Source organism: Nonomuraea soli, assembly GCF_013761175.1.
Taxonomy (GTDB): domain Bacteria; phylum Actinomycetota; class Actinomycetes; order Streptosporangiales; family Streptosporangiaceae; genus Nonomuraea; species Nonomuraea soli.
In genome coordinates this window covers 26,514-84,184 of record NZ_JACDUR010000013.1, presented here as the reverse complement: position 1 = coordinate 84,184, position 57,671 = coordinate 26,514, and the positions used below count along the sequence as shown (strand labels likewise).

Genomic DNA, 57,671 nt, shown 5'->3' with positions numbered 1-57,671 from the left:
GAAGATCTCATCGCCCCACCGCGGTGGTTCGACATCCACGATGAGTACGTGGGCGGTGCGGTCGCCGCGCGTAATCGAGACGTAGGTCGGCCTCCACCGCAACGGCTGATCTCCGAGGTAGGGCGCAAGCCCCTGATCCAGGTCGACGACGTCGATCGGTTCGACGCCGACCAGGTTTCCAGGCTCGACGCCCACCACGAGGTACGCGTGACCCTCGGTGTAGCCGGAGGCGACATCGGGCATGCGGTTGGCGAACCCGACTATGGCCCTGGCAATGTGATGACATCCGGCCTTGCTGTTCAGTGCCAGCGTCGACTTCCACTCCAGCCACACGCTCTCGTCAGCCGGACCGGCCCCATGGATCGCCTCGGCCAAGGCGAGGAGTTGGCTGGGGCGAATAGGAGCGGACCTGTGATCGAAGTTCAACGCCATGCGTCCTCGCCCTCAGTGTGGAGGCAGCCCAGCATGCCCGAGAGGACCGACATCCTCAGGCTGAACCAGGAAAGCGCCTGCCTGTCATTCCAGCTTCGGGCGGCCCGGCCTCAAACGCTCTCCCTGTCGACAGCCGGGTGCCCCGCAGGCAGGATCTCGCTAGCGGGGCGGCTGGTCATGCACCACATCCACCAGCTTCCTCTACGGAGGGAACGGTCGTCGGTCAGTGGGTAGTGTGATCGTCGAGGAGCCCGAATCCGGAGCCGTCGAGCAACAGGCTGTAGCGCAGGTCGAGCGGACCGTTGAACAGATCCCGCGGCAGAGGGACAGCTTCTTCGCTGGCGGTCTCGATAATGCTGAGAAAGACATCGCTTCCCTGCGGCACATCCTCGGTCACGGCCGCCTCAAGGTAGCCGACCGCCATGTCCTTCGGATCTTCGAACCGGCTCCGGTTCTCATCGAACCATGCCGCAGCCCAGGCGATGCTGTGCGGGCGTTCGCGCAGGAGGGCAACGGCGCTGATGTACTGATGGTCGTTGGTGAGCTTGCCGTTGAGTCCGGCGGCCAGCCATGACTCACCCTCACCCTCAGCGCCTTGCTCGGGGATCTCGAAAACCGCCTCGATGTCGCCGTACATCGCGGCGATGAGGCTGCTCTCATCGAACGGAATCGGTTTGCTCATCGGGTTGGCCAGCACCACCATGAGCGGGAGCCCGTCGTCCTTGTACCGTCTGAGCTGCTTGGCAGCCTCCTTGATCTTATCCCGGACCGGCTCAAGCGCCTCCTTCTGGCTTTGAACCATCGGCTGGGAGACACGCATGCCCGTGCCCGCCTCGCCTTCACGGAAGTGGGCCCTCTTGAGCAGTCCCTTGGACGCGAACGACTTGACCTCACACACCGCCCGACGGCCGTCGGGCACCGTGATCAGCCTGTCGGGATTCCTCTGGCCAGGGTCATCGCTCGCGTGCGCCGTATAGCCACGTTCGGCCAGGTATCGGTCAAACAATGCTTCAGCTACGAATCCAAGGTCGCGTCCACTCATACTCCATTGTGCGTCCCACCCCACACCTCCGGCCCCCGTCCGCGGCCAGTGACCTTGGTGATCCTCGGGACCCTGGCAACTTCTCCGGCGCCGAAGAGCACCACAGGCACGAAACCCACCGGCCTTCCGGGGACGATGGGTATGTCGCGGAGCCTGGTGCTCACGCTCCTCTCCGCCGTCCCCTGATGCCGATCTGCGGCATCCTGCCGGCGCGGGTATCCCTGAGGGGTGACGATCACCCGCCAGCGAGGCATCCTCAGCCTCCAGCCATCAGCTGTCCCTGCCGTCTGAATCCGGCACTCGCCGACCACCGCGCTGAGGCAGGCAGGGCCGGACACCACATCCGCGAGCTAGCCCCGGACTGCGGGCGAGCCCCGCCGTAGGCCCTCCGCTCCCGAACGTGGCCCCAGCCCCAAAGTAGCTGTGGGTGATGGTGGTGACTGTGTGTTGGTCAGGAGTGGCTGACCATGGCCCCTAAGAGAGTGGCGGTCCGCAGCAGCCCGCGAGCCTCGCGGTAGGGCGGCCAGGCCGCCGCCTCCACTGTGGGCGGACGGTTCGGCTTGCCAACGTCGGCCAGGAAGATCTCGGGCGTTCGGCGATGTGAGTGACACGGCGGATGGCCTTGGGAGCTGTTCGGTGCTGCCGGAAACTTGTTGATCAGAAACGAAGAAGAATGGTGATCAGCGCAGTGGCCCAGCAAACGATGGTCACTCCATAGATGGCCATGAGTGCGACGTCATGCTTGATCAGCCCCTGGGCCCTCGGCCTCCCAAGGAACTGACCTACACGGACGCCAAGTTCGTGCTCGATCCGTCGCCCCCTGGAGATCAACTCATCATGAAGCTGTGAATTGCGCTGGTCGTAGAGCGCGACACCGATGGTCACGAGGAGACCGAGAACGGTGATGATGAGTCCGGCCACGGGGTTGGACGTGTCCTCCGGCCGACGCAGCAGCAGGGCTGCCAGCAGGGCCGCGCTGACTGAGGGCACCAGCCCCACGAGTTTGAAGCGAGTGTCGGCCAAGGAGCGCCAGCTGGCGCAGATCTCACGATAGAGGTCGAGCAAGGCTGACTCGCCCGGCACTGCGATGTGATCTGGCGGAAAAACCGGGTCGGGGCTGACCTTCAGAGCGCGAGTGAGGCTGACAGGAAAGCCGAGCAGGTGCACCGTAACCTTGGCTGGCGGTGGCTCGCCGCGCGGCGTGGCTGTGACCTGCCAGTAGACGCAGGCCCAGGCGCTGGATCCCGGAGTAGCGCGGGTGAACACCCGGACGTTGCGGAAGTCGCTGTCACGTCCTGGCACCCTGATGGTGCAGGTCACCACGCCCACCGTGTCGGCTTCCCAAATCGCGGCGTTTCCGACCAGGGAACGCTGGAGGGGCTTCTCCTCAGACCGGACGTTTTGAAGGAATGTCGCCTTATCCTCGTCGGGCCGATCGGCAGCCGATCGCCGTAGGACGAAGTCATCAGCGAGCACCCTGTCGAGAAATTCCTCCCAGGGCAGTCCGTCGATGGTCTGCCTACACTCGGCGGCGACGAGTTGCTCGTTTAAAACCCTGAGCTCTTCCATGCCTCGATCGTGATCCAGCCCACAGGCACTGTCATCCGGAACAGCTTGTCCTGTATGGGACAGGCACCTGGGCAACCCCAACGCCCCCGTGGTGCAATCGGTCTGCGATGAGACTCCCCGACTGGCTTCTGCTCGAGCTGGGCTACCCGCATAAGCGGGAGGCCATGTTCGACCCGGTCGCACTCGAGCAGATCCCAAGTGCGGTTTACGACTCGGATCGGCTTCCCCCTGGCCGAATCCCGGCGGTGTGCGGCAAGGTGCTCATCGGTGCCGCAGCATCCCAAACGGATCAGGACCGAGGGCCTGTGGGCGCAACCCGAGGCGGTCACCATCAAGGTGGTTTGAGCTGACGGGCGAGCGGGTGGTTCTCGACGCCGTCTGGCGTGGCTTCGTCCGCGCCACGAAACAGTGGGCCGGCCCGTGCGGTGGAGGAAGGGAGAGGGGAAGCCATGAACGAGAGCAGCCGAGCGCGGACGGCTGGGGTGATCTCCACTCCGGTGGACAGGATCCGCAACGTCACCGAGGGGCACGCGCAGGCGCTGCAGGCCGTTGGGATCCACACCATCTATGACCTGGCGAGGTCCAATGTGTTCGGGGTGGCCTTTGAGCTCGCTCGGCTGGCCGAGGAGTCCGAGGACCCAGACGCCGAGATGGTGCCGAGTGACTGGGTCACTGCGAAGGGGGACGTTGCGGGCAAGACGTTGCGGGAGGTCCTCGCCTCTGATCTCAAGGTCCTCCGGTCGGTGACTGACAAGCAGGCCGCGAAGCTCAGCGAGGGGCTGAAGGTGTCGAGTGTCGCGGACCTCGCGGCCTGGCCGCCCTACCGCGAGGCTCGCGGGCTGCTGCGGACCGCCACTCTCTTAGGGGCCACGGTCGAGGAGAGCTCCGACGCCGACAGCGACGGGATCCCCGACTTTCTCCAGCCCAACAACGCCAATGCGGTCGAGACCTTCACCTACTCCACAATGGTCCTGAGCAAGGTGCATCCAAAGCCGGGCGGAAGCGCGGCGCCGACGCCGATCGTCGATGCAGGCCAGCTCGACCTGGCCGCCGCCCTCGCCAAGGCCGACGCCGGCTACCAGACAGTCGCCGAAGGGGCCCGGATCACCTACTCCCAATCCTGGCATCTGCAGGGCTTGGCGCTCGGCGACCTCCGCAGGACCATCCCGCTCGCCGCCGGTGAACCGGTCAGGATCGCTCATATTGACTGGTCTCGCCGTCAGGCCGGACAGCGCGGCGAGACCGGAGCCCAGTCCGAACAGTTGGACAACGCCACCACCCACAACCGGGCCATGAACGAGGTCGCAGCTGCAACCGCCTCCGAAGCCCAGTCTGGGTTCAGTTCCACCACCAGCGAAGCAACCGCGAAGGCGTGGGGCTCCACCACGAGCCCGGGTGTCCTCGGGGGCCTGGTCCCTGGGGAGTCCACCACCGACTCGGGATCGACGAACTCCAGCAAGGCGGTAACGCTCACCAGCAGCCAGGGCACCCGCAATGTCAACAGTTCGATGAGCCAAAATATTGCTGACGCCACCACCCAGCATGCCACGGCGGCCCGCAGCAGGCGCGCGACTGTGGTGGAGGAGGTCTCTGAGTCGGAGGCTGCCGATACCTCCACCCGCATGATCGTCAACTACAACCACGCGCACGCCCTGAACATCCTCTACTTCGAGGTCGTCCAAAACTTCCGGGCCGACACCCGCCTGGCTAAAGTGGAGAAACTGCTGCTGGTCCCGTTGAAGATGGTCGATCTGGCTGAAAAGGACCTCACCCCCGCTCAGACGGCGGTCGTAGCGTCCCACTGCCGCGACCCGCAGATCAAGGACCTGCTTCTGCGCAAGCTCGGCGGCATTCCATTTACTCTTCCGACCCCGCCGATACCGGTCCCACCAGTGACGGCGCCGCCGAGCGGACCGACGAACGCGTCCACAGCTCCCCGACCCATGCCCCGCCCAGCCCCGATACTGCCGCTCCGTGACCAGCTGCGGAGCATGCTCCTGGGGCCGGGCAACCTGCCGTCCACACAGGTCAAAGCCCTCAGTTCAACCTCGCTGACCCTGCCAAACGCGCTGACGCTGGAGAAGGTCACCTCGCGCGATGTCGACGACAACGCCGAAGTGGTCGCCCAGTTGACCGACGGCACGACGGTCAAGGGTGTGTTCACCAACAAGGTCGCGACCTTTGCCCAGGCGATCCCGGTGAGTGCACTCGTCAACGTCCAGCTCACCGCGGCCGCGGACCAGGCCCAAGACACGTCCAACCTGTCCCTGCATCTGCTCAAGGACGGCATGCCCGTCAGTCCGCTGACCGTCCAGGTCAGTACAGCCACCCTGAATACGCCCCTGATGACGGTCAGCAAGGCGCTCGACGACAGCGAACAGTTGCGTCTCGCCGCCGACCTGCAGCGCAACAAGGTCCGCTACAACCAGGCGCTCTGGGACGAACTCGACGAAACCGTGATCGCGATGCTGCTGGCCGACTACACCTACGGCACAGGCAGTGACAGCCAACCGCTGCTGCAATGGGTCGACCCGAAACCCATCGGCTACATGGGCAACTACCTGGTGTTCAAAATGAACATCGACCCGGCCCCGCCCGACGCCGCGGCGTCGAACCCGCCCACCGTGGCCGAGGAGTGGCGCGACTGGTGCGTCAGCAAAGGGCTCGGCGCAGACCAGATCGGCGAGATCGCACAGACCCAGATCATCGCCATGCCGACCGACGGCCTATTCGCCGAGGCTGTCCTCGGCCGGGCCAACTGCGCTGAGAAGATCGACCTGTCCCGATTCATCAACTGGCAGGAGATGCCGATCCCGCTAGTCCCGCCTGAGATCAACCCGGTCGACCTCGGCACCCGGCACTCCGGCCAGGACCTGCAGCCGGGACAGTTCGCCAACCCGATGGTCAACATCGTGGCCCCGACGTCCCTGCCGGACCCGGTGCTCGCGGCTGGGACGCTCCAGGCCCTCAACAACGGCAACCTGTTCCGCGACATGAGCGCTGCCGCCGCGACGGTCGGCCTGGCGCAGGCGGCGGTGCAGTCCGCGCAAGCGGGAGCCACCGCGGCAGGTCAGCAGTCGACGGAGGCCCAGAACACAGCGGTGAAGGCGGCAGGCGACTTCGCGAACACCGTCGCCCAGTTGGCGGCGACCGCGGTGAAGGGCGGCACCAACGCAGGTGGCGGTTTAGCCACCAAGAGCCTCACTGCGGCCGGGGGTTTGATGAACGCTGGTAAGAGCGTCGACATCGGCAAGGCCGCCAAGGCCGCCGCGAACGGGTCGGCGGCCGGGAGCGGAACTTCAGGTGGGGCCCCAGGCGGCTCCTCCGGAGGCACGGTCAGTGGCGGGCCAGCCGGAAGTTCCGCCGGAGGAGGCGGCACGACGGCCGCCCCCGAGGGGGAGATTGGCTACGAAGAGCGTGGCCTGTTGGCGGCCCTCGGGCAGACTCCCGAGTCCGCGGGGGTCAAGGCCACCGCCCAGAAACCCGACGCGGCTCCTGCCCCGAAGCCAGCGCCGAAGCCCCGCACTCAGCGGACCCGGGAGGTCTACATCAGCCCTAAGTGGCCCGGTGGGTCGGCTCCGGTGGAGGGCTATTATCTGCTGATCGTCACCCCGCCCGATGGCCAGATGCCGTACAGCCAGGACTGGGAGGTCGGAGGCTACGACGTCGGCTACAAACACGATGTCGACGTTCCGCCCGGAACGTGGCGCATCCGGGTCGAGGGCTCGAAGATCATGCTGCCTCCGCCGCTTCCACCGACTATCCAGCTCCCCGGTACCGGACCGTTGGCCATACCCGTCGAGCACCTTGCCCCACCCGCGCTGACCTTCACCGTGGTTGACGAGGTCAGTGTGTCGGCGGCGACCCGTCTCCTCCGCTTCGACGTGGAGCCGGTGCGCGTGGACTCCAAGACAGTCTCGGAGACGATCAAGCTCGCGACAGCCGGTGAGGATACCCATTCTTGGATGGGCCAGATCAAGGCTGCCATTGAGGGAAAGATCGCATCGCTCAAGGCCAGCGGCGAGACCACGGCCGGCTACGAGTTCACGACGAAGACGACCGACGCGAAGGAGCGGACCGTCACCATCACTTACAACTACGACGTCTACTCGCGCGACTGGAAGCTTGTCCGGCGGAAGGACTGAGCCCGTTACGAGCTGCGAGGCGTGTATACGCCCTGGCCAGCGGTGCTGCTGTGGGAGACAGGCGCCTTCGTGGACGACCATGCAGGTCACAGCAAGATCAACACTATTCGGGGCTCGACGCGCATCTCGCCGCCTCCCCAGCACTGTGGGCCGTTCAGTTGTCGATCAAGGATCAGCTCTACCTGGCGGCTGGGGACACCTTCGTGAGCAGGGGCCCTGGCCACGAACCAGGAAAGCCTCTTCTGAACTCTGGCCACGCTGTCGCGGGCGCCAACCCCGGGCCCCCTCGTGATCTACGTAGATCACAAGGGATGCGCCCAGCAGCCAAATAGTTGAACCCGCGTTTAGTTGACGCATGTCGCTCTCGTGTGGGTGGGTTCGCGCCAAGCTAGCCGCGCCCAGCCCCGCGTGTGGCCTCCTGCTGCTCGGCACCAGTTACAGTGCCGAGCAGCAGGAGCTGAGGCCTGGCCTACTGATCCACGGTGCGCCGTGACCACTTTCGCTGCCGGCCCCGATGCGCGATCTTCCATTGCTTGTAGCGGAGTCGGCACTCGAACAGGGCGACGGTGCGGCCGGATGCGCCGTGCGCCCGAATGATGCTCGCTCGCGCCCTGGCCAAGGCGAGGACCAGAGTCGTCAGGCTGCTGATCAACAGGATTGGCGCGATCAGCCAGACCGGCATCCCTGCTACTGACAGCTCGGAGATGACCTTCAGCATGGTTCAGGCTCCAGTCTGGTTGGCCGCGGCATCATGCTGGCACGCGGCGGAATTTGTCCTCGAGCGGTGTTTCTGCATCGCACGCAGGAACTTGCGCCGTACCCGTTCACCGAACTGTTTCGGGTTGTTCGCCTGTGCCAGTAGCGCGGCGTCGTGCCAGTCCGCGTTGGTTTCGCTGAACACGTACATGGCGACGGTGTGCGCCTCTGCGGGACTGAAGTCGACTAGCAGGGCGTCAAGACATGGGTGATGTCCGAAAGGCTGGCTGTACATCGCGTGGTCCTCAACCGGATTGCGCCGGGTTGCAGTCCGCCGCCTGCTCATGCCGCGTGTGCTTCTGGTCTTGCTCTCCGTATCTGGATCGTCAAGATATTCGATGTGTCGATACTCCAGCTTTCGCTCATGCAGCGGTAGAAGGTTGTTCCGCTCGGTCCTTATCTGCCGGTTGAGCGCAGCGATCACTCGGTCATTGTTGAACAGTTCGACTCCGCCCCATCCAATTCCCAGCAGGCCGTTCAGGACGGCTGAGCGCCTGCGAATGGTCAACTGCCACTTCTTGGCGAAGTCCATGGCCTTCTCCTCGTCGCCGTTCATGACGTAGGCGGCCATCGCGTCGTGTGCCTCCTTATAGGCATCGCAAGTGCCCACAGGAACCGGCCACTGGCCCGCAATCGGTGCCAAAGTGTCATATATGTACTCGCTCGGCAGCAGGGTGAACCGCCGCTTGAATGGCAGTGCCCTGGCCAAATCCGCCCGCATCAGGTCCTGACACCGCCGGACCAACTGCACAGCTTCGGCCGGCGCGGACGCTTCGATGATGAAGGGGACGCGATCGGAGCCGTAGGACTTGCGCAGCGAAGCGCTATCGGGGATCACTACGAGCCGGGTCGCCACGCTGTCCGCCCGCAGCCCCGCCCTCCTGGCCACCGACTGGTGCTGCTGCAGCGGACGGCCCATCAGCCATCGGAGCGCCGCCCGCACCACGCCTGGGCCCTTGGCAGCGGGTATCCCTTCATGCCGGACGGTGACCAGGACTGCGAGCCTGCTTTGGGGGTTCGTCAACTTGGTGTGTGCCATCAGAGAACCTTTCGTTAGAGGTGCCTTCACCCCTTGAGGCTCTCGACGGGGGTCCAACGGCAACACAAAAGAGGATGTGGTGCAGATCACATTTTGGCCGTGGGTGGCCAGGCCGTCGATGTCGACCACATGATTCGGTCCGGATCCGATATAGGCACCCCTTGTCGCGGACACTCGCCGCCTTTCAAGGACTCCGCTGAGTCCGGCCACCAGCCTCCCCGCCTCCGCGTGCAAGCCCGAACCGGGGCGTCCGCCGCACCGGGTGCCCGAGGCTGCTGCACGGTCGGAGCTGTCCGTTCCCCGCGCAGGTGCCCGCCGACCCGATCTGACCCGCCGTACCGAGCAGTGACACGCACCCGCCGCCCGCCCGCTGAAGGCGGGCCACCGACACGGACCCTCACCGTTCAAGCCCCGAGGACCATGGCCGGCCGCCGACCGCCACGTCCCCTGCTCGGGCCGTATTCCGATCAGTCAGCCTCGCAGGCACGGGCTTCCGCCTGCGTGTCCGCCTTCACCGGAACACGGACCCCCCGAGCAGGGGGCGCACGGAAGGAAGCCCACCATGACCCTCACCCTCGCCCTGCCGATCACCGCCGAACCCGGACTGGCCACCTGCACCAGGCCCACCTGCAACGCGACGGTCCCCCTCGCCGACACCGTCGAGCTCATCGGCGACGACGGCAGCCGCGGGCGCGAGTGCATCGGCTGCCTGTCCGCCCGCATCGACGGCTACCGCCAGGCGCACGCCGCCGACCTGCCGACCCCCTTCTAGCCCTCCGTCCGGGGGCGGCGACTTCAATCCCGCCCCCGGTCAGCCCGATCCGGTCCGTACCCCGAAACCCCATCCGTCCTGGAGGACACCATGGCCAACGGCACCTTCATCACCCTCATCGGCAACCTGGTCGAAGACCCCGAGCTGCGCTTCACCCCCGTCGCCCGCGAGTTCGCGATTACTGAAGCGGCTGTCCGATTGAACTCACGCCTGCAGGCTAGCTCGTGACGGGGTTCGAGTGCTTCGGTTCACGAACTGGAGGCAGATGCGGCAGCATCGTCCGGCCCGGTGAGGATTCGACGGGCCTTGGCCCACGCGTCGTCGAACTCGATGAGCGTCAGCGGCTGAGGATCGTGGCCTTCCCACTCGTGGACGGGCAGTTCAGCGGTCCGGCCGTAGGTGGCTTCGTAGCTTCCGAATTTGCCGCTCTCGAAGGCGGCCTGCCACTCGGTCAGGGAGGCAGCGGCGAGGGGCCGCTGTTCGGGGCCTTGGAATTCGATCTGGCGGGTGACCCAGCCGTCGTCACCGGCCTCGATGTAGAACCAGATGTCTTCCTCGTCCCAGTAGGCGCGGAACCAGCTCGTCATGGCGACTCTTCAGCAGGCAGCGTCGAACGCAAGCGCCTTATCGTCCTCAGGACCTCGGCACGGTTCTTGGCTGTCTTGAGCCAGGTAGGGAGGCGCTCTACCAGGCTGGACGGAGCCCAAGCCACAAGATCTCCGCGTTCGCGCAGCTTCGCGGCCACATAGGCCTCCAGGAGATCGAGATGACGGACGTTGTAAGCCCAGAGCACATGTCCGCAGCAGCTCGCCTGCAACCACACCTGCCGCTGGAAGAAAGGATCAACAGGACCGCCAACGATGGCGGAGCTCACTGTCTCGTCCTTGAAGAAGCCGCATTCCTTGCAGTGCAAGCGCCGGCGGAAGTTCATGGACCCGGCGGAAGCTGCCTCGCCATCCTCGGGCGCCGCAGGGTGCGGCATGACGACAGCGCACCCGTCGCATCGAGGGCAGCGCACCAGCACCCTGTCGATGAAGTCGTACCCGTACTTGCGTTCGCGCCGATCCCGAAACCGACTATCAGGGCCCGATGCATTCCCAGTCACGCGATCAGCCTCGCCGTCATGTCGCCCAGATTCTCGATCACGGCCCGGGCCGTCAACTGCATTGATGCCGAGACCGGCAGATCGCCGGTCTTGACTCCCGCACCGTCGAACAAAGGAGAAGACCAGTCATGTCTATCGGAGACACCCCGATCACTTTGGTCGGAAATCTCACTGACGATCCCTCGTTGAACTTTTCGCAGCAGGGCGTCGCGGTGGCATCGTTCACTATCGCGTCGTCGCGGCGCGTCCGGGACCAGGCGACCGGCGAGTGGAGCGACGGAGACACGTTGTTCCTGCGCTGCTCGGCGTTCAGGAAGCTCGCTGAGAACTGCGCTGAGTCGCTGAGCAGGGGCTGCCGTGCCGTGGTCACGGGTCGGCTGAAGCAGCGGACCTATGAGGACCGCGAGGGTGTCAAGCGCACCGTGTTCGAGGTCGAGGTCGAGGACGTCGGCCCGTCCCTGAAGTGGGCGTCTGCCAAGGTCGTCAAGGCCCAACGGGATCAGGTCCCGGCTCCCCCTGCCGGGACGGAGGCACCGCCAAACGATCCGTGGGCAGTGCCGCAGGCCCCCGGTGGCCGCGGGTGCCGGTTATCCCTCGGCGCCTCCGTTCTAGGGTGCGGGCTGCGTGATGAGCGATTCCCTCTCATCGGTCGTCGGCGGAGGCGAGTTCTCCGCCGACGACGGTGGCGTAGCGTTCGGCGCCCGCGACGCTCAGCCCGAACAGGTCGCAGAGGCGCCGGATGTCTCCCTCGGTGGCGATGGCCTCGTGGAGGATGCGGTCCTCGCGGATGGCCTGGGTGTTGATCCTGATCAGTGCGCTGAAGTAGGCGCCGCTGACCGGCCTGGATCTGTTTGCGGTGTAGGCGTTGATGAACACGTAGGGGTTGCTGCTATTGGGCCAGCGTGCCGTGCGGTGGTCGAGCCAGGACGTGAGCCGTTCACGGACGGGTGCCGCCAGGAGGATCGTGCGGTCTCCGACCCGCAGCCGTGGCCCGTCCTTGTCGGTGAGGAGCAGGTCGCGCAACTGGTGGTTGCGCAGTCCGTGGAAGGCGAACAGGGCGGTCAGGGCTGCGCGTGCCGGGTCGGTCGAGTTCAGCGCGTGGCTGAGTTCCTCCAGGTTGGTCAGCGGCAGCGGGTCACGGGTCTCATGGCTTCCGGTCCGGATGCGGGCGGTGGGATCGGTGAAGATGATTTTCTGGCCCTTGAGGACTTTGAAGATCGACCGGAGTCCTTGGCCCGTTGTCGATCGTGGGCTGCCGCTCTTGGGGAGTGCTGCCCGGACGTCGGCGCTGGAGATCTCACGGAGCGAGTTGGTGCCGACTGCGGCCCAGGTCTTCAGGACCGGCAGCGCCCACATGGCGTGCACCCGGATCGTGATGTGCGATCGAGGGCGCCGTCGTGGCGGACGAGTTGTTCCGTCCTTCATGACGGTGAACCAGGCGCGCAGCTCGGTGACCATCGGTTCGGGCAGGTCCGCTTCGGCGAGCTTGGCGTCGAACCAGGCGGTGACCGAGGGCTCGCGGTCGTCCTCAAGCATGCCGATGGCGTCCAGGACGTCGAGGGCGGGCTGGGCCGCGAGCTTGTCGGTTCGGTTCAGCTCCAGGACGTCGCTGGCCGGGATCGGAGCCCCGGGCGTGTCCTGTCGTCCGAGCAGGATGCGCAGGACCCTGCGGGCGTTGACCAGCTGTGTCTTCTTCCAGCCGTGGTTGGTGGCGTGGTGTTCGGCGGCGGCCATCACCGCGGCCACGAGTTCGGGGTCAGCCTCTTCGTAGGCCAGGCCGGTCGGCTCGGTGCGCGAGATCGTGAAGAGCGTCAGCTGCCGATGGCCGACGATCTCGATCGCGCCGAGCTCGGGCGGGGCAAGCCGCTGGCCACTGCGGCGCTGACGGAATGTATCGACGATGAACAGCTGCTGACCGTGCCGGTTGGCTTCCTCGGCCGTGGTGCCGCGCCGGGCGCTGCGGGCCAGCGCGGCTTGTCGGCGACACAAACGGCAGAGGGCCTCGCCGTTCAGCGGCCGGTGCGTGCGGCAGATCCGGCACGGGCCGTCCCCACGAGAGATCTTCCGGCGCCAGCCCCTGCAGGCCTCACACAACCAGGTGGTGTGCCGCGTGACGCCCCAGCCCAGGCAGTCGCGGCACGAGTCGATCACGTGCGGTGCGAAGCGGTGGCAGCGGCGGCACAACCCGGCGGCGTAGAAATCGCGTTCGGATCCGCATTTGCGGCAGGGCGGCGGGACCTGCGGGCCGCCAGGAGTGCAGTCGTAGCAGTAGCGGCGCTGGTTGGTCGCGACCGGCTTCGCGCGGCAGGCCGGACAGGTGCGAGGGACGGTCACGCGGGCGGCAGGGACTTGTTGCGGCCCAGCCTCGGCGTGACCGGTGGCCCGCCGTTCGCCTCTTGGATCTTCCGGGGTCGGCGAGCTTCGACCTGCTCGGGCTCGCGGATCAACAGTTCGGTCGGCTCGCATTCCAGAACGAAGCAGATCACGTCCAGGTCGTCCAAGCGGATGGTGGTCGGTGTTCCGGTCCACAACGCCGACATCTTCCCCGCGCTGATCTCCAGCCCGGCGTCCGCGAGGAGCCGCCGCATCTCCGTGGACTTCCAGATGCCGCGCTCGGCGGCCTTCAACCGCAGGTTCCAGCGCATCGCGATCATCTTCCCTTCGTGGGGAGCCGTGCCGCGACGCGGTCGTTGGCCTGCGCCCATGCCGTCTCGACGTGGTCGTCATGGACGTGGATGTACCGCGTCGTGGTCGAAAGCCACGAATGACCTAGCAACTCCTGAATCGCCTTCAAATCCATCCCCCGCGCGTAGTGAGAGGAGGCGCAGTAATGCCTGAGCACGTGCGGCGTGAGCCGCCCCGACCACGCGGGCAGATGAGCCTCGACCGCGGTCTTCAGTCCCGAGCACAGGGCGTCGTCCCCGGCCCGAAGGCAGCGTCCGGTCATCCGGTCGCGTCGCTCGCTGGGCAGCAGCGGAGCGTCCGGGTCGGCCCAGTCGTCGCCGAACTGGTGCCGGATGTCGCCGAGCCACCAGTCCATCAGCGCGTCGACCGACTCGATCGCCGGGACCATCCGGGGCTTGTAGCCGCGGCCGCGGCTGCCCTTGCCGAACCGCACGTGGAGCTTGCCGTACTCGCCCAGGTCAGATCGCCAATCGCGGATGTCCAGGCCGACGGACTCGCTGATCCTCAGACCGACCCTGCGCCAGAGCGAGGCCGCCATGTAGTCACGTGCCGCGGGCAAGAACTTGCGGGCCTGCGGAAGACCTTCGCGCCAGTCCCGGAACAGCCGGTCGATCTCCTCGTCGCGAGGCGGAACCCGGATCAGCTGCTGGCTGGTGTCAGCCGGCCGGTTCCACTCGTCGATCGGCTGCACCAGCACATGCCCGGTCAACGCGTGGATGTCGCCCTGGTAGCGGGCCAGCAAGAAGTCATAGAACCGGGCCAGCGTCTGCGCCTTACCACTCACCGTCGAGGGAGCCCGCCCAGCCTTGCGCTGCGCGACCAGGTATCCGTCCCCGTCGGCGGGGCTCGCCTCCCAGACCGGCTTACCCACCGCCTTCAAGAAGCCGAAGATGACGCCTCGCTCCTCGCTGATGTAGCGGTCGGTGATCCCAGCGCCCGCGCACGCCAACGCGAACTGGTCCACAAGCTCCTGTTCGAAGTCCTCGAACTCCTGAGCCGTCCGCAGCCGATGCGGTGCCCCAAGCGACCGCACCACCGCCAGCGTCATCGACCACTCGCCAGCAGACCAACCAGCTCACCAATAACGATCACTGGACATGGATACCAGGAGAACGTCAGAAATCCCGACGAAACCATGAAATCTCTCACCAGACAGACGAACCCATGCCAACCAGCATGGACGCCCTACCAGCACCGAACTGACCTGCGGGGAACCCACGACAGTTGGGATAACCGGCGTGGCAGTCGCCCGCATCCGCGTCGCCTCCAACACCCGCTTCCGTGACTCCGCCACCAACGAGTGGAAGGACGGCGACAGCCTCTTCCTGACCTGCAACATCTGGCGCGAACAGGGCGAAAACGTCGCAGAGTCGCTCCGGCGCGGGATGCGGGTCATTCTCCAGGGTCGCCTCAAGCAGCGCTCCTACGAGACCAGCGAGGGCGAAAAGCGCACCATCTTCGAGGTCGACGTCGACGAGATCGCCCCGTCCCTGCGCAACGCGATCGCCAGGGTCACCAAGGCCAACCGGACCCAGCAAGCGCCCGAGGACCCCTGGGCGACCTCGTCCGCCCAGGCACCCGCCCCGGACCAGAACGGCGCCTACACCGAGACCGGCTCCCCCGACCTCGCCGGCGCCGCAGCACCCCCTCGACGTCCTGGGCGACTTGTCAGCGGTAGAAGGTTGTTCCGCTCGGTCTCCACCCGTGTCTGACGCCGTGCAACGTCGCCGAACCGCACGGCGGCGCCATCTACTCCCCGCACATGACCGAGCTGACGCATGCCGACGTGAGCCGGGTGATCGTGGCAGCACCGAGGCGGCAGCAACTCGCACCGCGATCAGCGACGAGTCCGAGTCCGAGTCCGAGTCCAGAGGCTCCCGCGCCGACCCCAGCTCATCCCCGCTCAAGTTCCGCAACAAGCAGACCTCACTGCCCCCTGGCGGGGCGGGCACTTTCAGATGCCCGCCCCGCCAGCAGCTCATTCTTCGATCATCCTCAGACCTGCGAGCACTTCCGCCTGCGTGATGCGCTCTGAGGCCCGGATGATCGCGTGAACGATCATCGGTCGATCGTGGGACAGCTCCTCCTCCCGATGAAGGAGCAGGATGTTCAGGTCATGCAGCGTCAGCCACTCGATCACCGCCTCCTTCAGCAGCTGCGCGAGCTCCTCGGATAACGGCATCTCCCAGACCAGCCGCTGGACCTTGTCGATCGCGCCGACCTGAACCTTGCTGTCGGCTCCCCCGACAGTCCAGGCGGGAAGGCTGATCGGAAGCGGCAGCGTCAACAGTAGCTTCGCGATCCGCTCATACGCGGCGATCATCGCCATCACACCCAAGACCAGGTGCTCGGCCATCTCGAAATCGTCGTCCACGGGACGTCCCTCTCTGGAGTTGTCAACCTGCGAGCGCCGGGAGCTTCCGAATCTCCCCCAACAAGAAAACTATACCACAGTTCTACCCCAACGGGGTGCGCGAAGTTCACGCTTGCCCACGTCGAGACAGGGTTAAAGTGTGGTATAGTTCCTATGGTGTGCAAGGTCCGTCATGCGACACCGCACACCGCCCGACCATCACGCCACGGGGAGAGCCCATGATCCCTCGCGACACGCATGCCGTAGATGCCCAGGCCGCATGCCAGATCCTCGGCATCTCCTACAAGAGCTGGCACAACACCGGAGGCGCCACCCGGTTCGAACTCACCCCGCTCAACCCGGGCCGCCGCAAGCCCCTCTACGACCAGCGCCAGGTGGAAGCCGCCCGAGACCACCGCGCCATCCCGCCCCTGCCCAGCAGACCGCCGCACCCCGACGACCTCCTGGACGACCTCGACATCGCCGAAATCCTCGCCGTCCAATACGTGACCGTCCGCAAGGACCGGGCCGATGGTCGCCTCACCGGCTGGATCCAGGTCTGCGGCGTCCACCATCTCACCCGCGCGAAGCTCGCCAGCCAGATCGCAGCCCGGCCAGGCAAAGGCGTCGGCGGCGGCCGCCCCCGCAAGCAGGCCGCATCCCCAGCCGAGTAGAACCACAGGCCCCGGCCGCAGACCGGCTCACCTCCACCACCGGGCTCCGCGCATCAGGCGCGAGGATCATCCAGCAGCTCGAACCCGTCCACCGTGGCGTCCGACACCGTGCCCACCCGGAACCGGCGACCCGCCAACTCGCCCACCGGCAGGCCCGCCTGCTGAGCGATCCGAGCCGCAGGCATCCGCAACGGCTCCTGAACCGAATGCCGCGCCGTCACCACCAGCGCCTCATCGCCCATGGTCAGCAGCACCAGCGCCTCGTTCTCGCCCACCTGCAGGCCCTCCTCCTGGGCGCGCACCCACCGCTTGACCGTGGTCGGCGCGAGCGCCACGTCCGCCGCCAGGCCGCGCCAGGAAAACTCTCCCGGATCGCCGTGCCGCGCAGCCGTCATCAGCACCCTCCGCCGTGCGTCCAGCGCTTCAACGACCGGCCCCAGCGTCGAGAACACCCGGCGGAACTCCTCCGCCGAACCGGGCACGTGACCAGCCAGATGGCCATGCCCGAGCTCGCGCAGCACCCGCCCCAGATCCCCGGACTCGGCCAACCGGCTGACCAGCCCAGAAGGATCATCTGAGGACGCCGAGTACTCCACCGTGAAGCTGCGAGCCTCTCCATCGGCCGACCAGTTCGTGATACGCATGACCAGCTCCCGTCTCCTGTATAACGCACTCATCGTGTACCGAAACGGTACACCAGGTGTGCCGAAACGGTACACCAGGTGTGCCGAAACGGTACACCTCTGACAGAGGCGAAAGCGAGCTGCTCCTCGCCGCCACAGCGGCAGAAAACCCGCTCCGAAAACCCCCACGGGCAGGGCGCCGCACTGCATGCCGACGGCCTGCAGAGCACGGCATAGGCATGCGAGTGCCTCACGGTGCTCTCACGGTGCTGCGTCAGGCCAGGACTCGACACCCCAGCCGCTCGCCGAGCAGGCCCCGCTCGAAGTCCCACCGCTCTCGAACAGTGAGCACCCGCCCTGCGGGAGGCGCGCTCGACGAGTCGAGCATGGCCGCCAGCATCAGGAACCGGTCCTCGTCACCGGCCAGACCATTCCAGCCCTGGCCCATGTGGCGAAAGCGCCGCCCCTCCTGCTCCCGAACCCAGCGGACGCGGCAAGACAAGGTCACGTAGGCCGAGCAGGGGAGGTGGCGCCACGCTTTCGAGCAGCTTCAGCTCGTTGTGGTCCGTGGGCAGGTCGCGCGCCAGGAGCAAGGCATCCGGCCCCAGATCTCGGCGACGAGCATCTCATCGGGCATGGGGTCCTCCATCGGTGATCGCCGCGTGCCGAGCCGACCCGCTACGACGTGCCCGGCAACCCTGATGACATGCGCACCCTCGGCGAGATCGCCAAACTGCTCGGCGGCGATGGCAAGCGCATCACCCAGTACCGCGAGGCCATTGACCAGCGCGCCGCCCACGAGCTGCGCGGCCGATGGCGGACCTACCGCACCGGCGACGTGATCGCGGTGCTCAACAGTCGCACGGGCGATCGACGGCCACGGCCCAAGAGCACCGGCTGACCCTGCCGTCGAAGGCCCGGGTTCCCGGCGTGAGGCCATCGGCCGCACCCGTCGAGCTCAAGATGACCGCACGTAGGGGGTGCACCTTCGACTGAAGGCGCACCCCCTACAGGTTTGTGGATCGAGGATCAGTCGCCATCGACATGGCTGCGCTAGTCACCCTCCAGCCGACGCAAGACAGCGCGTGCGTCGATGTAGCGCTGGCGATACTGATCAGGCAACCGCTCCGCCAGCTCACGCCAGATCGCCACGGACTTCCGCCAGACGGCTATGCCTTCAGAACGCTGGCCCAGCCGATGGTGCGTGCTCCCGAGGTTGCCCAGGGTGGTGGCGAGGTCGGGTTGGTGGGCGGGGTTGTTGGCGGCCAGGTCCCGCCAGAGATTCACCGCTTCCTGGGTCGCAGCCAGGGCCTCGCGATCGTGGCCCAGCCGATCGTGCGCGGTCCCGAGGTTGCCCAGGGTGGTGGCGAGGCCGGGTTGGTGGGCGGGGTTGTTGGCGGCCAGGTCCCGCCAGAGATTCACCGCTTCCTGGGCCGCAGCTAGGGCCTCGCGATCGTGGCCCAGCCGACGGTGCGCGGTCCCGAGGCGGTCCAGGGTGGCGGCGAGGCCGGGTTGGTGGGCTGGGTTGTCGGCGGCCAGATCCCGAAAGAGATTCACCGCTTCCTGGGCCGCACCCTGCGCCTCGCGATACTGGCCCAGCCGATCGTGCGCGATCCCGAGGTTGCCCAGGGTGGCGGCGAGGTCGGGTTGGTGGGCGGGGTTGTTGGCGGCCAGATCCCGCCAGAGCTTCACCGCTTCCTGCGTCACAGCCAGGGCCTCGCGATCGTGGCCCAGCCAACGGTGCGCGATCCCGAGGCTCTCCAGGGCGATGGCGACATCCTGCGGGTGGCCGGTGGCGCGCTCGTGGCGGAGATGCTGGAGCGTCAGGGCCAGTGCGCAGACGGGCAGGGCATGCGTCGGGACGATCTGCAGGAGGTAGGTGATGGTCTCGATGTCAAGGGCGGTGCGGGCCAGGATCGCGGCCGTGGTCTCATCCAGCTTTCGGCGGTGCTCGGTGGTCAGGGCGGCGTAGATGGCGTGGTGAGCCAGGAGAATCGGGTCGCCGTCCAGAAGTTGCTCGAAAAGGACGTGGGCGGCTGGGTAGTGTTCGCCGGCGCGGGCCAGGAGAGTCAACACACGACCAGCCTGTTCACCCGCCAAACCGACGAGCAGCCTCCGGGCGAACTCGCCGTCGTCGAGCCGCGTGAGGCGGGTGGTGATGAACCAATCTGCCAGCAGATCTGGTCCGAGGTGCAGTCCCAATCCGCGCGGATAGAGAGCGTTGGCCCAGCGCAGCAGCCTGAGCACCTGCGCTTGGGGAGTGCCATCGAGATCGGGGATGCGCCGAAGCGCCGCAGCCCCGGCGGTCTCGTCGGCGGGAGCCAACAGAACCAGAACCACAAGCACCCTTTCCAGCAGCACCTGGTCGACCGGGCCGAGAGCCCAGCGCCCAAGGGCGGCGCTGGTGCGCCACCAGCGGGCTTCGTGCTCGAACAGCACTTTGGCGACCTGGTTCAGCGGTTTCGGGCTCGGGCTGGAGGCAGCGGGTTCTAAAACGGTGAGCATGGCTTGGGCCAGAATCTCGACCATCGTCTGACCGGCCTGGACGGGCGCCACTCGGTCCGACACCGGCGGCGCCGGGTGGCGCATGGCGCGGGCGAAGTCGCTGACGGCTTCGCCATACCAGCGGATGACGTCCCCGCTCCCGCCGAGCGGCTGCAATCTCAGCCGGGCCGCTGCCTTCAGCAGGACCGTGACCAGTACGCTATCCCGCTCCGAAAGCCGACCGGCCAGCGCATCCTCCAGGGTGTCGCCGTGCCGGGTGATCAGCACCACCCGCAACGCAACCGTCCCGGAGTATCCGGATAAGGCGGCCAGCAACGCGCCCAGATCGGCGTGGGTGTCAGCGTCGTCGACCAGGGCCAGCACACGCATCCGCGAAGCCGCCGCCGCAGCCTCGACCAGCGCCGCGCCGGTGCCCCGCTTCAGCCAGCCCACCGTCCACTCGGGCTCCATGTCACGGGCCATTCGCAGAGCAAAGCGCGTCTTACCGCATCCTGCGGGCCCGTCCACCATCATCAGCCTCGATGCCGCCCCGCCCGCCGTGCCCTTCTTGCCGCCGGTGCCGGTGCCGGTGTCGGTGCACCAGGCGTGCCACTGTTTCTGCTCGGCTTGACGACCCCAAAAGCCTGTCGGGCACCAGTGCGGAGTCAGCAGTTCCAGCACACTCGGCTCGGCGTCGTGCGGTTGCTGCGGGATCGGAGGTACGAGGGGGTCCAGCAGAGCCTGCACTGCCTGGCGGGCAGCGGCGCGCTGGTCCTGCCGGGTCAACACCACACCGAAATAGGAACCGGCGGCGCCTGCCAGACCTGCGACCACTGCGGCGATCAGCGCCCGCCAGCCAAACGGCCACGAGCCTGGGACCAGCAGTGGCACGACACCGGCACCGACACTGCAGGCCGCACCCAGCACCCAGGGATTCCTCAGCGCCCGCCGCATCCCGCCCCACCCGCATCCGTCGTCGAGTCGTGTCGTAGACGTTCTGTACTCCCCGCTCCACCCACGGGTGCCACACGCATGGAAAGGGCATCGGCGAGGATTCCGGTGTGGCTGGCGGGGCGGCGCTCCGCTCTCACGTCCAAAGAGCGGAGCGCCGACCCGGACCTGGGGCGCGATCGCTGACCCCTCCGACAGCCATCCACTCATCCAGACCCACCTCGAAAACGGACGTCTCCCCGTGCTCGAGCAACCGGCTACCTCACGCCCGCGAAGGCAGACTCTTCGGATCGAAGCCCAACCGCTCCAGCCGCTTGACGATCGCCTCCCGGCTACGGCCGAACCTGGTCATCAGGTCCCGGATGTTCGCACCCGGCTCCTTGGCCAGCCGCAGCAGCAGCGCGTCATCCTCCGGCATCCACGGCCGGTGTGAGTTGGCGTGCCGGGCCCGACGCTGCTCCAGCGTCACCGGCGGCCGCTGGGCGGGCGGGATGGCGGCGGCACCGGCAGCGAACAGCTGAGCCAGCACCGACAGATCACCGCTCATCACGCCTTCCAGCTCGGCCACCACCTGGCCGTGCTCGTCGACGCCGACGACCTCCACCCGCTGGCGACCATCGGTCCCGGTCACCGTCAGCGTGTACGTACCGGACCCATGCGTCACCCGCACGCTCACCTCAGCCGCGCGCTCGGGCGCGCCAGGCCCAGGGGCAGACCCCAAGGTGGGCCCAGCGGTGGAAGCGGAGGCAGGTGCGGAGACGGTGAGCTTGGTGGCGAGCTCGGTGGCCAGCTCAGGCTTGGTGACTGACATCGCGAATCCTTCTCCTTATATAGAGGTGTGCTCCCGAACGAGGCGCCTCACGGCTCGAAGACCCGCTCCACCGCCGCGGCGACCTCAGCCCGGCCCGCACGGAAGTAGCGCGCCGTAGTGTCGAGCGAGGCGTGCCCCATCAACTCCTTGATCTGCGCCACGTCGGCGCCCCCTTCCCGAAGCCGGGTGGCGTAGGTGTGCCGCAGCTGGTGCGGACGCAGGCCCGGCAGGCCGGCGTCCTCGCCCACGGCCAGGACCACCTGGGTGATGCCCGAGACGCTCAGCGGCCCGCGCTGTCCCAGCCACACCGGCCCGGACTCGCGGCCGGCCTGCCACCGCTCGGCCATCGACGGGTTCCTGGCCAGCCGGGCGCCGCGCTCATCCAGCCACGCGCCCAGGTGCGTGCGGGCGATCGCCGGCAGCGGCACCCACCGCACCTGATCGCCCTTGCCCAGCAGCCGCACCTCTCCGGTGCGGGCGGTCAGCGGCACATCGCTCACCTCCAGCCGGGCACACTCCTCCACCCGCGCCCCCGCATACAGCAGCGTGGACACCACCGCCCGATCACGTGCGCCCCGCCGTGCCGCTGACCGCTCCACCCGGCTCTGCTCGGCCCGCGTCAGCGCATCCGGCTCACCCGGCTTGGGGATCCGCGCCTTCTTCACCTCGATGCGCAACCCGGCCTCGGCGTAGAGGAGCGTCACCGCGGCGATCGCCTGGTTGATCGTGCTCGGTGCGACCCGCCGTTCGAGCAGGCTACGCCGCCAGGCGGTGGCCGCCGCCTCGGCGCCATGCACGTCGACGAAGGCGTCCTCGTGCTCGCCGGCGTGCTCGCCAAGCCACCCCGCGTAGGCCGCGATCTGCCGCCGGTAGGCCTTGACGGTATTGGCCGACAGCTTGCTCCGCTCCAGGTGACGCTTGGCGGCGGACAGCGCGGCCGCCGCGGCCGCCATCACCTCCCCGCTCGGGCGCAGCTGGAGGACCACTCCCTCGGACATGACCTCGTTCACCCCTGCCCCTCGTCATAGCCCTCGCTGCCCTCGCTGCCCTCACTGTTCTCGCTCGCGCCCGGGCTGCGAGCGAGCGCCTCATGCGCAGCGTCCTCAGCGCTCCAGGCCGTGCGAACCCGAGACAGCAAGGCGTCCTGCCGCTCCAGGTCGGCCGTCAGCAGTTGAGCCGACTCGCGGAGCAGGTCCCGGCCGAAGCGATCGAAAGTGGCCCAGGCCGCGTCCCGGGCCAGGCGCGCGGCCGCGACGCGGTCGGGATCGCCGGCCGCTGTGGCTGCCTCGAGTTCGGCCTCCGCCCGCCGGTTCCGCTCGAGCAGTTCCTGATGCGCGAGGGCGAGATCGGCGTGCCGGGCCCGGGAGACGATCCCCTCGGCCTGGTTCACGGTCGCCAGCTCTGCGACCGCTTCATGCTCGGCGTCAGCCCGATCGAGGAGCGCGTCAACCTCCGGCCGTCCGGTCCGGCGCGAGCGTGGATCCGTCATCGAGAACCCACTCCTTATTATCCGCTGAGATTCGCCCAGGTTTCCGGCCTCGAGGCGACGCCATTATTCGCTGAGATCTTATCCTCTCTCAGCGGATAATGTCAGTTATCCACTGGGATGAGATGAGGTCCCCGGGAGGTCATCGTGCGCCTCGTTCGGGGAGTCTTCCGCCCGCCAGCCATGCCCGCGCCGGGTTGGCAGCCAAGTGTCGATCAGGGCTTTACTCCACAACGGCGTTCTGCCGACCCGCTCGTCGGCCGCGGGGATGTCGCCGCGAACGTGGTAGCGATGCACGCTGGCTCGCTTGATCCCGAGCAACGCGGCGAGATCTCCGGCGTCGGAGGTCAAAGACCGGCAACCCACCCCGTACGGCCAGCGCCTCCTGCTTCGCCACCTACGCGAACCGCTATACCTGTCCACCGAGCTCCTGCAGCGCGCCACCCGCTCCTACCGCAGCGCCCTGTCCACCTCGCGCCTGCCCACCAGCCGCACCATCGTGCTCGGCGTGGTCGAACGCACCACGGCGGGCAACCTCATCATCGCCGACCTGGCCGCCATGCTGACCAACCGCGCCTACATCCCCGCCGACTCCTCCTACGAGGTGCGCATGGCCGACCAGCTCATCGCCTCCGGCCGCGCCTTCGTCAAACCGCTGCGTTACGACAACAACTTCGAGGTCTTCCCCGACTTCGTCCTGACCGACACCGACCCCTGGCAGTACGTGGAAGTCTGGGGCATGCCGGGCCGCGAAGCCTACGAGCGACGCAAACGCGACAAGCAGGCCCACTACCGCCAAGCCGGTATCGACCTCCTCGGCTGGGACGTCAACCAGCCCCTTCCCGAGATGCGTCGCCCACACCCGTAAGGCTCGACGGCGCGACCAGGCACAAGCGCCCGTCACCCCTCGATGTACGGCGGGAACAGACGATCAAGGCGACGTGCCAGGACAGCCACCTGCGCGGCCGACAGCTGCTTCGGCGCCGCCTGGATGAAGCGCCGCACCTGCCCGGCGCGCACCAGCATGATCCCGGCCACCTGCAGCGGCCGCGAGATTCCCGGCAGCCGGGGACCGTGCACCGCGACCACAGGCAGCACCGCAACCTCGGCGACGCCGTGATCTATCGCACGCTGGACGGCCGAGCGCTCGAAGGCGAGCCCACGCAGCAACGTCTCGGCCGGACGCCCACCGATCCACAGCCGCGCGCCATGCCCGGAGATCCGGGTCCGGCGAGCCCACTTCTTGGAATCGATCAGGAACACCCCGGACGGCCCCACCACCAGATGATCGAGGTTGGCCGAACTGCCCGCGATCGCCCGGTCGTGCAGGATCACATAGCCCTCGCACGCGAGCGGCGCCAGCAGCCGCGCGGTGGACCGCTCGCCGACGGCACCCTTGCACCAGGAGGCGATCGCCGACCACCGGTGAAAGCGCCACCAGTCCACCGCCGCCACCACCAGCGCCACCACCAGCGCGACGGCCAGGCCGAGCCGCCCGCCCAGCAGCAGGCCGACCACCACGGCAGGCAGCGCCGCCTCGACCGTACGCAGCACCAGCCGGCGATGCCGGGTCAGGGCCACCTGCATCCGGTACTGAGCATGAGCAGAGGCCCCCGCCTGCCCGGCCCCGTCACCCGCAGATCCGTCGCTGGGGCCGAAGCCCGAGCTGATAGTCCGGTTGATGGCCGGGGTGATGACGGGGTCTGCGCCTGAGGCCGAATACGCCGAGGCCGGGCGGAACGGGATGCGGGGGCTGGTGCTCATGGCCACCTCCCAAGGTGATCGCACGAGGGCTGGGAAGATCGACGCTACGCGTCGGCACCGACAACTTCGGGTGCGTCCCGCCCGCCTCACCGATCGGGCCTGCCGTACCAGGCCCGACCTCTCGACCTCGTGCGCCGCGTCGCCTGGATGAGGTCGCCCGAATGAGGTCGCCCGAGGGCGGCCTGCCGCGTCGCGGCGTACGAGGTCGACGACGGCGCCCACCTCGGATGCCGCTCCGAAGGACCCGCCAGCGCCCCCCGGCCGTGACGTTCCGAACGGATCACTCTCGCAGGCCCGGTCCTACGCGTAACCCGGGCTGGACCGAACCGAACCGTGATCTTGTGCCGCCTGCTGCAGGCAGGCCCCTCCTCACCGCATGCGCCCAAGACCACTCAAGATCTTTTGGCGCTCCACTGCCTCACCGCACCCCGCCATCAGCGCCAAAACATCTTGTTCGCCCCGGACGCCCAGGTGGCGCTCCGGCCCTTCCGCCTGCGTGCGCGCCCGCACGAACGCACCGACCGGCAGCCCAGCGGGGGCCCGGCGGGCCTCATGCGGAAGGGCGCACGATGCCGACCACCACCAGCCAGCCTGCAGACCAACCCTCGATCGCCATCGTCGGCGCATCGATCACCGGACCCGTCCTGGCCCTGTTACTCCACCGGGCCGGATTCCACCAGGTCCGCCTCTACGAGGCATCCCCGGCGCCCACCCAGCAGGCCGGCGGCATCATCGGGCTCGACCACCCCTCACTCACCACCCTGGCCGACCTGGGCATCTCCCAGCAGGAGATCATCCCGTTCACCAGCGAGCGCGTGGTCACCATCACCGTCCAGGACCAGCGGGAAGCCTCCCGCACCGAACACCTCTACCCCGGCCGCAACACCGCCTGGCACCTTCTCAACCACACGCTCCTGCAGCGGCTGCCGCAGCACTGGCTCCACCTCGGCCAGCGCGTGCGCGCCATCTCCCCCACCGAGCACGGCCCCGCCGTACTGGAGTTCCTCGACGCCGAGCCCAGCCACGCCGACCTGGTGATCTTCACCGACGGACGCCGCTCCACCGGCCGTCGCCTCCTGGCGCCCAAGCGGACACTCACCTACGCCGGCTACATCGCCTGGCGCGGCCAAGGCCCCTACCAGCCGCACATCGAGCACTTCACCCGCATCGATCCAGTCGGCGCCGCCTTCAACCTCAGCCCGCTCCGCCAGACATCCGGCCACCCCGCCACGGACTGGACCCTCTACCTCGACATGCCCGAGCCCGACTTCCACACCCTGCTCGGAGCCGACCCGACCGTGCGCACCTACCTGCTTCCCCACCAGTTCACCGGCCAGGTCCGCGCCCTGGTCCAGGGTCAGGCCAACCGCCTCCTGAAGCCCGCGGCCGCCCACCTGATCGCCGCGACCCCGACCTGGACCGCCGCCCCCATCGTCGATCTGGCACCGTCCACTCAGGCGGTCTACCCGATCGGCGCCGCGCACGCGATCCTCCTCGGCGACGCCCTGGCTCCCGTGCGCCCCCACACCGCCAGCGGCGCCAACCTCGGCATAGCCCAAGCCGCCGGTCTGGCCGGCGTCCTGTCCCAGCACTTGCACCACGGCGCCGACCTCGTCGCGGCCTTGCACGGCTGGCAGCAGCGCCACCTACCGGCCGTCCGCGCCGCCCAGCAGCTCGGGCCCGAACTCGGCGCGAGCCTCGGCCTCGGGACGGCTCGCGGGCGAATTCTCGTCACCGAGCAGTAGCGTCCCCGGCTGGTGCTGTTCGCGCGGAACGTGCCGCGCGAACAGCACCAGCCGGAACAACCCCGCCCCCCGCCGAACAGGCCTCGCCGAACGGGCTGTAACGCCTGACGGAACGGCTACCACTCCCACCGGGAGACGACCCGAGGCCGACGCGAAACAGGGTGACCCGTCGTCCAATCTTCAGTCGACGCCGCAGCCCCCCGCGAAGAACCTGGACCCGGGCGCGAAGGCGCGCTCCGTAGAGTTCCCGCGCGCAGGACGGGGACCTGGGAAGAGCTCCGCTAGCGCTCCGCCCTCCCCCGGCCCCCGCCGCAAGCGGTCGGCCTTCGGCCGATCCAGCGCACGGGGCGCTCGGCGAAGGCCGAAACAGCCCGCGAAACGGACTGGCTGAACAGAGCGAAACAGGGCCGGAACGCCAGCTGGCACACGGATCGGAACACCGGCTGGAACAGGGGTGCGGAACGGAGGAACAGCCGGGTGAAACACCGGGTCGGCGGGCGCGAGCGGCTCACACCCGGGGTGTGAGCCGCTCGCGCGTTGATCCCAGAGGGCCGCGCCCAGGCACGGCCCTCTGGCTTGGCGCTCCATCGCGCACTCTCCCTGCAGCCCTCCCCCGCATCTCCTCCCTCAAGCCCTTCACCGCCACCCCTGTTGAGCGCCAGGCCATCGTCAGCGTCGAGCGACACGAGATGTCAGTAGCTCGCCGTAGCGATCAGTCCAAGTCCTCCCACACCCACTGGGCAGCCGCACTTCGATCGAGTTCCCGCCCGAACCTGAACAACTCCGCATGATCAGTGCATGTGAGGAACAGACCGAATAGTCCCGCTGCAGGAAGCCGTTCGGCCAGCGCGGTGATCTGCTCGTGCGCTCCGACCCTCTGCAGGCTTTCCAGCAACGACCTCACCGCGTGCCGGTTGTCGAGGGCGACGTGCTCGGCCGGGTCGCGGGCCAGCAGTGCGGTGACTTGCTCGTGCGCTCCGACCCTCCGCAGGCTTCCCAGCAACCAGCTCACCCCGTATGGGTTGTCGAGGGCGACGTGCTCGGCCGGGTCGCGGGCCAGCAGTGCGGTGACTTGCTCGTGCGCTCCGACCCCCTGCAAGCGTTCCAGCAACCGGCTCACCCCTACCGGGTTGTCGAGGGCGGCGTGTGCGGCGGCCCGCTTGGCCAGTGCGGTGACTTGCTCGTGCGCTCCGATCCCCTGCAGGCCGTACAGCAACTCGCCCACGCCATCCGGGCTGTCGAGGGCGGCGTGTGCGGCGGCCCGCTTGGCCAGTGCGGTGACTTGCTCGTGCGCTCCGACCCCCTGCAAGCGTTCCAGCAACTCGCCCACGCCGTATGGGTTGTCGAGGGCGACGTGCTCGGCCCGCTTGGCCAGCGCGGTGACTTGCTCGTGCGCTCCGACCCCCTGCAAGCGTTCCAGCAACTCGCCCACCCCGTCCGGGTTGTCGAGGGCAACGTGCGCGGCGACCCGCCTGGCCAGTGCGGCAACTTGTTCGTGCGCTTTGAGGTGCCACAGGCTGACCAGCAACTGGCTCACCCCGCGCGGGTTGTCGAGGGCGGCGTGTGCGGCGACCCGCCTGGCCAGCGCGGTGACTTGCTCGTACGGGTCGTTGAGGGTGAAGCGCGCGGCATCGTCGAGGGTGAAGGGTACAGCTGGGTCGCGGGCTGCCAGGAGCGCGGTTATTTGCTCGTCCGCTCCGAGCTGCCGCAGGCCGTACAGCAAGAAGTTCACCCTGTTCGGGTCGTCGAGGGCGACGTGCGCGACGGCCCACTTGGCCAGCGCGGTGACTTGCTCGTGCGTTTCGATGCCCCGCAGGCTGTTCAGCAACCAGGCCACCGCGTCCGGGTCGTCGAGGGCGACGTGCGCGACGTGTGCGACGGCCCGCTTGGCCAGCGCAGTGACTTGCTCGTGCGCTCCGACCCCCTGCAAGCGATCCAGCAACTCGCCCACCCCCTTCGGGTCGTCGAGGGCGACGTGCTCGGCCCGCTTGGCCAGCGCGGTGACTTGCTCGTGCGCTCCGACCCCCTGCAAGCGATCCAGCAACTCGCCCACCCCCTTCGGGTCGTCGAGGGCGACGTGCTCGGCCGGGTCGCGGGCCAGCAGTGCGGTGACTTGCTCGTGCGCTCCGACTCCCTGCAAGCGTTCCAGCAACTCGCCCACCCCCTTCGGGTCGTCGAGGGCGACGTGCTCGGCGGCCCAGCGTGCGGGGCTGTGGTCGGAGGGATGCATGGTGCGCAGGTGGTCAATGAGAGCGCTGGCGGCGTGCTGGCTGCCGTGGGCGGTGGCGCTTTTTAGGAGCTGGGCGGCGTCGCGATACAGGCCACGACGTTGTGCGGCGAGCGCGAGGGAGTACAGGTCGCTGGGATGGGCATGAGCGGCCGCTGCCTTCCAAAATGCCGGGGGTGGGGTCTGGTCGGCGCGGTGGTAACGGCCGTGCTGGTCGAGGGATTCAGCCAGCCGATAGCCGACCACGCCCACGTTGCTCTTAGGCGCGATCGGTTGCAGAGCGCGGACGGTGCCTTTGAGGATGTAGGTGGCATACTTCCACGCCTCCTTCTCCCAGATATCGACATCCTCATCATCGATGGCACGCTGCTCGGGACTCAGTTCACCGATCGCTGCGTGCCGCAGAAACTCGCGCCCCAGATGCTGGGTGTGGCCCAGGCGGACGGCGTCCATCGCGGCGGTGATGAGCGCTTTGCCATAGGGGTTGGCTCCGGGTCTTTGGTAGTGGTCCAGCAGGTCGGGGACTCCGGCCAGGTATTGGGTGAGCTGCCCAGGCGAGCCAGCTCGTTCAGCAGCAGTAATGGCCTCCATCAAGGTGGTGTGCCGACGCCGCCGGATTTGGGCGAGCTGCTGTTCGGTAAAGGTGGTGGGCACGTCGATGACGCCGCCGAGCTCGGCTTTGACCTGGCGAGGGTCGTGGTTGGCCAGTTTTGGCAGCTGGGATAGCAGTTCCCGGCTGGCTCGGCCTGTATCGACCGTGCCTGGCGCGCCATCATGGTCGGTGGTGTACTTCGCCCACAAAGGGGGCCACACGGCGGTGATGGCAACGACGTAGTCGCGGCCTTCCATCAGCTCGGCCAACTTGAATAGTGCTGGTGCCCCGGCTGGGTCGTCGGCATAGTGGCGTAGCTCGTTCAGCCACAGTACCGAATGCTGGGGCACCCCCTGGCTGATCAGGTCGGTCAATGCGGATGCGGTGCGTGGATAGAACAGTGGCCAGCGCGACAGCCGCGCGGTCACCGCCTGGTAGGCGGCCCGGGATTTGCCGGTGGAGGATTTGCCGGTGGAGGATTTGCCGCGCAGCACCACCAGCCGGTTGGCTGCCACGGCTGGGTCGAGCATCGCGTACAGCAGGTCATCGTGCGGGCGGCGCGCATAGGTGGGTAAGGGCTCGCCTCCGATCGCCTGATGGATCCCCAGCTTCGTCGGCTTCCACCGGCCGATCGGCTTCGCCGCCTCGGCCGGGCCCTCCGCGGCAGAATCGGCGGCCGCAGCGGCCCGGGGGTCCTTCCGGGCAGCGTGGGAGTCTCTGCTTTGTTTGGCCTCGGCCAAGAGTGCAAGCCAGCCATCTACATCGCCGGGCGCCGTTCCGAGATCAGCGCCTCGGTCGTCGGCCAGTTCCAGGCACAACTCCACGACGGCCAGCAGCGGACCGGTGCCGTGAGGCAGATGCCTCGCCTTCGTCCAGTCATACAGGATTGAGCGTGCTACCACCCCGGGCTCCAGAAGCTCTAGCAGCCCGTCGATCGTCCGCCCGGCCGCTTTGAGCAGGTCGGTGAGCGCCGTACCGAAATCCTCTGGTGCTCGAGGCATGACGAGCCTCGCCATTCTGCGGGCTTGACCGGCTTCGCGCGCTCGGCGGCCCACGTCCTATGGATGTCCGAACCCTTCGGATAGTGCCTCACGACAGACCTCGGCGACGCAACCTGCGGCAGGATCGTTATCTGTCCGACCGGAGGCGGACCCCATTCCGGACCATGCTGGCCTGGCCGCACGGTGTCGATATGGCCGTTTCCGACACCTCCACCAGCAGCTCACTGCCGAGCCGGTTGCTGCCTGCCGGCACGGCCATCACGGTCGCCGGTGTGCACGCCAGCTTGTGGCTGAGCGCTCCCGTCATCGCGGCGATCCTCACCATCGCCGAGGCGGTGCTGGCCGTCATGGTCATCGTGACCGCACTGTATGCGCCGGAGCGCGTCAGCGACCGCGCCTTCCGCATGCTGCCCTGGACTACCCCGCCCGCCGAACCGCTGGCGTCGGCTACCGCCCCACAGCAGATTCCGGCCGCGACCTGCCACAGGGAGTAGCGGATCTACCGCCGACTTGTGTCGTCCCGACTGTCATCCGGTGTCGTTTCCCCACTGACACATCGTGATGCTCAACAGTGAGCCGCTCGCGCGTTGATCCCAGAGGGCCGCGCCCAGGCACGGCCCTCTGGCTTGGCGCTGTTGAGCGCGGTGGAAATGTCAGTCCGCCGCGCAGATCTAATGTCAGTGGGAGCAGGCCTTTGAGTGGTGGCGTGCCCCGGTAGCCGGAGGGTTACGAGCTGGTTCCGTGCGCGATTCCCGCGCACCGCATGATGAAAGCCCAGGCAGTCACGTCGATCTCTGGGCCGATGGCCTCGGCGTCTCCTCCGCAGTAGCCGCACCACGCACTCAGTGCGGCGGACATTCCTCCGGCGACCACGATCACCGCGGTCACCAGCATGGCTGCCTCGCCTTCCCACCCGCTATGCCCGTGCGGCTGCGCCTGCTTGAGCAGCCACGGCCGGGCATGCGCCGCGCCGGACAGCAGGCTGTAGGTCCCATCACGGGGGAGCCACTTCGGTAGGAAGCTTGAGATCAGGCTGGAGATCTTGGGGTCGCGGGGCGCGAACGCGCCATCGACGAGGTATCCCTTCTTGCCCTTGTCGGTGTGGCGGCGGGCACCGGCAGGCAGGACGGGGTCCAGCTCGCCCTGCTGCGTGGCTGCCTGAACGCGAGCGTCGTATCCCGCCTGGGTGAGGTTTTCGGCGCGGGCGGCGGAGGATGCCTGGTTGCGGTACTCCATGACCCAGGTGCCCGAGGTGCGCGCGAGCCGCTGGGGAAGCCCGATCGTGGGGTCGAGGTGGTAGTGGGAGAAGGCGAAGGCCTCCACGGCGGCCCTGGCCAAGGTGAGGCAGGACCAGACCGGCGGTGGCTTCTTCAGCATGTTGTGCCGCAAGGCGTCCAGGTGCTCCATGCCGGTCTCCCAGGAGAGGTTCGCAGCGTCGAAGCTCAGCATTACCAGGGCCCTGCGCGCATCCTGGCGCGGCCCGGCCGGGAGTTGGCCGATGGTGTCCTGCTCCTGCTTCCGAATCCCGGCGTACGTGTCGGGGGCGGGGATGGTGGTGAACGCGTCCACTGCGGACTTCTGGAGCTTGATCAGGTAGTCCACGCACTCCTGGACGATCGCGTCACTGATCGGGACGCCGAGGAGCCGGAATTGCTCAGAACCATCAGCGCTGGTCGGGGTCATGGGCGAAAGCCTAGGAGCGACATAGGCCCGGTCGCTGCCGGATTTCCCTGCTACCGCTGACACTCGTGTCGCCGCGCTCAATGTTGAGCGCCAAGATGATGACAGTGGCCGGCGACAAGTTATGTCAGTAACTCAGCGTGGCCACCCAGACCGCCTTCCGCACCTCGTAAGCCGAGAAGATCGAGGTTCTGCGGAATGCAGTACTCAACTCCGCCATGCCCGCCCCCCGGGGTTGGACATCCAGCAGCTCTAATCCTCGACCTGGCGTTCGCCTTGACCGAAGACCGCCGCCGCGACATCCGAGGGGAGTGAACCTTCTGGCCGCCAGAGCCCTTAGTGGGGTGCCAGTTACCTCCGAGAGGGCCAGACTCATGATGTTCGACCTTGTCCGCACCGCTGTGACCGCGACCCGGTCAGCGATCGGCGCGCCGTTTCGAGGGATGTGGGAGATCATCCGAACCTATGTCGACCGCAAGGCAGCTTGCCAGTTCGAACGCGAACGGCGGACCACGCTGCAAGGTCTGCCGGAGATCATGATGGATGGCATCGAGATCTACGACCGTCGCTCCGACGGCAGCGTTCTGTACGTCAGAGCCCTCGCTCACGCCGGCCAGGAGGATGACCTCCTGCGTAGGATCGCGCTGCACGAGGACACGGTGTCCCAAGCCATTGTGCTCGAGGATGCCGAGGCGGATCAGCTCCCGAATGGGCCTCCCACGCGGCTATCCGCCCTGGAGCCGGGTAGTCGGCCGATCGTCCTTAGGCCAAAGCCCGACGCGGAGCCGTGACCCGTGCCCATGCAACCGCCGCCTCCGCGGCGTCCAAAGCCGATCATCGTGACCCTGCCGGCGGGCACCTGCTTGTGGCGGGTGCACTTGAGCTCCCGAGAGGTAACCGAGTTCAACCCGACCCCGACGGACAGCAACTTCGGCGGAGGACGATTCGACCCCACGGCTTCGGACCCCTTTCCCTTCCTCTACGCAAGCTTTTCGCCCGAGGGAGCGATCACCGAGACACTGCTGCGCTCGCACCCGTTCGATGCCAAGGGGTATCGCCAGGTCCCCCGCGCCAAGGTGAAGGGACGGCAACTGACGGGGGTGAAGACTCTCGTTGCGATGCACCTGCTGTCACTCTGTACGACCGCGGACCTAGCGGCCGTGGCCCAAGATGAATGGCTGATCCGCGCCGATCCCGCTGACTATGCGGCCACCCGCGCCTGGGGGCAGTGGCTACGCGCTGCCGCGCCTCCCGCACAGGGGTTACTTTGGCATCCGCTCCGGAATCTGAGTGCGGATCTGCGTGACCGCGTCGTCCTCCTGTACGGCGACAGGGTTCCCGGCGGGGTCTTCGAGAAGCATGACGGACCGATCGACCTGGACTCGGCTGATGGAGCCGCCTGGCTCAATGAGCTGCTTGGCCCCTGGAGAGCACGCATCGAGCCTCCGCCGCGCCGAAAACACCCTCCCGCTGTCAAAGACGACGCTGCTTCGCCTCCCATCATCTCTGGGAAGGACGTCCGAGACGTCGAGGCACCTTCCACCACAGCGCCAGGTGTCCCAGACGAGGGCGAAGAATCGCTCCGCGACTTTGAGGCCTTCTTCAAGGACCGTCTCCAGGATATCGAGAATGTCGTTCACGCGGTGGTGCTGGATCGAGGGGTCGCGGCCGATGCGACGCAGGAAGCCATGCTCATCGCGTTCCGGAGATGGGAGCACGTCGGACAGCTGACCAACGCCGTTGGATACGTGATCACCGTGGCCAAGCGGATCGCCATCGGCGCCGTCCTGCGCTTGTCCAAGGAGCGACCGACAGATCCCTCACGGTTCCCCACACCGGAAAGACCCGGCATCGGGCCTACAGACGACCCTGATCAAGCCCTGAAGCGACTGCAGTTGGAAGAAGCGCTCCGACACCTTCCGCAGATCAAGGCCGCGATCCTCATGCTCCACGACTACCTGGGGTACAAGGAACGCGAGATAGCCGACTTCCTGCAGATCCCGCTTGGCACCGTCAAATCACGATTGCACCATGCCCGCAAAGAGCTGCGAGAGCATCTCGGTGGCGCATTTGGGGAAGGAGGGAATCTGCGATGACCGAAAACAGACACCCCGTCACCGACGGTCCGGCCACCGGGCCACAGATCCAGGACGACGAGCTTGACCGCCGCTACGCCGACTTCATGGAACGCGCGCACGCCACCGTCCCGATCTACGACGAGTACGACGAAGAAGCCGCGATACAGGACGCAACGACTCGTATCGTTGTCGACCGAGAGCAACGGGACGAAGACCACCACCAGACGATCGCCACCGGACATGCCGACATCGCGCCGCGCGCGATGTTCAACCTCGGCCTGCTGGAGCGACAGCATGACATGGGCCCAGGCACGATAGACCGCCCCATCACCGTCGCCATCGTAGGAGATCATGATGTGATCAGTGAGGGTGTGCGCGCCTGGATCGAGAACGATCCCCAGCACCGCGCCGAGGTCACCATGGTCACCGACTCGGTGGCTGGCGTGTTGTCGGCCCCCGACCCCGCCGCAGACGTCGTCGTGCTCGACCTCGGCGTCGACCACCCAGCCATCAGCCGGGTGAACGTCATTGAGCGGGTGTCCGCGCTGACCGACGCCGGCCTGCGCGTCGTGATCTTCTCCGTGTTCATCAAACCGCTGATCGTTCAAGCCGCGATGCGGGCCGGAGCCTCTGCCTTTCTCGACAAACGGACCGAACAGGCCCACTTCCTCGACACCATCGACGCCGTCGCGCACGATCGCCCGTACGTGACACCGTCCATGGCCGGAGGCCTGCTCGGCACGGCGAAACTGTCGCAACGCGAAGAAGCGGCGCTCCTGCACCTCTTCCAAGGTATGGACTACGCCTCGATCGCCCGCCGCATGCCCAAACCCGACGGGACACCGATCAGCGGGAGCACCGTCAAGCAGTACGTCGACCGGGCACGCGCGAAGTTCGCTGCCGCCGGGCGCCCCTGCCGCTCAAACACCGAGTTGCTCGCCCGCTGCATTGAGGAAGGCCGCATCGCCCCCGAGGAGATCTCCGACTATCGCTCCGATGTTAGGAACTCCACCGGCATGGCCGCAGAGTAGGACCAACCAGCAGGCAATAACCCACAGTGCCGAACCGTTACAAGATCCCCACTCCTTCGGCGGCTACCTGCATCAGGAGCAGCCAGTGGCGCTGAGCCAGCCTTCAGCAGCTTGCTAACGCCACTGGCCGTTCAGCTTGTTGAGTGACAAGAAACTGACAGCCGGCGACAAGTTCTGTCAGCAGCTCACCGTCATCCTGCCGATCGCGTCTGGACGAGGCCCCTGGCGTGAGACGTTCATTCGGGGATGTGCCGAGCTTGGGCCGGTGCGTCGGCGCTGCTCGACGCCCAGGCAGCGAGCAGGTGCAGGCCGCCGCCGCCAGAAGAGGTGCCCGGTTCGGCGGAGTAGGTGAGCAGGGTGAGGGGTGTTTCGCCGGGCAGTTCGAAGACCTCGTAGTCGAGGTCGAGGTCGCCGACGGCAGGGTGGTGGAAGCGTTTGGTGTTGAGCGCGGAGAAAATGTCAGTGACTCACGTGGATCGAAATGTCAGTGGCCAGCCAGAGACAACGCGGGCGGCGTCGGGCGAGTGCCCTCAGCGCATTGCGGGAGACTCGCCTGATGAGCTGATCATGTTCTTCGCGATGACAATCTTGCAGCAGGCCGCGATCCTGATCGTGGGCACGTGGACGCCGTCGTCGTCGATGACATGGCCGGTGGGCGAGAAGATGTACTGCAGGGCGCCGTTGGCCACGCCGGTCAGGGAGCTTGGCGACGGCGACCTCGAGGTCGCCGTCGGTTGGTGGCGAAGGCGTGACGAAGGACGTGGGCGGAGAGAGTCGGCCTGGCCGTCGTCGACGAGGGCGGCGTTTTCGGCGGGCAGGAGCATCAGGAGCCGGACGGGCCGTTCCACGACCCGGGGCCCAAGTAGAAGAAGGGGTTGAGGTCTCCAGCAGAGCATGAAGCGGGCGCCGGCCCACCCACTCCCGGACTCTGCCGCTCATGATCAGCCGTCATAGTCGTCGCGGCGGGGGGTCAAGTCGCGATCCGAGACCGCAGGGGTTGTGCCGGAGCCGGGCCCGGTGTGGGGCGGGCGGGCCCGGAGCGCGGTGCGCACGTCGTGGACGGCGTGCAGCAGCGGCAGGCAGGCGCGCAGCAGGTCGGCCAGCGCGGTCGGGATGCGGGTGGCGGTGTGCAGGATCAGGATGAGCGCGCCGATGGCGGCCAGGATCGTGGTGGTGGTCATGTCACGACGATCGCCCCGGCCGTACCGCTCGCGCATTCGGTGGGATCAAGTTGTGCGTATCGGCTGGTGGCCGGTTATGCCGCGCTTTAGGCTCCGAATGAAACCGAACGGTCACGGTGCGATGCCTCAGGCCCGTGGGGGCGTGCCAGGCCGCACCCTGAGCAGGCCTGGCGTGTGGTGGGAGGACTGATGGTTGACCCGTCCAAGATCGTCACCCGGGCGGGTCTTCGCGCCGCGCTCCAGCGGTTGTTCCAGGCCGACGACCGTCCCTACCAGCAATTGGCCGATGAGGCCGGCGTGGCGGTAGCCAGCGTGCATGGCATGGTCAGCGGGAAGACCTTTCCACGCTGGCACACGCTGCTGCCGGTCCTGAAGGCCTGCGGCATCACCACCGACCACCGATTGCAAGCTTGGCGCGATGCCCACGTCCGAGCCCGGGCCGACAAGGCGGCTCTCCAGCGCGCCCTTGAAGTCTCTCCCCCTGCTGCCGGTGCGTCGGCCGGTGCCCCGCAGAGCCGGATCTTGGGGAGCCAGATCGTGGAGGGCGACATTCCCCGCCGCCCAGTCGCCTTCCAGCCGCGCCCTGACTTGATCAAGGTACTGCGGGCGCGGATGCGGCAGGAAGGGGCCGCGGTCATCGAAGGAGCCACGGTCGTCGACGGGGCGGCGGTCATCGATGCGGTCACCGGCACCCCCGGCGTGGGCAAGAGCCTGCTGGCCGCCTCTTATGCCTGGGATCGCCAGCACGCCGGCTGGCCGCTGATCGTCTGGATCACCGCCCAGAGCGGCGATCAGATCCTCACCGGCCTGGCCGCCCTGGCCCGTCGCCTGAACCTGCTGTCGGCCGACGACGACACACCCGCAGCAGCGGTCAAGGCCCGCGACTGGCTGGCCGCCACCGACCAGCCGGGCCTGCTGGTCTTCGACAACGCCACCGACGTCGAGGAGGTGACGCCGTGGTGCCCGGCCACCGGCACGGTGCAGATCCTCATCACCACCCGCAACCGCGCCTTCGACGCCGTCTTCGACGCGGTCGACGTGGGCGTCTTCGACCCCGCCCAGTCGCTGGCCTGCCTGCACCAGCGCACCCGGCGCACCACCCCCGGCGCCGAAGATGTGGCCGACGAGCTGGGGCATCTGCCGCTGGCGATCGGCCAAGCAGGCGCGTTGATCGCCCGCCGCCGCCTGAGCTTTCCCGCCTACCTGCAACTGCTGCGCGACTACCCGCTCGGCGAGCACCTGCCACGATCAGGGGACAGCTACCCGCACGGGACCGCCCAAGCGATCCTGCTGTCCATCGACCAGGCCGAAGACACCATCGCCGGCGCGAAGGAACTACTGGAGCTGCTGTCGGTGCTGTCGGAAGCCGGCGTGCCTCGCGCGATCCTGTACGGCACCCCTAACCCCGACCCGGCCGACACCGCCGAGCTGGATCAGCTACTGGCCGAGCTGGCCGACACCAGCCTGATCAGCTTCAGCGAGGACGGCACCACCGTGCTGATGCACCGCCTGACCAGCCGCGTCCTACGCGAACGCGCCCTCCACACCCCCGGCACCGACACCGCCGCGCCAGGCGTGTCCGGCATTCTCGCCGACGCCGTCAGCCTGCTGCACCGCTTCAACACCCACATCCCCGCTGGCGCCGCCATCTGGGCCGCCCGCACCACTGTCGACATGCTCACCGAGCAGACCACCGCCGTCCACGCGTTGGCCATCAGCCACGGCGTACCCACCGCCGAGCTGATCGAGTTACGCGCTTGGTGCAGTAGATACCTGTCTGACCTGGCCGACCTGGGCCGGGCCATCCCGCTGCTGGAGCAGACGCTGGCCGACCGTGAACGGGTGCTGGGACCGGACCATCCCCACACCCTGACCTCCCGCAACAACCTCGCCTACGCCTACGAGACGGCAGGGGATCTGGGCCGGGCCATCCCGCTGCTGGAGCAGACTCTGGCCGCGTTCGAGCGGGTGCTGGGACCCGAGCACCCCGACACCCTGTCTTCCCGGAACAACCTCGCCGGCGCCTACTACGCGGCGGGGGATCTGGGCCGGGCCATCCCGCTGCTGGAGCAGACGCTGGCCGACCGTGAGCGGGTGCTGGGACCTGATCACCCCGACACCCTGACCTCTCGCAACAACCTCGCCGGCGTCTACTACGCGGCGGGGGATCTGGGCCGGGCCATCCCGCTGCTGGAGCAGACGCTGGCCGACCGTGAGCGGGTGCTGGGACCTGATCACCCCGACACCCTGACCTCTCGCAACAACCTCGCCGGTGCCTACCAGGCGGCGGGGGATTTGGGCCGGGCCATCCCGCTGCTGGAGCAGCAGCTGGCCGACCGTGAGCGGGTGCTGAGCGTAGACCACCCCGACACCCTGCTCTCCCGCAATAGCCTCGCCTACGGCTACCAGGCGGCGGGGGATCTGGGCCGGGCCATCCCGCTGCTGGAGCAGACGCTGGCCGAGTTCGAGCGGGTGCTGGGACCTGATCACCCCGACACCCTGACCTCTCGCAACAACCTCGCCGGTGCCTACCAGGCGGCGGGGGATTTGGGCCGGGCCATCCCGCTGCTGGAGCAGCAGCTGGCCGACCGTGAACGGGTGCTGAGCGTAGACCACCCCGACACCCTGGCCTCCCGCAATAGCCTCGCCGGTGCCTACCAGGCGGCGGGGGTTTTGGGCCGGGCCATCCCGCTGCTGGAGCAGACGCTGGCCGAGTTCGAGCGGGTGCTGGGACCTGATCACCCCGACACCCTGGCCTCCCGCAATAGCCTCGCCGGTGCCTACCAGGCGGCGGGGGATTTGGGCCGGGCCATCCCGCTGCTGGAGCAGACGCTGGCCGACCGTGAACGGGTGCTGAGCGCAGACCACCCCCACACCCTGGCCTCCCGCAACAACCTCGCCGGCGCCTACTACGCGGCGGGGGTTTTGGGCCGGGCCATCCCGCTGCTGGAGCAGACGCTGGCCGACCATGAGCGGGTGCTGAGCGCAGACCACCCCCACACCCTGTCCTCCCGCAACAACCTCGCCGGCGCTTACCAGGCGGCGGGGGATCTGGGCCGGGCCATCCCGCTGCTGGAGCAGACGCTGGCCGACCGTGAACGGGTGCTGAGCGCAGACCACCCCCACACCCTGTCCTCCCGCAACAACCTCGCCGGCGCCTACCAGGCGGCGGGGGACTTGGGCCAGGCCATCCCGCTGCTGGAGCAGACGCTGGCCAATGCTGAAAGAGTCCTGGACTCAAATCATCCGCTGACGAAGCTCGTCCGCGCCAACCTGATGAGTCTGCGCCAGCCGGATGCTGGAGCTGTTGCTGCTCGGCAGCGTGCGGGTTATGGGGATGTGAAGCGAAATGCGGCCTGTGGGTGTGGATCGGGCAAGAAATACAAACGCTGTCACGGCGCACCAGCGGCCAACTGATCCTCCGCCCTCGATCACGCCCGCGCCCACCCCGAGCGCCGGGCCGCATGCGATCTAGCGCATCCCACCCGACACCAACGTCCTGCGCCCGCGCCTGAATCTGCTCTGCCAGGCGGTTATGGGATCGTCACCGCAGGCAGGTCGCTGGACTCCCCGACGCGCAGCTGCTGCAGGTCGGGGATGTGGTTGTAAAGGGTGCCCACACTCACCCCAAGCAGCTGGCAATCGAGGTCACCGACCGGCCAGGATCGGGCAGCAGGTCACGGGCGGCCTTGAGCAGCTCGGCGTTGACGACGGTGGGGCGGCCGCCGGTGCGGCCGCGAGCGCGCGCGGCGGCCAGGCCTTCGTGGGTGCCGGCCACGATGAGCTCGCGGATGAACTCGGCCAGCGCGGCGAAGACGTGGAAGACCAGGCGGCCGCCGGGGGTGGTGGTGTCAAGTTTCTCGTGCAGGCTGGTGAAGCCGATATCACGGCGGCGCAGGTCTCCGACCATGGTGATGAGGTCGGCCAGGGAGCGTCCGTAGCGGGCCAGTTCCGGCACCACCAGGGTGTCGCCGGGCGAGAGGAAGGCGTGGCAAGCCTTCAGCTCCGGCCGCTGGGCGTTCTTGCCGGACTTCTTGTCGGCGAAGATCTTGCGGCAGCCCGCGGCGGTCAGGGCGTCGATCTGCCGGTCCAGGCTCTGGCCGCGGGTGGAGACCCGGGCGTAGCCGATGAGGATTTCGCTGCGGACGGCGGGGAAGGCGGCCAGCAGGTCGGCGTCGGGAAGGAAGCAGCCGGGCACGCTCAACGAGGCAGTCGTCACACCTGGATTCTCTCAACAAACGGTGTCGAGGGTTCTTGAAGCCACCAGGTTGTTGAAGCGAGTTGTTGAAGCCTGTCCGTCCTGGTCAACGGTTCACGCAGCGATCTCTTCAACAAACGAGGGTTTGTTGAAGATCTCCTGCGCTGTGCCTATGTTCTCCGCCTGGCGCCTCAACGGGAGGGCGCGGCCTCGACGAGTGAACCGTCCATCTGCCGGGGGTGAAATAGGCGTGCGTAGCTTGTCATGACCGCATAGTTTCTCTCCGTGGAAACGATCACGCGGGATGGGCTGCTCGACTCGGCCCGAGACTTCGCCGGCCGCGCGCTGGAAGCCCATCTCCAAGACGACACCCGAGGCGTCTTCCTGCACGCTGCCACCAGCCTGGAGCATCTGTGCAAGGCATATCTCTGCTCGTTGCATCCCGCCCTGCTTCTGGAGCTCAAGCAGGATCAGTTCCACTCCCTGCTCCACCTGACCGGCAACGGCGCCAAGGCCACTAAGACGGCGGACAAGATCAGGACGGTAAGTGGGCGCGTGGCGCTCGCACGCGTGGAAGAGATCTTGAAGCCGCTACCGGCGCCGAAAGATCATCTTGAACGGCTGATCGATGTAAGAGACGGAGTCGTCCACGCAGGCCTGCTCGATGACAGCAAGCGCAAGGAAACGCTGGCCGCCTGGCTCCGAATGGGCAACCGCCTCTTCGAGGAACTCCAGGTGCCGTCGCAGGAACGATGGGGAAACCGCATCGAGGTCGTCGAAGCGCTGATCTCTGATCATCTGTCCGAGGTTGAGCGGGACATCAGCGGCCGGATCGCCACGGCTCGTCTTCGCCTTGAAACGATCTATCGAGACATTCCCGAAGAACTCCGTGGCCCCTGGCAAGCCCTGCGCCGCACGACCATCCACCTGGCACTCACGCCTGATCCTGACCAGGAACGCGACGAAGATCTTCTCTACGAGACCTGCCCAGCTTGCGCCGATGCGAAGGCGAGCGTGCTGTACGACGTCGAGGTCGATTTCGATGTCGAGCCCGACGGCCTCGGTGGATATGACGCTGTCACCGTCGGAGAAATCAGGCTGCTGCACGCCAAGGCCCTGGAGTGTGGCGTGTGCGGCCTTCGGCTGACCGGCCCCGATGAGTTCACGGCAGCCGGGCTCGACGTCGTCGTCGAAGACCAAGCCGACGACGACGGAGACGCGATGTACGACGCGTGGAAGGACTCTCAGCTGGATCAGGGCTGAAGCACGACCAAGTGGGCCTGATAACCCATAGCCGTGATCTCCTGGTCAGCGCCCGGAGTGCCTGTCCCGCCAGCGGGTTGCTACTGGTAGACAGAGCCGCGGTTTCCAAGACGAGTGCTGCGACGCTTGCTACGGTCCGAATGAACCCCTTTTCTTCCCTGTGAGATGAGCGCCTGCGCTCAACGGATCTGTTGAGGATGCCAGACGCCGTGGCCGGGAGGACCGCGATGGCTGTCGATCGTGAACGTCGCGCGGCCACGCTCGCGCGGCTGACGGCCCTGCGCGCAGCCGGCCATCTGTCCACTGAGCACGTCCGGCTGGCCGCAAGCGGACTGGCCGTCACCGAGCGCACCATCTGGCGCTGGCTCGACCAGCCCGCCCAGGACGCGCCGCGGCGTCCGGGCCGCGCGCCGTACGAGCTTTCGGTCGCCGACCGCGAGGCCTTCGCCTACTTCCGCGGCAACATCGCCGCCGTGCATCGCGCCCGCAGCGCGGTCACCGCACCCTTGCCCCCGCCCGCCGAGCACGCCGTCGGCGTCGCCGAGACGGCTGGAGGCGTGGTCGTGCCCGACTTCCTGCGCCAAGGCTGGGCCGGAGCCCGGCCGCTCGCGCTCCGTACCTTGCAGGAGGCCTTCGCCCGGCAGCTCACCCCGGCTGAGCGCGCCGCCTGGCGCACCGGAGAAGATGGCCGCCGTCAGGCGTCGGTGTACCTGACCCGGCCCCGCTCGCCGCGCAACCACACCTGGGAAGCCGATCACAAGCAGCTGCCCATCGTGGTGCTGCCGCCCCGCGGCCCGGCGCTCAAGCCGTGGCTGACCACCGTGGTCGACGACGGCACCCGCGCCCTGCTCGGCTGGGCCATCGCCGTCACCCCGCACACCGGTACCGTGCTGACCGCCTTCCACATGGCGCTGGTCTACGACGTCGAGCGCGGCCCGTTCGGCGCCGTCCCGGCGCTGGTGCGCATCGACCGCGGCCTGGAGTTCGCCGCCGGCGCCGTCTACGACGTCCTGGCCGCGCTCTGCGTCGACCGGCACCGCCTGCCCTCCCGCAAGGCCTACCGCAAGGCCTACCGCAAGGGGAAGGTGGAGCGCATCCACCGCACCATCGACGAGACCCTGCTGCGCGGCCTGCCCGGCTTCACCGGCGGCCCGCGCGACGCCGCGGGCAAGCTGTACGGGCCGATCGACGACCGCTACGCCGCCCGCGCCGCCGCCCACGACGACAGCGACCCGGGCCTGGCCCAGCCGATGCGCATCGAACGCCTCGCCAGCACGTTCGCCGACTGGGCGCGCTGGTACAACACCACGCGCCCGCACCGGATGCTGGACGGGCGCACCCCGCTGCAGGCGTGGGAGTCCGACACCGGTCCGCTGCACCGCGTCGAGGCCGACAAGCTGCGCCATCTGCTGCTGGCCGCCACCACGCGCGTCATCGCCAAGGACGGTATCCACTTCAACAACCTGGCCTACATCGCCCCCGAGCTCCAAGGCCGCGGCGGTCAGCGCGTGGAGATCCGCCACATGCCGCACGACGACCGCTTCGTCGAGGTCTACCTGGACGGCCGTCATCTGTGCACCGCGCATCCGGCCGAACGCCTGACCCCCGAGCAGGCCGAAGCCTTCCGCGCGCACACCCGTGCCGAAGCACGCCGCCTCGGCCAAGAGCGGCGTCGGGCCACCGCCCGGGCCCGCGCCGAACTCGTGCCCCTCACCGAGACCAGCGCAGGCGGCCCGCCCGCCGAAGCCCGGATCCTGCCACCTGCCACCTGCCGCAGCCGCCCAGGCCTCGGCCCGCAACCGCGACGCCCAGCTACGACGGCGGGCCAGCACCAGCCTGCTGGGCCTGACCGACCCCACCGCGGCCGCCCGCCCCACCGGGGCGGCCCAGGGTGGCGTCGCGCCCCCGCCCCGGCGAGGCCCGGCAACCGGAAGAAGACTGATGCCCCGGCACTTCGCAGGACTGCACGGCGCCGCCACCCTGCCGACCAACCACTTCCAGCTGGTCGGCCGCATCATCAGCGACCTGGTCGACTTCCACGCCACCGGCGTCGTGCACGGCCCGGCCGGGACCGGCAAGACGTACGCGGTCGAAGCCGCGCTCGAGGCCTTACGCGACGGCGCGACCGGCACCGGCATCGCCACCGTCAACCTGGCCTTCCCCAGCCGCCCGACGATGCGCCTGGTCGCCGACGAGCTGCTGCGCGCGCTGACCGGCTCCAAAGCACCATCCAGTCGTAGCCGCTTCTACCTCACCGCCGCCCTCACCGATCTGCTCACCGCCGCGCCGCGCCTGGTGGTCGTCGACGAGGCCCAGCGCCTGACCGGCGACTGCATCGAACTCCTGCGCCACCTGCACGACCACCCCGACACCCGCTTCGCCCTGCTGTACGTCGGCGGCGACGGCTGCTGGGAGGTCCTCTCCCGCGAGCCGATGCTGCGCTCACGCATCTTCCGCCGCCTGCCCTTCCAGGCGATCAAACGCGACCAGGTGCCCGCCCTCATGCGCGGCTACCACCCCATCTACACCAGCGCCGCCGACAAGCTGCTGTGGGAGATCGACGACGCCTACGGCCACGGCACCCCTGCGCGGCTGGGCCGCCTTCACCCACACCGCCGCCATGATCTGCGCCGAGGCCGGCCGCGAGCAGATCGACGGCGAAGTGATCGCCAACGCGTGCACCCTGCTCGGCGGCGGTCTGCTTGGCTGACCCTCGCGGCCACCCCTTGAACCACGACCCGATCGAACGCCCTCCGTTCACCCCGCCGCGGGTCGTGCTCGTCCGCAACGTGGCCGACCACGCTCCGCTCCCGCGCGCTATCGCCAAGGTCCTCACCCTCGACCACGGCCGCGTCGTCGTCCGGCCCACACCCGGCGCCTCCGACACCGCGACCCTCGCCCTCGACGTGCTCACCGCGCTGGGCAAGCACCCCCACGCCGCCCGCAACGAACGCGCGCAGAACCAGGCCTGGCAGTACGGCGCGGCCTGGCTGATCGGCGCCCGCATCAGCGACCTCATCGTCGACCGCGCCCACCTGCTCCACCCCGACCGGCTCGCCGACCTCGTGCGCCTGGCCGAACGGACCGGCGCGAGCTTGTGGCTGCTGTGGACCGGGCATCCCCCGGCCGAACTCGAGCACGCCCTTGCCGCCCTTACCCAGCGCGTGGTCGAGGTGCGGGAGCTGCCGTACCTGTCCTACTGCTTCGACCCCGCCGAAGACCTCCCAGCCGACCGCGCCACCGACCGTTCCGCCGCTCGTCCCCTCGTGGGCCGCAGCATCGCCCCCACGCCGCAGGCTTCACCGTGGCCGGCCCTGCCCTCGGCGGACTTCACCACGTTCCTGGCCGCCTGCCGCCGCCACCTGCCCGGCCACGCCTTCACCCGCGTGGCCGGCGAGTTCTACGCCGTCGCCGCCCGCGCCGAGTCCTGGATGCTCACCCACCGAACCCTGATTGTCTCCGGCCCGGCGTTCACCGCCCACCTCGCCGCCCTTGCGCGCGACCACATCCTCGGCCCCGCCGACGACGCCAACCACGCCCTCATCCGGCTACGCGCACTCCAGGCCGCCCTGTTCCTCCAGGGCGTGCTGCTGCGCTGGGACCCCGCCGCCCTCGGGCCCGAACCCGCCCGCCGACTGCCCGGCACCCTCACAGGGCCGATCGCCCACCGGCTGTCGACGATGTGCCGCACCGAGCTGGCCGCCGCGACCGCCCTGTCGCTCCACCTCAACCACGGCCCCACCTACTTCGAAGCGCTGCGCTGCGCCGACATCGACCCCGACGCCGCCACCATCACCACCCCCGACCACATCGACGACCACGACATGCTGCCGACCAACCCCAAGCACCGCCACCCCTGGCCCGTCGTCAGAGCCCGGTTCCTGGCCGACGCCCGCCGTGAACTGTCCCTCGGCACCACCCTCCATCTCCCCGCCGCGGCCGGCTGGCTGCTGGCCGCGCACCTGGCCCACCGCCGTCTGCAAGGCGCGAACGCGGACGACCCGTTCTTCGTGCACCCGAGCCAGCCGCACCGCTCCCCGGCCGCCGCCCTGACCGAAGGCATCCGCCGCACCTGCCAGACGCTCCAGCTGGCCACACCGCCCTGGCTGCACACCGGTGACTGCAAGTTCGGCGCCGACCGCGGCCTGGTTCACCGCACCCAGGGCTGGCTCACCGAACGCTGCCTGACCGCGCACCTGCTCGACCCCACCGGCCTGCCGCACGTCGAACACCCCAGCAGCTACCAAGGCCCCGAGGACTACTGACCCCGGCACCGCGCGGACCGGGCGCGAAGGAGCGCCGCACGTGGACCACCACCTGTTCCAGACCCGCCTGCACACCGGCGCGCTCACCATCTGGGAACTGGGCGACCTGCTCGGCATCCACCCCCACCTGCTGCACACCATGCAGCTCGAAAACCTCGCCGACCTCCCCGTCAAAACCCTCATCGAACTGGCCCGCCGCCTCGACATGCACCCAGCCGACCTCATCCGCGAACTCGACTCCGTCCTGGACAAGCCGCGCGACCTCGAACCGCACATGCCCCGCCAGCAGAGCGGCGATCTCACCGACGACGCCCAGGCACTGCTCAGCGCGCTCGCGCACACCGCGGTCCCGCTCCTCATCGACGACGTCGCCACCGCGTTGCAGTGGGATCTGCAGCGTGTCTACTCAGCCCTCGACCACGCCCACGCACACCCCGAGCTCGCCGGGCCGTACCCGATCGAACGCATCCCACCCGAGACCTACACCCTGCGCCCACGCCTGGACCTGCTCAGCCGCGCCCAGCAGCAAGCCATCCACAGCGCCGCCGACTACCACCAGCCACTCACCGAACCCGAGGCCACCCTGCTGCTGTCGGTCATCTGGTGCGGCCGCACCCCGGAGTACGTCGCCTTCCGCGAACAGCACCTCGACCTCGAACGCGAGCTACGCCTACGCGGGCTCATCCGCGACAAGGGCGTCCCGACCAAAGCGGAGGCCTCCGCCGACGTCCAATACAGCCTGCGCCTGACCCGCGGCGACCACCTAGCCGACCTCGCCGACCCAGCCGCCGAACCACCGTGGTGGCGACGGCCACAACTCCAGGAACCTCACCACACCGAAGCCGACGACGGCCTCTGGCCCAGCGACGCAGACGACACCGGCAGCCACTGACATTAGATCCGCGCCATCGCGCCGGATCACTGACATTAGATCCGCGCAGCCACTGACATTCTCGCCGCGCTCAACAACGGCCATCTGGCTTGGCGCTCCAGCGCGCACTCTCCCTGCAGCCCTCCCCGCGTCTCTGTTGCGCGACAAGTTAATGACAGCGACTTAGCGACAAGTTAGTGACAGTGGTCGCCTTGGCACTCGGCACCGAATTGCTCAGAGACGTGACCAACCGTCGAAGCCAACCTCGGCTGGTAGGCCTTGATAAACGCTGCCTGGTCGCCGTTGAGCAGGTGCATGGTCTGGCAGGGCAATCCCCTGATGTGATTGAACTCGTCCGGTAGACGAGGTGCTCCGCTCAGGCCCAGACCGAGTCCGTGGGCGGAGGTCGAGCAGTGAAATTAGAAAAGAGGTGGCTCCACTTCACTCACGAGTTTTCCGCTCCGACGCTCGTTGTGCCCCGAGAAACGATCTTCTCCCACGTGACGAGGGGCGGCCGCAGGAAATTGGCAAGGTCAGCCTTTATCCCTCTTCCCCGGAGTCGGCGAGGGATCTTCCGGAAGCTGTTCGATCTTCAGGCAACGGATTCCCGCAGCACGAGCCCTCATCGACTGACCTGTGTCGAAGGTGATCAGCGTCACCGGCCGTCCTGCCAGCACTTGGGCGGTTACGGCTCGGTCCACGATCTCGTCGTCCTCGATCGGCAGTCGAGCATGGCCTGGAGGATCGAGGACGACCTCGACTGTCACCTCTCCCCTCGGAATCCCCCCATTGTCCAGCGGAGTGAAGTCCGCGGACCGCAGAATCGCCGCTTCAGCCGGCTGGATCAAAAGCTTGTCCAGGACGGCCAGGCTGTGCCGCGCTCTCCAGCGGATGTGCCTGTCCTTGGACTCTTTCAGCTTGTCCAGTTCATCGATCACGACCATGGGCAGCAGAAGGTGGACCGGTTCATGCCTGGAGCCGAGAAGGCCCCCGAGGTCGAGGTCCTCAACCTTCTTCTCGTGATGGATGAACACGGTCGTGTCGAACATCACGAACACTCCAGGGCGCCGCCACCGTTCGATTTGCTCAGCCAGTCGCTGGGCGGCAAGTCCTACGGCTGTCTCTCGCGCTTCCAGTTCCGTGACAACAAGATCCTTCAATCGGTCGGGAGGAAGGGTGGTCGGCTCCATGGACTGCAACACCCAGTAACGCCTGGACAAAACAAGATCGTCCAGATCCGCGGCACTGATGTGGTGGCGAAGCCGGAAGACGGCGTTATCTACCCAGTGGAGGTAGCTGGCGAGTAGCTGCTGGGAGTGGAATCGGACGTCGCTGGTCTGACGATTCAGCTCGATCGCGTCCTCGTACACCCTCTGGAGCTCTTTCAGGGCATTGTCTCGGTTGCCCCCGGGGGGAAGCTTGACCACCATGCGCCAATCCTTCCACGAGGCTCATCGCGGAAAGCGCTCGTTTCGCTGCGTCCCGTTGCCTTCAAAACGCCAGCCGTGCCGGAGGCATGCAGCACTCCCGGGGTTGAGCACCCTGCCGACAGTCGTTGGCGATACCCGCCGGTTACTCAGCTGGAGCCTCCGTGGGGTCGTTGTGTGCTCCCGGGATCGTGTTCACCGTGCGTGAAGGAGTAAGCCGCAGGTCAGCGCGTTCTCTGCTCGCGGCGTCGGGCAGCGCGGACTTCGGCGTCAGCGACCGCATCGGAGAGCAGGGTGTAGAGCTGGGTGGTTTCGGTGGAGGCGTGGCCCAGGCGGCGGCGTACGGCTTCGATGGAGACGCCGGCGTTGATGAGTTCGGTGGCGTGGGCGTGGCGCAGCTGATGGATGTCGATGTCGACCCCTGCGGCCTGGCGGTAGCCGTTCCAGCGGTGGTGGGCGGCGTCGTAGGATAGCGGGCCACCGGAGCCGTTGATGCTGGCGCGGAAGAGCGGTCCGTTGGTGTAGCCGGCGCGGGTCAGGTAGAGCTTGAGCAGGGTGCCGTAGCCGCGGTCGTCGAGCAGGACGGTGCGTACGCTGCCGCCCTTGCCGTGGATGCGGACGTGTTCGTCGTCCAGACGCAGGTCGAGATCTTCGACGTACAGCCCGCACACCTCGGCGGCGCGGGCGCCGCACACGTAGGCGGTCTCGAACAGCACCCGATCGCGCAGCCGGTCCAGCGGCAGGTCCTTGCGCGGCCGCCGCGAGCAGATCGCGTTCAGCACCTTGGCGACGTCGGCGGCCGCGGCCGGGCGGGGCAGCGTCTTGGGCACCCTGATGGTGTCGATGCGGTCCATCGGGTTCGCCTCCAGCAGGTCGTGCCGTACCGCCCAGCGGCAGAAGGAGGCGATCGCGGCACGCTTGCGCTTGCGGGTGGCCGGCGACAGGGTGCCGAGGTCGGCGAGAAAGGCCCGGATCGGGGTGGCGGTCAGCTCGGAGAGATCGCCGTCGACGTGCGCGATGAACTGGAGCAGATCGCCGCGGTAGGCGCGGATGGTCTGGCCGGAGGCGCCGGCGTTGCGCTTGTCGGTGAGGAAGTCGTCCAGGGACGCGGCGAGCGGGTGGTCGCGGCCGAGCTGCTCGGCGATCACCTCGTCCACGCCGTCGTCCTCCACCGTCCGTGAAGTTGCCAGATAACCGGGAAACGAACGGTCTCTGCGCTCTGGCTCACGCCCAGCTCGCACACCGTCGGTGATCGCTATCTTGCCAGATAACGAAGGTTATCCCGCAACCTGCGCCCCCCGGAGTCCCAAGGACCCGTTCGCCGCCAGGCGCCTGCCTCGTCAATCTCGCGCTCGCAGGTGCAGCGGCACCCGCTCCTCGCCCGGGTCACCCGACTTCGACGACTACCGAGATCTGGAGGGTGGCACCGTCGAGTGTGGGTGCCAGCTCCAGGCCGCTGTCGAGGATCATCGCCATGTCCGCGTGATCAGCGGATCGCACGGTGGCGATGAGCGCGCCGTCACCGAACACCCCAATGGGAGCTGGGTCCGGATGATCTGGCAGCGGCAGGATCTCCAGGCTCGTGACGTCATCCATCCGTACATGGGACGCCAGGTCAACCTCGATCTCGGCGTGCGAGGTCTCCAGCAGTACCCGGAGCAGGCTTCGGCTGCGGATGCGTGCAAGGTCCAGGAGATCGAGCATCTCTGATGCTGAGGCGGCGAACCTCTCGCGCCACTCGGTCAGGCTCATTGAGGCGAGCCACGTGCGGGGATCGGAGGCTTCGCCGGCAGCGTCCGCTGGCATCTGTCGTGTGACCTCGCGGGCTAGCCTTCTTGATCGAAGCCCATTCAACATCAGCGCGAGGGCTCGACGGTCGTCGACGCCGTAGCGGATGTAGGAGCCGAGCTCGGGGCAGAGCCGACGATCGCTGCCCGCTTCGGTGAGGAGGGCGTTGACGAGTTCGACGAGGGCGCCGACTGTCCAAGCGAGGAAGTGCTCGAACTGGCCGGTGACGGCGTCGACCATCTCCTCAACCCGGCGGCTCGTGTCGTGAATGAGTACCAAGTGCTTGTCGGCGAGTTCGGCGTAGGTCAGGCCGTGGAGCCAGTCCAGGAGGACGTCGTGGACTGGAACGGGGATGTCCGTGCTGGCCGAGGTGGCTCGAAATTGCCGGGGGTTGGTGTTCTCGGGCAAGGCGAGGAGTTCTTCCAGCGCTTTCGAGACGGTCAGGACCTCCATGGCCGCGTTCGCCTGGTGCATGGCTTCGGCTTGCTCGGGACTGGATTGCAGCAGGAGTCTGGCGATGCGGTGGGCGAGTCTGTCGATCTTTTGAGCCGAGTCGATGCTCGTACCTGTGCGCGGCCAGCGTCGCCGGGCTGACGGGTCGGTGCGTTGGTAGAGATCCCTGACCTGGCGGGCCAAGGCAACCAGGAGGGTGGAGTGCGGTGCGTCGGCGAGCAGGGCCGTGGTGAGTGCATCGATGTCGGCCTCGGCGGGGCTGATGCCGCGGGATTCGGCGTCGGCGAGATAGAACCAGATGAAGGAGACGAAGTTTGCGGCGGCCACGCTGGCTGTGCTCAGCACAGCGTCCTGATCGTCGCGGGCTTGTTCCTCCAAGGTGGCGAGTTCGGCGAAGGTTTCGTCGTCGGTCATGACGGAGGAGATCGTGAGGTCGTCGGTGGCCGGAGAAAGGTCGGCGAAGTCTGCATCGGAGGGTCGGTCGGCTCTGACCAGCACGATCCAGCCTTCTGTTTCCTTTCCTGCCCGTCCGGCGCGCCCTGCCGCGTTGACCAGGCGCGGCCCTTTGAGACGGAGATCTGGGGGCATGCCCGCGTAGTTCTCGTCGTAGATCACTACGGTGTGGACTGGCAGGTTGATCCCTTCGGTCAGGGTGGAGGTGCACGTCAGGAAGGACAAGGTGTCCGCCCGCAGTGCGTCCTCGAGGGCTTCCAGGACTTCCATCGGCAGCCCTGCGTGGTGGAATCCGACCCCGTGACGGAGCACGCTGACCAGCGGGTGCGTCTCGCCGAGTTGAGTCCGGACGAAGTCCGCCAGGGGCGCCGAGGCGGGGTCCTCCGGCCTGAGACTGGCCAGGACGCGGGCGATGCGCTGAGCGGTCGGGCGAGTTGCGGCAACCACCAGGGCGGTTCCGGCATGACCAAGTAGGTCGATCATCTTGGCGGCGACGACGTAGTTGGGGTCGGACTTGGAAGCGTCTTTCGTGGTCCCGGTCATCTGGTCGGGGGTACTGGCCTTCCGCACCAGCGTGCCCACCGGTTCTATGACCTCAAGCCGGACAGTGGCCCCGTCCGACAGGCGGAGTCTGACGACACCTCTGAGTGGATTGACCAGGCGGTAGGGATGAGTGCCCTTGCTGGTTTTCACCGTCGTCTCCGACCACACCGGCTCGGTGGTGAACGCCGCGTGGAGCCGCCGAGGCCCTCGCCAGTCCGATTCGAACGCCCTCGCGGGGCCTTCGGGGTCGATCCAGCGGGCGATGTGGGCCGCGTTGCCCATCGCCGCCGACAGCAAGATGATGCGATGGTCGCTGGCGCGGCTGCGATGATGCAGGAAGGCGATGACGGCCTCCAGGGTGAACCCCCGGGACGCCTCCTTGATCAGCTGTGCCTCGTCGAAGATGAACATGCCGAAGCGCTCCAGGACTTCCTGGGCATCGTGGCGCAGCAGATGGTGGAGGCGCTCGGGGGTCATGACCTCCACATCCGGCGGCGGTTCATCCGGTCCGACACCGGCGATCAAGACGTCCCAGATGTCGCCGCCGCGGGCCAGGATCTGGTCGACGGTCGGGAAGTCCGGGCGGTCGGTCCCGGCCTCCTTTTGCAGGACGCGTAGCCGGCTGGCCATGCTGCGTCGTACTTCCCGGCACAGGCTGCGGGTCGGCGCGACGTAGCAGACGCTCTTGCCACCGGTCTCCAGGTAGGTGAGGGCGAGCAACTGCGAAATGAGGGTCTTTCCGCCGCTGGTCGGCACCGACAAGACCATGCGCCGGACTTCAGCGTCGAACGGGGAGGGGGTGGAGGAGAGCAGTTCCTGCTGGGGACTCCAGAGCGTCAAGACGGGGGGCGCACCAAGGGTGAAGGCGTGCCGGACCGCTGCGGGCACGTGTGGCGGTAGCAGGTCCGGGCTCCACACCGAGCCTGCGGCCGCCTCCTCGGCCAGGGCGAGCAGGTGGTAGGCCACCCATCTGGCGGCCACCTCGCCTGGCCCCCACTGCCCCATAGTGGCGGCCAGGAGGCGCTCTCGAGCGCGTGTGAGTCGGCCGCTGTTGCCGCGGGCCAGGTAGTGCAGCAGGTCTTCGCCGCCCAGCAGGACCGCGTGGGTCGTGCCGTAGGCGGTCGTGGACAGGGTGGGCAGTTCGACCAGGCGGGCGAGCTCGTCAAGCTGCCGACGCCAGTTGGTGAACCAGCCGAACAGTGTCTTGGTCTCGAAGCCGACCAGGGCGAGCCCCGCTTCCACGGCCAGGCTGTCCAGGTGGGCGAGCACGGGTGGATCGGCAGAGATGTCGCCTCTGAGTCTGCGCATGATCGCGGTGGCGTTGGGGTCACGGTCACCGCGTCGGTAGCCGATCGCGGCGGCGAAACCGAGGATCAGCCGGTCGAGCCGTCCCCATGTCGGGTCGGCCAGGGCCATGTCGAACACGTGGGCGCTCACCGCGAACGCCTGGCGTTGTCTGGCGACCGTGTAGAGCTGCTGGGCCTGGTCGACGGAGGCAATTCCGTGGAGATACCAGGCCGTCTCGAGCAGGTCATCGGGGATCGAGGTCTGGCGGCGAAACAGCTGGACTTCAGCGTCACCCAGGCGTCGTTGCAGCTCCTCGGGGGTGGGCAGCCCCTGTTGTCCGCCCAAGGCTCCCGCGAGCAGGGCCAGCTTCAGAGCCCTCTCCATACTTCCTTCCTCACCTCCTCGGCGAAGTGTGCGAAGTCGGTGATCGCGACCATCAGCGCCTCGCGTTGACCGTCAGCGGGGAACTGCGGGAACACCGCCGCGACATTGTCGAAGGCAGGGTGCGAGGTCGGCGCGTAGGCCGTCGACGTCGCAATGGACACCCCGATCCCCGCCCGGAAGGAGTTCTCCAGCCACAGCGTCACCAGGTGCCCGTACAGCTCTCCGAGCGCGCCGTCGTGTTTCGTTCCCGGGCCGGTGAGGAGCGCCAGATAGCGGGCCCCGTGCCCGGAGAGCTGCTCGGCCGCACCCTTGATCTTCGCAGCGATGGGTGAGTTCGAGACGTGTTTCTTGATCTCCCAGAGGCGGAAGACTAACGTGCCGTCGTCGATGGCATAGACCACGAAACCGTCGCCACCGGTTCCGGTGGGGTCGCCCTTGATCTCTTCGGTGTGGACCAGGATGCGTCCGTCGGGTGTCTGGACCTGGTCCTGGATGATGCGGTTCCACAGAAGTTCGGCGACGAACCCCTGCAGGTGATGGGTGATCTTGTCGAGCTCTTCCTGGGTTGAGGTGGGTAGCCCGAAGACGGGGCCGATGAACACCTCGATCTCACGGCGGTCCAGCTCAGGCGATTCGCTTGCCGCGCATCCGTCTCTGCGGGCCCGCCATTTGTCAAGCGCCGGAGAGGCCCCGCAGGGCAGCCGCATGGCCTCTTCTGCGAGCAGGCGCGTGACCGTTTCCAGGGCCTCCTGGCCTGCATCGGGTCCGCCGAACAGGTAGGAGCAGCCAGCATTCTCGGGTCGGGCAACGATGCCGAGCAGCTCGGTCATCGACACCTGCACGGCCGTAGAGCAAGCAGGAGCGCCAGCATCTGCTCTGACCTCGTGGTCCTCAGCAGGTAGGCCCACCTCATGCGGTGGCTGGACCACCATAGAGCTCTGCACCTCTAAGATCTCTTGAACCGGGCTGGGCCAACTGGCTGAGTGCGAGAGCACCAGGTTACGGTGCCTGGCCAGCACGATGTCAGACCGCCACGTCTCACCCGCGCTGAGGCGGCGGTCCCCCATATCGCCGGAGACTCCGGGCACCTATCGCTAGTGCTCTCACGCCGGGGGTGGACTGGACGGGGCGCTCAGATGCTCGGCGTCGGCCAACATGCCGAGCAAGTGCTTGCCGATCAGATGCCCGGCCGAGCCATGGTCATGGGAGGAGGTGAACTGACCGCGGCCTCATCGGCTGGCCAGCAGCAGGAACGCGATGCGGGCTGTGCCCTCGTCCGCGGTGTTGATCGGCAGCGGATCTGCCAGAGATCGCACATGTTGAGCGCGGCGATAATGTCAGTGGCTGCGCGGATCTAACGTCAGTGATCCAGCAGGTGGCGCTGATCTAATATCTGTGGGAGACGACAGCGGCTGACAGTAGCGGCGACATGAAGTGTCAGTGAGGGCTCGTCACGGTCTGCTGATCACATGGAGATGTCAGCGACCCGGTGCATCGCCGTCAGGGGCTGGGCTGAGCCGCGGTGACTCCTCGGCGAGCGGCGCGCCGACCCGGTCGGCCCGCTCGGTCAGGTGGTAGAACGGGCCCAGGAGTAGAGCAACGTCTGCGCTCTCATCCGGCACAGGCAGTTGCCGTGCATCGCCCAACCGTGCGGCTATCCCGGTTAGCTCGCGCGCCCGCTCCACGTGAAGTGGGATGGGGGTCTAGCAACTCAACGTCATACCCATCAGCAGCCAGCAACTCGGCATGCACGCCCGTGCCGCCGCCTACATCCAGCACCCGAGCTGGCGCCGGCGGAAGCACCCGGCGCAGGACATCTTGTGTCCGCCAGAACTCCAACCGGCCGCGCTCTTCGCGAAGGCGGCTGTGCTCTCTGTCCTGCTCGTAGTAAGCGAGCAGTTCTTGCGTCATCGCCATACTTGATCATGACGGAGGGTGGGGATCGGCGGCAAAGGCTTTTGGGCTGCTCCAGGTCGGCCGACCCGCATCGCCCGCGCGCGGTTGATCACGCCAAGAGATAACCAAGCCAGCTAATTCACGATCCGAAACGATCACGAACCGAAATCGTGATCTCTCATTCCGCTACCTGGCGGCTGGGGACATGTTCGGGAGCGGAGGGCCATCAAGGTCGGCGACGACGATCTCCCCCCACCCCGGGGTTTGCACGCTGTCGTTCGCCAGGGTCGCGGCCAGCCGATCACGCCACGCGTGTGCGAACGCGTCCGGCCGCCGCAGCTCTGTCTAGCGATTACTCCAGGTCTTCCCACGTCCAGATACCGACCGGACTTCCTCGTTCGGGATCACGTCCGAAAGCGAATTCTTCCGGCTGGTTGATGACTTTGATGAACAGTTCGAATCGCCCACTCTTTGGGAGCCGGTCAGCTAGCACAGCGAACTGTTTGAGCGCTTCGGCCTTCCGCAAGCTGCCCAGCAGCTGGCCCACTGCGGGCGGGTCGTCGAGGGGGACGTGGGCGGCGGCGCGGGTGGCCAAGGCGGCGAACTGCTCATGCGCTCCGGCCTTCCGCAAGCTGCCCAGCAGCTGGCCCACTGCGGGCGGGTCGTCGAGAAGGGCGTGGGCGGCGGCGCGGGTGGCCAAGGCGGCAGCCTGCTCGTGCGCTCCGGCTTCCTGCAAGTTGTACAGCAGTGTGCTGACCTCGCGTGGGCTATTGAGGGGGGCGTGGGCGGCGGCGCGGGTGGCCAAGGCGGCGACCTGCTCGTGCGCTCCGGCCTTCCGCAAGTTGCGCAGTAGCGTGCTGACCTCGCGTGGGTCGTCGAGGGGGACGTGGGCGGCGGCACGGGTGGCTAAGGCGGCGACCTGCTCGCGCGCTCCGGCCTCCTGCAAGTTGTACAGCAGTGTGCTGACCGCGTACGGGTCGTCGAGGGGGGCGTGGGCGGCAGCGCGGGTGGCTAAGGCAGCAGCCTGCTCATGCGCTCCGGTTCTCCGCAGGGTGGTCAGCATTCTGTTCACCACGACCAGCATGGCGAGGGGGACGTGGGCGGCGCGGGTGGCCAAGGCGGCGAACTGCTCGCGCGCTTGGGCCTTCCGCAAGTTGCGCAGCAGTGTGCTGACCTCGCGTGGGTCGTCGAGGGGGACGTGGGCGGCAGCGCGGGTGGCCAAGGCAGCAGCCTGCTCGCGCGCTCCGGCCTCCCACAAGCTGACTAGCAGCTCGTTCACCCCGACCGGGTCGTCGAGGGGGACGTGGGCGGCAGCGCGGGTGGCCAAGGCAGCAGCCTGCTCGCGCGCTCCGGCCACCTGCAAGCTGCCCAGCAGCCAGCTCACCGCGACCGGGTCGTCGAGGGGGACGTGGGCGGCAGCGCGGGTGGCCAAGGCGGCGACCTGCTCATGCGCTCCGGCCTTCCACAAGTTGTACAGCAGCTCGTTCACCGCGACCGGGTCGTCGAGGGGGACGTGGGCGGCAGCGCGGGTGGCCAAGGCAGCAGCCTGCTCGCGCGCTCCGGCCTTCCGCAAGCTGCGCAGCAGTGTACTGACCTCGCGTGGGTCGTCGAGGGGGACGTGGGCGGCAGCTCGGGTGGCCAAAGCAGCAGCCTGCTCGCGCGCTCCGGCCTCCCACAAGCTGACCAGCAGCTCGCCCACTGCGGGCGGGTCGTCGAGGGGGACGTGGGCGGCAGCGCGGGTGGCCAAGGCAGCAGCCTGCTCATGCGCTCCGGCCTTCCACAAGTTGTACAGCAGCTCGTTCACCGCGACCGGGTCGTCGAGGGGGACGTGGGCGGCAGCGCGGGTGGCCAAGGCAGCAGCCTGCTCATGCGCTCCGGTTCTCCGCAGGGTGGTCAGCATTCTGTTCACCACGACCAGCATGGCGAGGGGGACGTGGGCGGCGCGGGTGGCCAAGGCGGCGAACTGCTCATGCGCTCCGGCCTTCCGCAAGCTGCCCAGCAGCTGGCCCACTGCGGGCGGGTCGTCGAGAAGGGCGTGGGCGGCGGCGCGGGTGGCCAAGGCGGCAGCCTGCTCGTGCGCTCCGGCTTCCTGCAAGTTGTACAGCAGTGTGCTGACCTCGCGTGGGCTATTGAGGGGGGCGTGGGCGGCGGTACGGGTGGCCAAGGCGGCGACCTGCTCGTGCGCTCCGGCCTTCCGCAAGTTGCGCAGTAGCGTGCTGACCTCGCGTGGGTCGTCGAGGGGGACGTGGGCGGCGGCACGGGTGGCTAAGGCGGCGACCTGCTCGCGCGCTCCGGCCTCCTGCAAGCTGTACAGCAGTGTGCTGACCGCGTACGGGTCGTCGAGGGGGGCGTGGGCGGCAGCGCGGGTGGCCAAGGCAGCAGCCTGCTCATGCGCTCCGGCCTTCCACAAGTTGTACAGCAGCTCGTTCACCGCGCGCGGGTCGTCGAGGGGGACGTGGGCGGCAGCGCGGGTGGCCAAGGCAGCAGCCTGCTCGCGCGCTCCGGCCACTTGCAAGCTGACCAGCAGCTCGTTCACCGCGCGCGGGTCGTCGAGGGGGACGTGGGCGGCAGCGCGGGTGGCCAAGGCAGCAGCCTGCTCGCGCGCTCCGGCCACTTG

46 protein-coding genes and 3 pseudogenes (1 of these 49 only partly in view) are annotated in these 57,671 nt (G+C 67.8%); 19 read left to right on the top strand and 30 right to left on the bottom strand.

The window, feature by feature from the left end; all coding sequences use genetic code 11:
• The 3 genes from HNR30_RS45465 to HNR30_RS45455 all read right to left on the bottom strand — a co-directional run.
• Window positions 1–432, bottom strand: partial view of an AlbA family DNA-binding domain-containing protein gene (locus tag HNR30_RS45465; protein WP_181616455.1) — the 5' end (the start) only. 987 nt of this gene lie to the left of the window's left edge; the window shows 432 of its 1,419 coding nt (coding positions 1–432); its start codon is at window positions 430–432; the stop codon falls past the left edge of the window.
• A 223-nt stretch (window positions 433–655) separates the two neighbouring features.
• Window positions 656–1,474 carry a hypothetical protein gene (locus tag HNR30_RS45460; protein WP_181616454.1) on the bottom strand — a complete coding sequence of 273 codons (819 nt, stop codon included), beginning with the start codon at window positions 1,472–1,474 and terminating at the stop codon, window positions 656–658.
• Between the two features lie 657 nt (window positions 1,475–2,131).
• Entirely contained in the window at window positions 2,132–3,043 is a 912-nt protein-coding gene (locus HNR30_RS45455; RefSeq protein WP_181616453.1) for a hypothetical protein, read from the bottom strand.
• 449 nt (window positions 3,044–3,492) lie between these two features.
• On the opposite strand from HNR30_RS45455, the gene HNR30_RS45450 reads away from it, so the two are divergent.
• Window positions 3,493–7,188: a hypothetical protein gene (locus HNR30_RS45450; protein WP_181616452.1), complete on the top strand. Its 3,696-nt coding sequence runs from the start codon at window positions 3,493–3,495 to the stop codon at window positions 7,186–7,188.
• 469 nt (window positions 7,189–7,657) lie between these two features.
• On the opposite strand, the gene HNR30_RS45445 is transcribed toward HNR30_RS45450, so the two are convergent.
• Together HNR30_RS45445 and HNR30_RS45440 are read right to left on the bottom strand one after the other, a co-directional pair.
• The gene (locus HNR30_RS45445) at window positions 7,658–7,906 is read right to left on the bottom strand and encodes a hypothetical protein (protein WP_181616451.1); all 249 of its coding nucleotides are present in this window, start codon (window positions 7,904–7,906) and stop codon (window positions 7,658–7,660) included.
• Between the two features lie 3 nt (window positions 7,907–7,909).
• Entirely contained in the window at window positions 7,910–8,983 is a 1,074-nt protein-coding gene (locus HNR30_RS45440; protein WP_181616450.1) for a hypothetical protein, read from the bottom strand.
• Window positions 8,984–9,545: 562 nt separating this feature from the next.
• Here HNR30_RS45440 and HNR30_RS45435 point away from each other — a divergent pair.
• Window positions 9,546–9,755, top strand: coding sequence for a hypothetical protein (locus tag HNR30_RS45435; protein WP_181616449.1), 210 nt, complete (start codon window positions 9,546–9,548; stop codon window positions 9,753–9,755).
• 90 nt (window positions 9,756–9,845) lie between these two features.
• Entirely contained in the window at window positions 9,846–9,983 is a 138-nt protein-coding gene (locus HNR30_RS45430; RefSeq protein WP_181616448.1) for a hypothetical protein, read from the top strand.
• 20 nt (window positions 9,984–10,003) lie between these two features.
• Here HNR30_RS45430 and HNR30_RS45425 read toward each other — a convergent pair whose 3' ends face one another.
• Window positions 10,004–10,342 carry a hypothetical protein gene (locus HNR30_RS45425; protein WP_181616447.1) on the bottom strand — a complete coding sequence of 113 codons (339 nt, stop codon included), beginning with the start codon at window positions 10,340–10,342 and terminating at the stop codon, window positions 10,004–10,006.
• Window positions 10,339–10,686: a hypothetical protein gene (locus HNR30_RS45420; RefSeq protein WP_220134750.1), complete on the bottom strand. Its 348-nt coding sequence runs from the start codon at window positions 10,684–10,686 to the stop codon at window positions 10,339–10,341. Before HNR30_RS45420 ends, HNR30_RS45425 begins: the two co-directional genes overlap by 4 nt.
• Window positions 10,687–10,988: 302 nt before the next feature.
• Between HNR30_RS45420 and ssb (HNR30_RS48880) the strand changes: the two are divergent.
• Window positions 10,989–11,270: pseudogene (gene ssb / locus HNR30_RS48880) on the top strand (single-stranded DNA-binding protein); the annotation flags it as partial.
• Between the two features lie 232 nt (window positions 11,271–11,502).
• Here the strand turns inward: ssb (HNR30_RS48880) and HNR30_RS48875 are convergent.
• From HNR30_RS48875 to HNR30_RS45405, 3 genes are read right to left on the bottom strand one after another with little or no spacing between them, the layout of a single operon-like run.
• Entirely contained in the window at window positions 11,503–13,194 is a 1,692-nt protein-coding gene (locus tag HNR30_RS48875) for a site-specific integrase (RefSeq protein WP_246380349.1), read from the bottom strand.
• A complete protein-coding gene (locus tag HNR30_RS45410; protein WP_220134749.1) occupies window positions 13,191–13,514 on the bottom strand; it encodes a helix-turn-helix domain-containing protein in 324 nt (107 codons plus the stop codon). Before HNR30_RS45410 ends, HNR30_RS48875 begins: the two co-directional genes overlap by 4 nt.
• The gene (locus tag HNR30_RS45405) at window positions 13,511–14,593 is read right to left on the bottom strand and encodes a tyrosine-type recombinase/integrase (RefSeq protein ID WP_181616445.1); all 1,083 of its coding nucleotides are present in this window, start codon (window positions 14,591–14,593) and stop codon (window positions 13,511–13,513) included. The genes HNR30_RS45410 and HNR30_RS45405 overlap by 4 nt, the downstream gene beginning before the upstream one ends.
• A 184-nt stretch (window positions 14,594–14,777) precedes the next feature.
• On the opposite strand from HNR30_RS45405, the pseudogene ssb (HNR30_RS48870) reads away from it, so the two are divergent.
• Window positions 14,778–15,257, top strand: a pseudogene (gene ssb, locus HNR30_RS48870) (single-stranded DNA-binding protein); the annotation flags it as partial.
• Window positions 15,258–15,523: 266 nt separating this feature from the next.
• On the opposite strand, the gene HNR30_RS45395 reads toward ssb (HNR30_RS48870), so the two are convergent.
• Window positions 15,524–15,919: a hypothetical protein gene (locus HNR30_RS45395; protein ID WP_181616444.1), complete on the bottom strand. Its 396-nt coding sequence runs from the start codon at window positions 15,917–15,919 to the stop codon at window positions 15,524–15,526.
• A gap of 218 nt (window positions 15,920–16,137) precedes the next feature.
• Here HNR30_RS45395 and HNR30_RS45390 point away from each other — a divergent pair, with 218 nt between their 5' ends.
• Window positions 16,138–16,572 carry a hypothetical protein gene (locus tag HNR30_RS45390; RefSeq protein WP_181616443.1) on the top strand — a complete coding sequence of 145 codons (435 nt, stop codon included), beginning with the start codon at window positions 16,138–16,140 and terminating at the stop codon, window positions 16,570–16,572.
• Window positions 16,573–16,625: 53 nt separating this feature from the next.
• Here HNR30_RS45390 and HNR30_RS45385 read toward each other — a convergent pair whose 3' ends face one another.
• Window positions 16,626–17,216: a hypothetical protein gene (locus HNR30_RS45385; RefSeq protein ID WP_181616442.1), complete on the bottom strand. Its 591-nt coding sequence runs from the start codon at window positions 17,214–17,216 to the stop codon at window positions 16,626–16,628.
• A gap of 253 nt (window positions 17,217–17,469) precedes the next feature.
• Window positions 17,470–17,643, bottom strand: a complete 174-nt coding sequence (locus HNR30_RS45380; RefSeq protein WP_181616441.1) for a hypothetical protein — start codon at window positions 17,641–17,643, stop codon at window positions 17,470–17,472.
• Between the two features lie 258 nt (window positions 17,644–17,901).
• On the opposite strand from HNR30_RS45380, the gene HNR30_RS45375 reads away from it, so the two are divergent.
• The gene (locus HNR30_RS45375) at window positions 17,902–18,096 is read left to right on the top strand and encodes a hypothetical protein (protein WP_181616440.1); all 195 of its coding nucleotides are present in this window, start codon (window positions 17,902–17,904) and stop codon (window positions 18,094–18,096) included.
• A gap of 152 nt (window positions 18,097–18,248) precedes the next feature.
• Here the strand turns inward: HNR30_RS45375 and HNR30_RS45370 are convergent, their stop codons facing one another.
• The 4 genes from HNR30_RS45370 to HNR30_RS45355 all read right to left on the bottom strand — a co-directional run bounded on the left by HNR30_RS45370 (window position 18,249) and on the right by HNR30_RS45355 (window position 22,930).
• The gene (locus tag HNR30_RS45370) at window positions 18,249–20,633 is read right to left on the bottom strand and encodes a tetratricopeptide repeat protein (protein WP_181616439.1); all 2,385 of its coding nucleotides are present in this window, start codon (window positions 20,631–20,633) and stop codon (window positions 18,249–18,251) included.
• 259 nt (window positions 20,634–20,892) lie between these two features.
• Window positions 20,893–21,441, bottom strand: coding sequence for a hypothetical protein (locus tag HNR30_RS45365; RefSeq protein ID WP_181616438.1), 549 nt, complete (start codon window positions 21,439–21,441; stop codon window positions 20,893–20,895).
• A 47-nt stretch (window positions 21,442–21,488) separates the two neighbouring features.
• The gene (locus tag HNR30_RS45360) at window positions 21,489–22,439 is read right to left on the bottom strand and encodes a tyrosine-type recombinase/integrase (RefSeq protein ID WP_181616437.1); all 951 of its coding nucleotides are present in this window, start codon (window positions 22,437–22,439) and stop codon (window positions 21,489–21,491) included.
• An 8-nt stretch (window positions 22,440–22,447) separates the two neighbouring features.
• Window positions 22,448–22,930, bottom strand: a complete 483-nt coding sequence (locus HNR30_RS45355) for a hypothetical protein (RefSeq protein WP_181616436.1) — start codon at window positions 22,928–22,930, stop codon at window positions 22,448–22,450.
• A gap of 304 nt (window positions 22,931–23,234) precedes the next feature.
• Between HNR30_RS45355 and HNR30_RS45350 the strand changes: the two genes are divergently transcribed.
• Window positions 23,235–23,795 (top strand): DUF1173 family protein, encoded by a 561-nt coding sequence (locus HNR30_RS45350; protein ID WP_181616435.1) that lies wholly within the window; start codon window positions 23,235–23,237, stop codon window positions 23,793–23,795.
• A gap of 32 nt (window positions 23,796–23,827) precedes the next feature.
• On the opposite strand, the gene HNR30_RS45345 is transcribed toward HNR30_RS45350, so the two are convergent.
• Window positions 23,828–24,691, bottom strand: a complete 864-nt coding sequence (locus tag HNR30_RS45345; RefSeq protein WP_181616434.1) for a nuclease-related domain-containing protein — start codon at window positions 24,689–24,691, stop codon at window positions 23,828–23,830.
• A 569-nt stretch (window positions 24,692–25,260) separates the two neighbouring features.
• On the opposite strand from HNR30_RS45345, the gene HNR30_RS45340 reads away from it, so the two are divergent.
• Complete coding sequence (locus HNR30_RS45340) at window positions 25,261–26,436, top strand: Rossmann-fold NAD(P)-binding domain-containing protein (protein ID WP_181616433.1); 1,176 nt, start codon at window positions 25,261–25,263, stop codon at window positions 26,434–26,436.
• 712 nt (window positions 26,437–27,148) lie between these two features.
• On the opposite strand, the gene HNR30_RS45335 is transcribed toward HNR30_RS45340, so the two are convergent.
• Window positions 27,149–30,271: a hypothetical protein gene (locus tag HNR30_RS45335; protein WP_181616432.1), complete on the bottom strand. Its 3,123-nt coding sequence runs from the start codon at window positions 30,269–30,271 to the stop codon at window positions 27,149–27,151.
• 176 nt (window positions 30,272–30,447) lie between these two features.
• Here HNR30_RS45335 and HNR30_RS45330 point away from each other — a divergent pair, with 176 nt between their 5' ends.
• Window positions 30,448–30,750, top strand: a complete 303-nt coding sequence (locus tag HNR30_RS45330) for a hypothetical protein (RefSeq protein ID WP_181616431.1) — start codon at window positions 30,448–30,450, stop codon at window positions 30,748–30,750.
• Window positions 30,751–30,982: 232 nt separating this feature from the next.
• Here HNR30_RS45330 and HNR30_RS45325 read toward each other — a convergent pair whose 3' ends face one another.
• Window positions 30,983–31,939, bottom strand: coding sequence for a hypothetical protein (locus HNR30_RS45325; protein WP_181616430.1), 957 nt, complete (start codon window positions 31,937–31,939; stop codon window positions 30,983–30,985).
• 371 nt (window positions 31,940–32,310) lie between these two features.
• Here HNR30_RS45325 and HNR30_RS45320 point away from each other — a divergent pair, with 371 nt between their 5' ends.
• The 3 genes from HNR30_RS45320 to HNR30_RS45310 are packed head-to-tail and all read left to right on the top strand — an operon-like array spanning window position 32,311 to window position 35,045.
• Window positions 32,311–32,727 (top strand): hypothetical protein, encoded by a 417-nt coding sequence (locus HNR30_RS45320; protein ID WP_181616429.1) that lies wholly within the window; start codon window positions 32,311–32,313, stop codon window positions 32,725–32,727.
• Between the two features lie 48 nt (window positions 32,728–32,775).
• A complete protein-coding gene (locus HNR30_RS45315) occupies window positions 32,776–34,032 on the top strand; it encodes a sigma-70 family RNA polymerase sigma factor (RefSeq protein WP_220134748.1) in 1,257 nt (418 codons plus the stop codon).
• Window positions 34,029–35,045 (top strand): response regulator transcription factor, encoded by a 1,017-nt coding sequence (locus HNR30_RS45310; RefSeq protein ID WP_220134747.1) that lies wholly within the window; start codon window positions 34,029–34,031, stop codon window positions 35,043–35,045. The genes HNR30_RS45315 and HNR30_RS45310 overlap by 4 nt, the downstream gene beginning before the upstream one ends.
• 236 nt (window positions 35,046–35,281) lie before the next feature.
• Here the strand turns inward: HNR30_RS45310 and HNR30_RS45305 are convergent, their stop codons facing one another.
• The 3 genes from HNR30_RS45305 to HNR30_RS45295 all read right to left on the bottom strand — a co-directional run bounded on the left by HNR30_RS45305 (window position 35,282) and on the right by HNR30_RS45295 (window position 36,226).
• Window positions 35,282–35,503: an MmyB family transcriptional regulator gene (locus HNR30_RS45305; RefSeq protein ID WP_181616481.1), complete on the bottom strand. Its 222-nt coding sequence runs from the start codon at window positions 35,501–35,503 to the stop codon at window positions 35,282–35,284.
• A 72-nt stretch (window positions 35,504–35,575) separates the two neighbouring features.
• A complete protein-coding gene (locus tag HNR30_RS45300; protein WP_181616427.1) occupies window positions 35,576–35,734 on the bottom strand; it encodes a hypothetical protein in 159 nt (52 codons plus the stop codon).
• A gap of 252 nt (window positions 35,735–35,986) precedes the next feature.
• Window positions 35,987–36,226 carry a hypothetical protein gene (locus tag HNR30_RS45295; RefSeq protein ID WP_181616426.1) on the bottom strand — a complete coding sequence of 80 codons (240 nt, stop codon included), beginning with the start codon at window positions 36,224–36,226 and terminating at the stop codon, window positions 35,987–35,989.
• Window positions 36,227–36,415: 189 nt separating this feature from the next.
• Here HNR30_RS45295 and HNR30_RS45290 point away from each other — a divergent pair, with 189 nt between their 5' ends.
• Window positions 36,416–39,643, top strand: a complete 3,228-nt coding sequence (locus HNR30_RS45290) for a tetratricopeptide repeat protein (RefSeq protein ID WP_181616425.1) — start codon at window positions 36,416–36,418, stop codon at window positions 39,641–39,643.
• Between the two features lie 205 nt (window positions 39,644–39,848).
• On the opposite strand, the gene HNR30_RS45285 is transcribed toward HNR30_RS45290, so the two are convergent.
• Window positions 39,849–40,445 carry a recombinase family protein gene (locus HNR30_RS45285; protein ID WP_312895072.1) on the bottom strand — a complete coding sequence of 199 codons (597 nt, stop codon included), beginning with the start codon at window positions 40,443–40,445 and terminating at the stop codon, window positions 39,849–39,851.
• Between the two features lie 264 nt (window positions 40,446–40,709).
• On the opposite strand from HNR30_RS45285, the gene HNR30_RS45280 reads away from it, so the two are divergent.
• The 5 genes and pseudogenes from HNR30_RS45280 (at window position 40,710) to HNR30_RS45260 (ending at window position 46,844) form a co-directional block, all read left to right on the top strand.
• A complete protein-coding gene (locus HNR30_RS45280; protein ID WP_181616424.1) occupies window positions 40,710–41,687 on the top strand; it encodes a hypothetical protein in 978 nt (325 codons plus the stop codon).
• Between the two features lie 197 nt (window positions 41,688–41,884).
• Window positions 41,885–43,207, top strand: a pseudogene (locus HNR30_RS50555) (transposase); the annotation flags it as partial.
• 421 nt (window positions 43,208–43,628) lie between these two features.
• Entirely contained in the window at window positions 43,629–44,417 is a 789-nt protein-coding gene (locus HNR30_RS45270; RefSeq protein ID WP_246380347.1) for an AAA family ATPase, read from the top strand.
• On the top strand, window positions 44,414–45,952 hold the full coding sequence (locus tag HNR30_RS45265; RefSeq protein WP_181616423.1) for an ATP-binding protein: 1,539 nt from the start codon (window positions 44,414–44,416) through the stop codon (window positions 45,950–45,952). Before HNR30_RS45270 ends, HNR30_RS45265 begins: the two co-directional genes overlap by 4 nt.
• A gap of 40 nt (window positions 45,953–45,992) precedes the next feature.
• A complete protein-coding gene (locus HNR30_RS45260) occupies window positions 45,993–46,844 on the top strand; it encodes a hypothetical protein (RefSeq protein WP_181616422.1) in 852 nt (283 codons plus the stop codon).
• Between the two features lie 512 nt (window positions 46,845–47,356).
• On the opposite strand, the gene HNR30_RS45255 is transcribed toward HNR30_RS45260, so the two are convergent.
• The 6 genes from HNR30_RS45255 to HNR30_RS45230 form a co-directional block, all read right to left on the bottom strand.
• The gene (locus tag HNR30_RS45255) at window positions 47,357–48,253 is read right to left on the bottom strand and encodes a PIN domain-containing protein (protein ID WP_181616421.1); all 897 of its coding nucleotides are present in this window, start codon (window positions 48,251–48,253) and stop codon (window positions 47,357–47,359) included.
• A gap of 221 nt (window positions 48,254–48,474) precedes the next feature.
• Window positions 48,475–49,407 carry a tyrosine-type recombinase/integrase gene (locus HNR30_RS45250; protein WP_181616479.1) on the bottom strand — a complete coding sequence of 311 codons (933 nt, stop codon included), beginning with the start codon at window positions 49,405–49,407 and terminating at the stop codon, window positions 48,475–48,477.
• 229 nt (window positions 49,408–49,636) lie between these two features.
• Window positions 49,637–53,158: a DEAD/DEAH box helicase gene (locus HNR30_RS45245; protein ID WP_181616420.1), complete on the bottom strand. Its 3,522-nt coding sequence runs from the start codon at window positions 53,156–53,158 to the stop codon at window positions 49,637–49,639.
• A complete protein-coding gene (locus HNR30_RS45240; RefSeq protein WP_181616419.1) occupies window positions 53,143–53,988 on the bottom strand; it encodes a hypothetical protein in 846 nt (281 codons plus the stop codon). The genes HNR30_RS45245 and HNR30_RS45240 overlap by 16 nt, the downstream gene beginning before the upstream one ends.
• A 781-nt stretch (window positions 53,989–54,769) precedes the next feature.
• Window positions 54,770–55,069 (bottom strand): methyltransferase domain-containing protein, encoded by a 300-nt coding sequence (locus tag HNR30_RS50740; protein WP_220134746.1) that lies wholly within the window; start codon window positions 55,067–55,069, stop codon window positions 54,770–54,772.
• A gap of 337 nt (window positions 55,070–55,406) precedes the next feature.
• Window positions 55,407–57,671: hypothetical protein (locus tag HNR30_RS45230; protein WP_220134745.1), on the bottom strand; the 2,265-nt coding region annotated here is incomplete at its 5' end.

Coding starts and splice junctions, on each gene's coding strand:
- HNR30_RS45255 (WP_181616421.1), bottom strand. CDS start 48,253: ATGGTGGTCAAGCTTCCCCCCGGGGGCAACCGAGACAATGCCCTGAAA.
- HNR30_RS45340 (WP_181616433.1), top strand. CDS start 25,261: ATGCCGACCACCACCAGCCAGCCTGCAGACCAACCCTCGATCGCCATC.
- HNR30_RS45365 (WP_181616438.1), bottom strand. CDS start 21,441: ATGTCAGTCACCAAGCCTGAGCTGGCCACCGAGCTCGCCACCAAGCTC.
- HNR30_RS45245 (WP_181616420.1), bottom strand. CDS start 53,158: ATGGAGAGGGCTCTGAAGCTGGCCCTGCTCGCGGGAGCCTTGGGCGGA.
- HNR30_RS45455 (WP_181616453.1), bottom strand. CDS start 3,043: ATGGAAGAGCTCAGGGTTTTAAACGAGCAACTCGTCGCCGCCGAGTGT.
- HNR30_RS45355 (WP_181616436.1), bottom strand. CDS start 22,930: ATGACGGATCCACGCTCGCGCCGGACCGGACGGCCGGAGGTTGACGCG.
- HNR30_RS45290 (WP_181616425.1), top strand. CDS start 36,416: ATGGTTGACCCGTCCAAGATCGTCACCCGGGCGGGTCTTCGCGCCGCG.
- HNR30_RS45445 (WP_181616451.1), bottom strand. CDS start 7,906: ATGCTGAAGGTCATCTCCGAGCTGTCAGTAGCAGGGATGCCGGTCTGG.
- HNR30_RS45410 (WP_220134749.1), bottom strand. CDS start 13,514: ATGATCGCGATGCGCTGGAACCTGCGGTTGAAGGCCGCCGAGCGCGGC.
- HNR30_RS45270 (WP_246380347.1), top strand. CDS start 43,629: ATGCCCCGGCACTTCGCAGGACTGCACGGCGCCGCCACCCTGCCGACC.
- HNR30_RS45380 (WP_181616441.1), bottom strand. CDS start 17,643: ATGGGCCAGGGCTGGAATGGTCTGGCCGGTGACGAGGACCGGTTCCTG.
- HNR30_RS45405 (WP_181616445.1), bottom strand. CDS start 14,593: ATGACGCTGGCGGTGGTGCGGTCGCTTGGGGCACCGCATCGGCTGCGG.
- HNR30_RS45310 (WP_220134747.1), top strand. CDS start 34,029: ATGACCGAAAACAGACACCCCGTCACCGACGGTCCGGCCACCGGGCCA.
- HNR30_RS45435 (WP_181616449.1), top strand. CDS start 9,546: ATGACCCTCACCCTCGCCCTGCCGATCACCGCCGAACCCGGACTGGCC.
- HNR30_RS45345 (WP_181616434.1), bottom strand. CDS start 24,691: ATGAGCACCAGCCCCCGCATCCCGTTCCGCCCGGCCTCGGCGTATTCG.
- HNR30_RS45330 (WP_181616431.1), top strand. CDS start 30,448: ATGGCCGTTTCCGACACCTCCACCAGCAGCTCACTGCCGAGCCGGTTG.
- HNR30_RS45450 (WP_181616452.1), top strand. CDS start 3,493: ATGAACGAGAGCAGCCGAGCGCGGACGGCTGGGGTGATCTCCACTCCG.
- HNR30_RS45360 (WP_181616437.1), bottom strand. CDS start 22,439: ATGTCCGAGGGAGTGGTCCTCCAGCTGCGCCCGAGCGGGGAGGTGATG.
- HNR30_RS45460 (WP_181616454.1), bottom strand. CDS start 1,474: ATGAGTGGACGCGACCTTGGATTCGTAGCTGAAGCATTGTTTGACCGA.
- HNR30_RS45420 (WP_220134750.1), bottom strand. CDS start 10,686: ATGAACTTCCGCCGGCGCTTGCACTGCAAGGAATGCGGCTTCTTCAAG.
- HNR30_RS45325 (WP_181616430.1), bottom strand. CDS start 31,939: ATGACCCCGACCAGCGCTGATGGTTCTGAGCAATTCCGGCTCCTCGGC.
- HNR30_RS50740 (WP_220134746.1), bottom strand. CDS start 55,069: ATGACGCAAGAACTGCTCGCTTACTACGAGCAGGACAGAGAGCACAGC.
- HNR30_RS45370 (WP_181616439.1), bottom strand. CDS start 20,633: ATGCGGCGGGCGCTGAGGAATCCCTGGGTGCTGGGTGCGGCCTGCAGT.
- HNR30_RS45425 (WP_181616447.1), bottom strand. CDS start 10,342: ATGACGAGCTGGTTCCGCGCCTACTGGGACGAGGAAGACATCTGGTTC.
- HNR30_RS45240 (WP_181616419.1), bottom strand. CDS start 53,988: ATGACCGAGCTGCTCGGCATCGTTGCCCGACCCGAGAATGCTGGCTGC.
- HNR30_RS45295 (WP_181616426.1), bottom strand. CDS start 36,226: ATGACCACCACCACGATCCTGGCCGCCATCGGCGCGCTCATCCTGATC.
- HNR30_RS45335 (WP_181616432.1), bottom strand. CDS start 30,271: ATGGCGAGGCTCGTCATGCCTCGAGCACCAGAGGATTTCGGTACGGCG.
- HNR30_RS45385 (WP_181616442.1), bottom strand. CDS start 17,216: ATGCGTATCACGAACTGGTCGGCCGATGGAGAGGCTCGCAGCTTCACG.
- HNR30_RS45320 (WP_181616429.1), top strand. CDS start 32,311: ATGATGTTCGACCTTGTCCGCACCGCTGTGACCGCGACCCGGTCAGCG.
- HNR30_RS45430 (WP_181616448.1), top strand. CDS start 9,846: ATGGCCAACGGCACCTTCATCACCCTCATCGGCAACCTGGTCGAAGAC.
- HNR30_RS45375 (WP_181616440.1), top strand. CDS start 17,902: ATGCGCACCCTCGGCGAGATCGCCAAACTGCTCGGCGGCGATGGCAAG.
- HNR30_RS45390 (WP_181616443.1), top strand. CDS start 16,138: ATGATCCCTCGCGACACGCATGCCGTAGATGCCCAGGCCGCATGCCAG.
- HNR30_RS45440 (WP_181616450.1), bottom strand. CDS start 8,983: ATGGCACACACCAAGTTGACGAACCCCCAAAGCAGGCTCGCAGTCCTG.